61 protein-coding genes and 1 pseudogene (1 of these 62 only partly in view) are annotated in these 55,722 nt (G+C 68.8%); 46 read left to right on the plus strand and 16 right to left on the minus strand.

Annotation, left to right across the window (positions count from 1 at the left end):
- The first annotated feature begins 54 nt into the window (after positions 1-54).
- The 5 genes from LFM09_RS15965 to LFM09_RS15985 all read left to right on the plus strand — a co-directional run bounded on the left by LFM09_RS15965 (position 55) and on the right by LFM09_RS15985 (position 4,084).
- Positions 55-1,404, plus strand: a complete 1,350-nt coding sequence (locus LFM09_RS15965) for a replication-associated recombination protein A (protein WP_414097229.1) — start codon at positions 55-57, stop codon at positions 1,402-1,404.
- 30 nt (positions 1,405-1,434) lie between these two features.
- A complete protein-coding gene (locus LFM09_RS15970; RefSeq protein ID WP_414097230.1) occupies positions 1,435-1,821 on the plus strand; it encodes a RidA family protein in 387 nt (128 codons plus the stop codon).
- Positions 1,822-1,892: 71 nt separating this feature from the next.
- The gene (locus LFM09_RS15975) at positions 1,893-2,393 is read left to right on the plus strand and encodes a DUF6346 domain-containing protein (RefSeq protein ID WP_414097231.1); all 501 of its coding nucleotides are present in this window, start codon (positions 1,893-1,895) and stop codon (positions 2,391-2,393) included.
- Between the two features lie 60 nt (positions 2,394-2,453).
- Entirely contained in the window at positions 2,454-3,239 is a 786-nt protein-coding gene (locus LFM09_RS15980; protein WP_414097232.1) for a DUF6346 domain-containing protein, read from the plus strand.
- 209 nt (positions 3,240-3,448) lie between these two features.
- Positions 3,449-4,084 (plus strand): maleylpyruvate isomerase N-terminal domain-containing protein, encoded by a 636-nt coding sequence (locus LFM09_RS15985; protein ID WP_414097233.1) that lies wholly within the window; start codon positions 3,449-3,451, stop codon positions 4,082-4,084.
- Here the strand turns inward: LFM09_RS15985 and LFM09_RS15990 are convergent.
- Positions 4,081-4,659, minus strand: a complete 579-nt coding sequence (locus LFM09_RS15990) for a GNAT family N-acetyltransferase (protein WP_414097234.1) — start codon at positions 4,657-4,659, stop codon at positions 4,081-4,083. The genes LFM09_RS15985 and LFM09_RS15990 overlap by 4 nt on opposite strands.
- 160 nt (positions 4,660-4,819) lie before the next feature.
- Here LFM09_RS15990 and LFM09_RS15995 point away from each other — a divergent pair, with 160 nt between their 5' ends.
- The 8 genes from LFM09_RS15995 (at position 4,820) to LFM09_RS16030 (ending at position 12,421) form a co-directional block, all read left to right on the plus strand.
- Complete coding sequence (locus LFM09_RS15995; protein WP_414097235.1) at positions 4,820-5,314, plus strand: DinB family protein; 495 nt, start codon at positions 4,820-4,822, stop codon at positions 5,312-5,314.
- Between the two features lie 91 nt (positions 5,315-5,405).
- Positions 5,406-5,810 carry a DUF948 domain-containing protein gene (locus LFM09_RS16000; RefSeq protein ID WP_414097236.1) on the plus strand — a complete coding sequence of 135 codons (405 nt, stop codon included), beginning with the start codon at positions 5,406-5,408 and terminating at the stop codon, positions 5,808-5,810.
- A complete protein-coding gene (locus LFM09_RS16005) occupies positions 5,807-6,076 on the plus strand; it encodes a hypothetical protein (protein ID WP_170155329.1) in 270 nt (89 codons plus the stop codon). Before LFM09_RS16000 ends, LFM09_RS16005 begins: the two co-directional genes overlap by 4 nt.
- A gap of 69 nt (positions 6,077-6,145) precedes the next feature.
- Positions 6,146-8,815 carry an alanine--tRNA ligase gene (gene alaS / locus LFM09_RS16010; RefSeq protein ID WP_414097237.1) on the plus strand — a complete coding sequence of 890 codons (2,670 nt, stop codon included), beginning with the start codon at positions 6,146-6,148 and terminating at the stop codon, positions 8,813-8,815.
- A complete protein-coding gene (gene ruvX, locus LFM09_RS16015; RefSeq protein ID WP_414097238.1) occupies positions 8,784-9,290 on the plus strand; it encodes a Holliday junction resolvase RuvX in 507 nt (168 codons plus the stop codon). Before alaS ends, ruvX begins: the two co-directional genes overlap by 32 nt.
- Positions 9,287-10,507, plus strand: coding sequence for an endolytic transglycosylase MltG (gene mltG / locus LFM09_RS16020; protein WP_414097239.1), 1,221 nt, complete (start codon positions 9,287-9,289; stop codon positions 10,505-10,507). Before ruvX ends, mltG begins: the two co-directional genes overlap by 4 nt.
- Positions 10,507-11,325 (plus strand): shikimate dehydrogenase, encoded by an 819-nt coding sequence (locus tag LFM09_RS16025; RefSeq protein ID WP_414097240.1) that lies wholly within the window; start codon positions 10,507-10,509, stop codon positions 11,323-11,325. Before mltG ends, LFM09_RS16025 begins: the two co-directional genes overlap by 1 nt.
- 577 nt (positions 11,326-11,902) lie before the next feature.
- Positions 11,903-12,421 carry a DUF6985 domain-containing protein gene (locus LFM09_RS16030; protein ID WP_414097241.1) on the plus strand — a complete coding sequence of 173 codons (519 nt, stop codon included), beginning with the start codon at positions 11,903-11,905 and terminating at the stop codon, positions 12,419-12,421.
- Here LFM09_RS16030 and LFM09_RS16035 read toward each other — a convergent pair.
- From LFM09_RS16035 to LFM09_RS16045, 3 genes are read right to left on the minus strand one after another with little or no spacing between them, the layout of a single operon-like run.
- A complete protein-coding gene (locus LFM09_RS16035) occupies positions 12,418-12,744 on the minus strand; it encodes a hypothetical protein (RefSeq protein ID WP_414097242.1) in 327 nt (108 codons plus the stop codon). The two genes, LFM09_RS16030 and LFM09_RS16035, sit on opposite strands and share 4 nt — an antisense overlap.
- 59 nt (positions 12,745-12,803) lie before the next feature.
- Complete coding sequence (locus LFM09_RS16040) at positions 12,804-14,147, minus strand: sensor histidine kinase (RefSeq protein WP_414097243.1); 1,344 nt, start codon at positions 14,145-14,147, stop codon at positions 12,804-12,806.
- Positions 14,144-14,818, minus strand: a complete 675-nt coding sequence (locus LFM09_RS16045) for a response regulator (RefSeq protein ID WP_414097244.1) — start codon at positions 14,816-14,818, stop codon at positions 14,144-14,146. Before LFM09_RS16045 ends, LFM09_RS16040 begins: the two co-directional genes overlap by 4 nt.
- A 231-nt stretch (positions 14,819-15,049) precedes the next feature.
- Here LFM09_RS16045 and LFM09_RS16050 point away from each other — a divergent pair.
- Positions 15,050-15,412: pseudogene (locus LFM09_RS16050) on the plus strand (phosphatase PAP2 family protein); the annotation flags it as partial.
- A 201-nt stretch (positions 15,413-15,613) separates the two neighbouring features.
- On the opposite strand, the gene LFM09_RS16055 reads toward LFM09_RS16050, so the two are convergent.
- From LFM09_RS16055 to LFM09_RS16065, 3 genes are read right to left on the minus strand one after another with little or no spacing between them, the layout of a single operon-like run.
- Positions 15,614-15,880: an HPr family phosphocarrier protein gene (locus tag LFM09_RS16055; protein WP_414097528.1), complete on the minus strand. Its 267-nt coding sequence runs from the start codon at positions 15,878-15,880 to the stop codon at positions 15,614-15,616.
- Positions 15,881-15,913: 33 nt separating this feature from the next.
- A complete protein-coding gene (locus tag LFM09_RS16060; protein ID WP_414097245.1) occupies positions 15,914-17,194 on the minus strand; it encodes a PTS transporter subunit EIIC in 1,281 nt (426 codons plus the stop codon).
- Positions 17,191-17,946, minus strand: a complete 756-nt coding sequence (locus tag LFM09_RS16065) for a GntR family transcriptional regulator (protein WP_414097246.1) — start codon at positions 17,944-17,946, stop codon at positions 17,191-17,193. The genes LFM09_RS16060 and LFM09_RS16065 overlap by 4 nt, the downstream gene beginning before the upstream one ends.
- A 110-nt stretch (positions 17,947-18,056) precedes the next feature.
- Between LFM09_RS16065 and LFM09_RS16070 the strand changes: the two genes are divergently transcribed.
- The 7 genes from LFM09_RS16070 to aroQ all read left to right on the plus strand — a co-directional run bounded on the left by LFM09_RS16070 (position 18,057) and on the right by aroQ (position 22,567).
- On the plus strand, positions 18,057-18,293 hold the full coding sequence (locus tag LFM09_RS16070) for a glucose PTS transporter subunit EIIB (protein WP_414097247.1): 237 nt from the start codon (positions 18,057-18,059) through the stop codon (positions 18,291-18,293).
- Positions 18,290-18,745 (plus strand): PTS glucose transporter subunit IIA, encoded by a 456-nt coding sequence (locus LFM09_RS16075; RefSeq protein WP_414097248.1) that lies wholly within the window; start codon positions 18,290-18,292, stop codon positions 18,743-18,745. The genes LFM09_RS16070 and LFM09_RS16075 overlap by 4 nt, the downstream gene beginning before the upstream one ends.
- A gap of 116 nt (positions 18,746-18,861) precedes the next feature.
- Entirely contained in the window at positions 18,862-19,314 is a 453-nt protein-coding gene (locus LFM09_RS16080) for a prepilin peptidase (protein ID WP_414097249.1), read from the plus strand.
- 13 nt (positions 19,315-19,327) lie between these two features.
- The gene (gene aroC, locus LFM09_RS16085) at positions 19,328-20,527 is read left to right on the plus strand and encodes a chorismate synthase (protein ID WP_414097250.1); all 1,200 of its coding nucleotides are present in this window, start codon (positions 19,328-19,330) and stop codon (positions 20,525-20,527) included.
- Positions 20,524-21,030: a shikimate kinase gene (locus tag LFM09_RS16090; protein ID WP_414097251.1), complete on the plus strand. Its 507-nt coding sequence runs from the start codon at positions 20,524-20,526 to the stop codon at positions 21,028-21,030. The genes aroC and LFM09_RS16090 overlap by 4 nt, the downstream gene beginning before the upstream one ends.
- Positions 21,027-22,136, plus strand: a complete 1,110-nt coding sequence (gene aroB, locus LFM09_RS16095; protein WP_414097252.1) for a 3-dehydroquinate synthase — start codon at positions 21,027-21,029, stop codon at positions 22,134-22,136. The genes LFM09_RS16090 and aroB overlap by 4 nt, the downstream gene beginning before the upstream one ends.
- Positions 22,133-22,567, plus strand: coding sequence for a type II 3-dehydroquinate dehydratase (gene aroQ, locus LFM09_RS16100; RefSeq protein ID WP_414097253.1), 435 nt, complete (start codon positions 22,133-22,135; stop codon positions 22,565-22,567). The genes aroB and aroQ overlap by 4 nt, the downstream gene beginning before the upstream one ends.
- On the opposite strand, the gene LFM09_RS16105 is transcribed toward aroQ, so the two are convergent.
- A complete protein-coding gene (locus LFM09_RS16105; protein WP_414097254.1) occupies positions 22,551-23,534 on the minus strand; it encodes a hypothetical protein in 984 nt (327 codons plus the stop codon). The genes aroQ and LFM09_RS16105 overlap by 17 nt on opposite strands.
- 77 nt (positions 23,535-23,611) lie before the next feature.
- Between LFM09_RS16105 and LFM09_RS16110 the strand changes: the two genes are divergently transcribed.
- From LFM09_RS16110 to LFM09_RS16125, 4 genes are all read left to right on the plus strand, one after another.
- Positions 23,612-24,001, plus strand: coding sequence for a VOC family protein (locus LFM09_RS16110; RefSeq protein ID WP_414097255.1), 390 nt, complete (start codon positions 23,612-23,614; stop codon positions 23,999-24,001).
- A gap of 25 nt (positions 24,002-24,026) precedes the next feature.
- Entirely contained in the window at positions 24,027-24,620 is a 594-nt protein-coding gene (locus LFM09_RS16115) for a hypothetical protein (protein ID WP_414097256.1), read from the plus strand.
- Between the two features lie 33 nt (positions 24,621-24,653).
- On the plus strand, positions 24,654-25,088 hold the full coding sequence (locus tag LFM09_RS16120; protein ID WP_414097257.1) for a MarR family winged helix-turn-helix transcriptional regulator: 435 nt from the start codon (positions 24,654-24,656) through the stop codon (positions 25,086-25,088).
- 67 nt (positions 25,089-25,155) lie between these two features.
- On the plus strand, positions 25,156-25,989 hold the full coding sequence (locus tag LFM09_RS16125) for an SDR family NAD(P)-dependent oxidoreductase (protein WP_414097258.1): 834 nt from the start codon (positions 25,156-25,158) through the stop codon (positions 25,987-25,989).
- Here LFM09_RS16125 and LFM09_RS16130 read toward each other — a convergent pair.
- Complete coding sequence (locus LFM09_RS16130; RefSeq protein ID WP_414097259.1) at positions 25,975-26,379, minus strand: B-4DMT family transporter; 405 nt, start codon at positions 26,377-26,379, stop codon at positions 25,975-25,977. The genes LFM09_RS16125 and LFM09_RS16130 overlap by 15 nt on opposite strands.
- Before the next feature lie 35 nt (positions 26,380-26,414).
- On the opposite strand from LFM09_RS16130, the gene LFM09_RS16135 reads away from it, so the two are divergent.
- The 4 genes from LFM09_RS16135 to LFM09_RS16150 all read left to right on the plus strand — a co-directional run bounded on the left by LFM09_RS16135 (position 26,415) and on the right by LFM09_RS16150 (position 28,987).
- Positions 26,415-27,491 carry a M24 family metallopeptidase gene (locus LFM09_RS16135; RefSeq protein ID WP_414097260.1) on the plus strand — a complete coding sequence of 359 codons (1,077 nt, stop codon included), beginning with the start codon at positions 26,415-26,417 and terminating at the stop codon, positions 27,489-27,491.
- Positions 27,492-27,522: 31 nt separating this feature from the next.
- Positions 27,523-28,089, plus strand: a complete 567-nt coding sequence (gene efp / locus LFM09_RS16140; protein WP_414097261.1) for an elongation factor P — start codon at positions 27,523-27,525, stop codon at positions 28,087-28,089.
- Positions 28,089-28,508, plus strand: coding sequence for a transcription antitermination factor NusB (nusB, locus tag LFM09_RS16145; RefSeq protein ID WP_086661789.1), 420 nt, complete (start codon positions 28,089-28,091; stop codon positions 28,506-28,508). Before efp ends, nusB begins: the two co-directional genes overlap by 1 nt.
- A 92-nt stretch (positions 28,509-28,600) precedes the next feature.
- A complete protein-coding gene (locus tag LFM09_RS16150; RefSeq protein ID WP_414097262.1) occupies positions 28,601-28,987 on the plus strand; it encodes a hypothetical protein in 387 nt (128 codons plus the stop codon).
- Here the strand turns inward: LFM09_RS16150 and LFM09_RS16155 are convergent.
- The 3 genes from LFM09_RS16155 to LFM09_RS16165 all read right to left on the minus strand — a co-directional run bounded on the left by LFM09_RS16155 (position 28,976) and on the right by LFM09_RS16165 (position 30,976).
- Positions 28,976-29,473, minus strand: coding sequence for an AAA family ATPase (locus LFM09_RS16155; protein ID WP_414097263.1), 498 nt, complete (start codon positions 29,471-29,473; stop codon positions 28,976-28,978). The genes LFM09_RS16150 and LFM09_RS16155 overlap by 12 nt on opposite strands.
- Positions 29,474-29,496: 23 nt before the next feature.
- Positions 29,497-30,138: an HD domain-containing protein gene (locus LFM09_RS16160; RefSeq protein ID WP_414097264.1), complete on the minus strand. Its 642-nt coding sequence runs from the start codon at positions 30,136-30,138 to the stop codon at positions 29,497-29,499.
- A gap of 136 nt (positions 30,139-30,274) precedes the next feature.
- Positions 30,275-30,976 carry an SDR family oxidoreductase gene (locus LFM09_RS16165; RefSeq protein ID WP_414097265.1) on the minus strand — a complete coding sequence of 234 codons (702 nt, stop codon included), beginning with the start codon at positions 30,974-30,976 and terminating at the stop codon, positions 30,275-30,277.
- Between the two features lie 73 nt (positions 30,977-31,049).
- Between LFM09_RS16165 and LFM09_RS16170 the strand changes: the two genes are divergently transcribed.
- A complete protein-coding gene (locus LFM09_RS16170; protein WP_414097266.1) occupies positions 31,050-31,859 on the plus strand; it encodes a sigma-70 family RNA polymerase sigma factor in 810 nt (269 codons plus the stop codon).
- A gap of 82 nt (positions 31,860-31,941) precedes the next feature.
- The gene (locus LFM09_RS16175) at positions 31,942-32,673 is read left to right on the plus strand and encodes an RNA polymerase subunit sigma-70 (protein ID WP_414097267.1); all 732 of its coding nucleotides are present in this window, start codon (positions 31,942-31,944) and stop codon (positions 32,671-32,673) included.
- Between the two features lie 150 nt (positions 32,674-32,823).
- Here the strand turns inward: LFM09_RS16175 and LFM09_RS16180 are convergent, their stop codons facing one another.
- Positions 32,824-33,312 (minus strand): transcriptional regulator, encoded by a 489-nt coding sequence (locus tag LFM09_RS16180; RefSeq protein ID WP_030471611.1) that lies wholly within the window; start codon positions 33,310-33,312, stop codon positions 32,824-32,826.
- A 258-nt stretch (positions 33,313-33,570) separates the two neighbouring features.
- Here LFM09_RS16180 and pyrR point away from each other — a divergent pair, with 258 nt between their 5' ends.
- The 13 genes from pyrR to LFM09_RS16245 all read left to right on the plus strand — a co-directional run bounded on the left by pyrR (position 33,571) and on the right by LFM09_RS16245 (position 49,319).
- Complete coding sequence (pyrR, locus tag LFM09_RS16185; protein ID WP_414097268.1) at positions 33,571-34,143, plus strand: bifunctional pyr operon transcriptional regulator/uracil phosphoribosyltransferase PyrR; 573 nt, start codon at positions 33,571-33,573, stop codon at positions 34,141-34,143.
- Positions 34,140-35,072: an aspartate carbamoyltransferase catalytic subunit gene (locus LFM09_RS16190; RefSeq protein ID WP_414097269.1), complete on the plus strand. Its 933-nt coding sequence runs from the start codon at positions 34,140-34,142 to the stop codon at positions 35,070-35,072. The genes pyrR and LFM09_RS16190 overlap by 4 nt, the downstream gene beginning before the upstream one ends.
- Entirely contained in the window at positions 35,069-36,349 is a 1,281-nt protein-coding gene (locus LFM09_RS16195; RefSeq protein ID WP_414097270.1) for a dihydroorotase, read from the plus strand. Before LFM09_RS16190 ends, LFM09_RS16195 begins: the two co-directional genes overlap by 4 nt.
- Complete coding sequence (locus LFM09_RS16200; RefSeq protein WP_414097271.1) at positions 36,346-36,852, plus strand: transporter; 507 nt, start codon at positions 36,346-36,348, stop codon at positions 36,850-36,852. The genes LFM09_RS16195 and LFM09_RS16200 overlap by 4 nt, the downstream gene beginning before the upstream one ends.
- Positions 36,849-37,961, plus strand: coding sequence for a glutamine-hydrolyzing carbamoyl-phosphate synthase small subunit (gene carA / locus LFM09_RS16205; protein WP_414097272.1), 1,113 nt, complete (start codon positions 36,849-36,851; stop codon positions 37,959-37,961). The genes LFM09_RS16200 and carA overlap by 4 nt, the downstream gene beginning before the upstream one ends.
- Positions 37,961-41,263, plus strand: coding sequence for a carbamoyl-phosphate synthase large subunit (gene carB / locus LFM09_RS16210; protein WP_414097273.1), 3,303 nt, complete (start codon positions 37,961-37,963; stop codon positions 41,261-41,263). Before carA ends, carB begins: the two co-directional genes overlap by 1 nt.
- Positions 41,263-42,087 carry an orotidine-5'-phosphate decarboxylase gene (gene pyrF / locus LFM09_RS16215; protein WP_414097529.1) on the plus strand — a complete coding sequence of 275 codons (825 nt, stop codon included), beginning with the start codon at positions 41,263-41,265 and terminating at the stop codon, positions 42,085-42,087. Before carB ends, pyrF begins: the two co-directional genes overlap by 1 nt.
- Positions 42,088-42,383: 296 nt before the next feature.
- Positions 42,384-42,701, plus strand: a complete 318-nt coding sequence (gene mihF, locus LFM09_RS16220) for an integration host factor, actinobacterial type (RefSeq protein ID WP_030471603.1) — start codon at positions 42,384-42,386, stop codon at positions 42,699-42,701.
- The gene (gene gmk, locus LFM09_RS16225; RefSeq protein ID WP_414097274.1) at positions 42,698-43,294 is read left to right on the plus strand and encodes a guanylate kinase; all 597 of its coding nucleotides are present in this window, start codon (positions 42,698-42,700) and stop codon (positions 43,292-43,294) included. The genes mihF and gmk overlap by 4 nt, the downstream gene beginning before the upstream one ends.
- A gap of 3 nt (positions 43,295-43,297) precedes the next feature.
- Positions 43,298-43,576, plus strand: a complete 279-nt coding sequence (gene rpoZ, locus LFM09_RS16230; RefSeq protein ID WP_045313812.1) for a DNA-directed RNA polymerase subunit omega — start codon at positions 43,298-43,300, stop codon at positions 43,574-43,576.
- Positions 43,577-43,748: 172 nt separating this feature from the next.
- The gene (gene coaBC, locus LFM09_RS16235) at positions 43,749-45,002 is read left to right on the plus strand and encodes a bifunctional phosphopantothenoylcysteine decarboxylase/phosphopantothenate--cysteine ligase CoaBC (protein WP_414097275.1); all 1,254 of its coding nucleotides are present in this window, start codon (positions 43,749-43,751) and stop codon (positions 45,000-45,002) included.
- Between the two features lie 36 nt (positions 45,003-45,038).
- Positions 45,039-46,241, plus strand: coding sequence for a methionine adenosyltransferase (gene metK / locus LFM09_RS16240; RefSeq protein WP_414097276.1), 1,203 nt, complete (start codon positions 45,039-45,041; stop codon positions 46,239-46,241).
- Between the two features lie 195 nt (positions 46,242-46,436).
- The gene (locus LFM09_RS16245; protein WP_414097277.1) at positions 46,437-49,319 is read left to right on the plus strand and encodes a hypothetical protein; all 2,883 of its coding nucleotides are present in this window, start codon (positions 46,437-46,439) and stop codon (positions 49,317-49,319) included.
- Here the strand turns inward: LFM09_RS16245 and LFM09_RS16250 are convergent.
- The 3 genes from LFM09_RS16250 to LFM09_RS16260 all read right to left on the minus strand — a co-directional run bounded on the left by LFM09_RS16250 (position 49,309) and on the right by LFM09_RS16260 (position 53,178).
- A complete protein-coding gene (locus tag LFM09_RS16250; protein WP_414097278.1) occupies positions 49,309-49,791 on the minus strand; it encodes a calcium-binding protein in 483 nt (160 codons plus the stop codon). The two genes, LFM09_RS16245 and LFM09_RS16250, sit on opposite strands and share 11 nt — an antisense overlap.
- A gap of 68 nt (positions 49,792-49,859) precedes the next feature.
- Positions 49,860-52,385, minus strand: coding sequence for a BTAD domain-containing putative transcriptional regulator (locus tag LFM09_RS16255; RefSeq protein ID WP_414097279.1), 2,526 nt, complete (start codon positions 52,383-52,385; stop codon positions 49,860-49,862).
- Between the two features lie 49 nt (positions 52,386-52,434).
- The gene (locus LFM09_RS16260) at positions 52,435-53,178 is read right to left on the minus strand and encodes a calcium-binding protein (protein WP_414097280.1); all 744 of its coding nucleotides are present in this window, start codon (positions 53,176-53,178) and stop codon (positions 52,435-52,437) included.
- 134 nt (positions 53,179-53,312) lie between these two features.
- Between LFM09_RS16260 and LFM09_RS16265 the strand changes: the two genes are divergently transcribed.
- Both LFM09_RS16265 and LFM09_RS16270 read left to right on the plus strand, forming a co-directional pair.
- Positions 53,313-54,638, plus strand: a complete 1,326-nt coding sequence (locus tag LFM09_RS16265; protein WP_414097281.1) for a S8 family peptidase — start codon at positions 53,313-53,315, stop codon at positions 54,636-54,638.
- 91 nt (positions 54,639-54,729) lie between these two features.
- On the plus strand, positions 54,730-55,722 hold the 5' portion of the coding sequence (locus LFM09_RS16270) for a phosphocholine-specific phospholipase C (protein WP_414097282.1). Its footprint extends 954 nt past the window's final position; 993 of the gene's 1,947 nt are visible here — the first part of the coding sequence; the start codon lies at positions 54,730-54,732; the stop codon falls past the right edge of the window.

The raw sequence follows: 55,722 nt of genomic DNA on the forward strand, positions 1-55,722 counted from the left end.
TTCAGGGGCGTGTCACCTCAGATCACACGAAATCCCGAGGCTAGGCTCGAACGCATGAGCGAAGGTCTGTTCGACGAGGGCCTCTTCGGCGCAACCGACGAGGAGAAGGCCGAGCGCATCGCGGCCAACGCCCCGCTGGCCGTGCGGATGCGCCCGGCCTCGCTGGACGAGGTCGTCGGCCAGGACCACCTGCTGGGCCCCGGCGCCCCGCTGCGCCGCCTGGTGGAGGGCGCCACGCCGGCGTCCGTGATGCTCTACGGCCCTCCCGGCACCGGCAAGACCACCCTCGCCACCCTGGTCTCCAAGGCCACCGGCCGCCGCTTTGTGGCTTTGTCGGCGCTGTCCGCGGGCGTCAAGGAGGTCCGTTCGGTCATCGACGAGGCACGCCGGCGGCTGGTGCGCTCCGGTGAGTCGACCGTGCTGTTCATCGACGAGGTGCACCGGTTCTCCAAGACCCAGCAGGACGCTCTGCTGGGCGCTGTCGAGGACCGGATCGTGCTGCTGGTCGCGGCCACCACGGAGAACCCGTTCTTCTCGGTCGTGTCGCCTCTGCTGTCGCGCTCTCTCGTGCTGCAGCTCAAGTCTCTGACCGACGACGGCGTCCGCGCGGTCATCCGCCGCGCGGTGTCCGACTCCCGCGGTCTCGGCGGTTCCGTCGTCGTGGAGCGGGACGCCGAGGACCACCTCGTGCGCCTGGCGGGCGGCGACGCACGCCGTTCGCTGACCGCCCTCGAAGCGGCCGCGGACTCGGCGGTGGCCTCGAACAACGGCGTGATCACCCTTTCGCTGCTCGAGTCCACTGTGGACAAGGCGGCCGTGCGCTACGACCGCGACGGCGACCAGCACTACGACGTGACGTCGGCGTTCATCAAGTCGATCCGCGGCTCGGACGTCGACGCCGCCCTGCACTACCTGGCCCGCATGATCGAGGCGGGCGAGGACCCGCGCTTCATCGCGCGCCGCCTGGTGATCCACGCCAGCGAGGACGTGGGCATGGCCGACCCGACCGCGCTGCCGACCTGCGTCGCCGCCGCTCAGGCCGTGCAGCTGATCGGCCTGCCGGAGTGCACCTTGAACCTGGCGCAGGCGACGATTCATTTGGCGACCGCGCCGAAGTCGAACGCGGTGACCACCGCCATCGGTGCGGCCATCGCGGACGTCCGGAAGGGCGCTATCGGTGCTGTGCCGGCGCATCTGCGCGACGGGCACTACGCGGGTGCCGCGAAGTTGGGCAACGCGCAGGGATATCGGTACCCGCACGACGTGCCCGAGGGTGTGCTGACGCAGCAGTACGCACCCGACGACCTGGTGGGCCGTGACTACTACGAGCCGACCGGTCGCGGCGGCGAGCGGGCGTTGGCCGACCGGGTGCCGAAGCTGCGCCGGGTGATCCGGGGCGAGTAATTCGCTGGTGGTCCTGCGGATGATCGGCGCATGGAACTCGTGCCGCACAACCCCGCTCACGGCGTCTACCCGGCCACCGACGACTACGTGCACGCCATGGAAGTCCGCGGTGCCGAACGCATGCTGTTCGTCGCCGGCACCATGGGCCTCGACGCCTCCGGCAAGCCCGGCGCCGACCTCGCCGAGCAGCTCGACCTGATCTGGAACAACATCCGCACGATCCTGGCGTCGGCGGGCATGACCGTGGCCAACATCGTGCGCCTCACCAGTTATCTGCGGGACGCGTCTTACGCCGAGGCCAACGCCGCCGCACGCGTGCGCGCACTCGAAGGCCGTGCGGTGCCGACGACCGCGATCGTCGCGACCACGCTCGTCAGCGACTGGCTGGTGGAGATCGAGGTAGTCGCCGCCGGGTGAGCCGCACGGCGTACGGTTGCGTTGAGTGAGCACTCGCGTACCGAGGGCTACCGTCGTCAGAGGCAGGGCGGATGAAGTTCCTCGGATTCCTGTTCGTCTTCTTCGTCATGCCGCCACTCGGCTATCTGGTGTCGGCGACCGTCTACACGCACCTCGGCGATCAGGTCGAGGGGCGTGACACGCGCACCGCGCCACTTGTCGCCGTCGCCACGTCCTGCACCGCGCAGGAGCCGATCACGCTGACCGGTGGGTTCAAGACCTGGTACGTCTGCCAGGCCGAGGTGTCGGCGAACTCGGGCCCGCCGCGCACGATGGAGGCGCGCGGGTTCCTGAACCCGTCTCTCATCGGTGTGCCGGTCGAGGTCGGCACCACGCACAAGGGGACCCGGCTGGTCGCCGAGCATCCGCGGCGTCCCAACCTCGCCGGCCTCGCCCTCGCCGGGACCGTCATCGGCTGGGTGCTGCTGATTGCGACGATGCTGTGGGCGTTGAGCCGCAAGCGCATGCCGAAGCTTTCCTCGTCGCCGCAGGACATCGCGGAGCACGCCGGGAAGCAGTTCCCGGACCCGTGATGTGGAACGGTTGACCGGGAAATCCGCCGGAAAGATCACCGGGCTGCTTCAGTAGCGCGCATGCTTCAGAACGCTCGCGTGTTGTTCACCGCGATCGGCCTCCCGGTGCTCGGCTGGCTGCTCCTCGCCACGATCTGGAACCACTTCGGCGACCAGTACGGGCCCGACAAACCCGTCCGTGACAGGTACTACGTCGCCGAAAGCTGTGAGGAGCGCGGACCGATGACCGTGCGGGGGTTCGGGTACTGGTGGGAGTGCACGGGACGTGACGAGCGCGGCCGGGAGTTCGAGGACAGCTTCCTGACGCCCGCGGACATCGGCAGGAAGGTGCCGGTCTACACGTCGAAGTCCACGAAGTCGAGCAGCGTCTACCGGTCCGCCGAGCAGCCGCTCGAGGGCTGGTCCTTCCTGGCGCTTCCGTTCGCCGCCGCGTGGATCTGGTTGATCGGGCGCGCGATGAAGTGGACCGACCGGCACGAGCCCGACTCGCCGGAGAAGGCCGGCCGCCGCAGGCAGGTCCGGCTCGGCAGGCCGCTGGGGTTCGACTGGTGGCGCCCGGTGACGCTGTCCCGCGAAGGCATCACTTGGATCGGCCACTTCCTGCGGTGGCGGGAGATCCGCGAGGTGCGACTGGTCGGCGGCACCCTGCACGTGCGGCCGCTCGTCGGTGACTGGGTGACGATCGGGCCGTTCACCGGGGAACGGGTCGAGGTCGTGCATCAGGCGCTGGAGCTGTTCGCGCGCAACCGTTATCGCGACAAGCGAGATGGCGACGATCAGGCGCCGCAATCGACGAGCGGCGCACCCCGTCGGCGACCACCAGCTGGAACGCCTGCCCGGTGCTGACCGTCGGCGAAGGTGGCGTGCGGTGGTAGGGCAACGAGTTCGACTGGCACGACATCGCCGACGTCCGGCTCGTCCGCAACACCCCTGCACGTCCAGCCGCGCACCGGCGAAGGAGTGCGGCTCGGCCGTTTCGCATCCTCGCAGGCGGCGCGCATCGAAGCGGTATTGATCGCGTTCGGCGGCGACCGCCATCAAGTAACTTCGGTGAAGTGACGATCAGGGACGACTTTCTGACCACCGCCCGCATCGCGCTCGAACTCATGCGCCACCCAGGGGTCGCGCAGAACTGGGACGAGCCGAGCGCGCTCAAGGAGTTCGGCGTCAGCGGGCTCGTCGGCCACATCGGCTACCAGGCCCTGCCGCTGCCCGCGATGATCGAGGCACCCGTGGGTGACGAGCCGGTCGTCTCGCTGATGGAGCACTACGACCGCGCGAAGTGGACGGACCTCGACGTCGACTCGGAGTTCCACACCCGCATCCGCGCGGGCGGTGAGAAGCTCGCGGCAGAAGGCCAGGACGTGCTCTGCGACCGGTTCGAGCAGACCATCGCCGAACTGGAGAAGTTGCTGCCGGGCCAGGAGAACAGGGGCGTCCGGATGCCGCACTGGGGCCCGTGGGCGGTGCCGCTGGACGAGTACCTGGTCAGCCGGCTGATGGAGTTCGTCGTGCACTCCGACGACCTCGCGGTGAGCGTGGGCGTCGACACCCCGGAGTTCCCGCGGCACGTCAACGAGACCGTGATCGACCTGCTGACCCGCATGGCGCTCAACAAGCACAGCGCCATCGACGTGGTGCGCGCGCTCAGCCGCAAGGAACGCGCACCGCGAGACATCACGGCGTTCTAGCGCTTGCAGACCATCAGCAGTGCGACCTTGTTCGGCAGCATGATCTCGTCTGTGATGACGAACCCGCCGGCCTCGAACGACCTGATGGCGCGCGTGTTGCGCACGTCCGGCTCCAGCACGATCCGGGTGCAGTGCGGGTCGGCCTCGAACAACGCGTCGGTGAGCCGGGGCAGCAGCGACCGCACCAGCCCGCGGTCGGTCATCGCGAGCTCGCCGACCGCCACGTGCAGCCCGAGGTCGTGCGGGCGCGCCGGGTAGCAGCGGGCGATGGCGCTGCGGGCCGCGCGGTAGACCTCGGTGTAGATCACCGGCCGGCCGTGCCAGCTGATCAGCAACGGTCGCACGTCGTCGCCGGAGAGCTGCTCCTGCAGCCGTGACTCCCAGCGCGGCAGCGTCCACGCCTGCTGCCGGAACGCCGCCACGTGCGGGGCCTGGTTCCAGCGGTGGACGAGGTGCAGGTCGTAGCCGTCTGAGCGGGCGACGCGGGCCTGCCACGGGTGACCCATCTCCGGGATCGGCGGGGCACCTGCCGTGACCTGCTTCCGGTAGGAGTCCAGGTGCGACACCGGCTTCACAGGACCTCCAACTCAGGGTGACCTAACCTCAACTGCGGGGCTGCCGGTGTCAAGCCCTCTGTGACGGGTATTTCACAGGCGGTGACCGCGCGGAGTCAATGAGTGGTCCGTTTCATTTGCGTTGCCGGAACTCGCTGGAGTTCGTCGGTACGGTCGGATCATGTTGCAGACCCAGCGCGAGCCGGTGCCCCGCGTCGACACGGGTGAGCTGGACGTCGCGCACGCGTTCCTCAAGTTCCAGCGCCACTGCGTGCTCAAGAAAGCCGAGGGGCTGACCGAGGAGCAGCTCCGCAAGCCGATGGTCGTGAGCGGCACGTCGTTGCTGGGGCTGATCCAGCACCTCACCGAGGCCGAGCGCCTCTGGTTCGACCACCACCTCGGCGGCAACGACTGGTCCGAAGAGGACGAACTCGACATGGCGGTGCCCGAGGAGCTGAGCGCGGACCAGGTCGTCGAGGCCTACCGCGCGGCGATCGCGGACAGCGACCGGGCCATCGAGACCGCCGGTGATCCCGAGGCGCTCATGACGATCCCGATCGACGGCCACACGATGTCGTTGCGCTGGATCCTCGCCCACATGACCACCGAGACCGCCCGGCACGCGGGCCACGCGGACATCCTCCGGGAGCAGATCGACGGCATCACCGGGCGTTGAAGATCAACTGAAGGTGCCGCTCATTTGAGTGTCGGACCCACCCGGTAATCTCACCGGCAACCAAGCCACATGCCGGTCACCAGGAGGATCCGTGTCGCCAGGGCAGATCGCAGCGCTGGTCGCCGCCGGTGCGTTCGTGCTGCTCGTCATCGTGCTGGCGATCGTGGCGGTCAAGGCAGCGCGGTTCTTCGACGAGGCCACGATCGCGATGCGCAAGGCGCACGAGAACACCGACCCGTTGTTCTCCGAGGCCAACACGACGCTGACGCACGTGAACACCCAGCTCGAACGAGTCGACGGGATCACGGCCAACGCGCGCGCCGTCACCGGCAACGTCTCGGCGCTCACCAGCCTGTTCACCGCCACGCTGGGCGGGCCGCTGGTCAAGGCCGCGGCGCTCTCCTACGGCGTGAGCAAGGCCGTGAAGGCCCGCCGCAAGGCCGCGGAGCAGCCGAACAAGCACGCCAAGCGCCGCCCGAGGCGAGGTGCGAAATGAGCCGCCTCTTCTGGTTCGGACTGGGTGCCGCCGCAGGCCTCTTCGTCGCGAAGAAGGCCTCCGAGGTCACCAAGCAGGCGACTCCCGCAGGTATCGGCGCTAACGTGGGTGAAGGCCTGCGTGAGCTCGCCGGCGCCATCGGTTCCTTCGGGGCCGAGGTGCGGGCGGGAATGGCCGAACGGGAACAGGAGTTGCAGGAGACCGTGGAACGTCAGACGGGATTCACGCCGGGGCGTCGAGCGCCCAGGGCGAACGGCAAGCACTAGTCGTTCGCCGCTGCGACATGCCCTTTTGGGCGGGCCCTGACAACTTCCTGAAATAGCAAGGACATTCCCGTGCAGACCCACGAGATCATCAAGCGTTTCCGCGAGCACTTCGAGAACGCCGGGCACAAGTACATCCCCAGCGCCTCGCTGCTGCTCGACGACCCCAACCTGCTGTTCGTCAACGCCGGCATGGTGCCGTTCAAGCCGTACTTCCTCGGCGAGGCCCCGCCGCCCGCCCCGCGGATGACGAGCATCCAGAAGTGCGTGCGCACCCCGGACATCGACGAGGTCGGCAAGACGACGCGCCACCTCACGTTCTTCCAGATGGCCGGCAACTTCTCGCTCGGCGACTACTTCAAGGAAGACGCCATCCGTCTGGCCTGGGAGCTCGTCACCAAGTCCCAGGACGAGGGCGGCTACGGCTTCGACCCCGAGCGCATCTGGGTGACGGTCTACCTGGACGACGACGAGGCCATCGAGATCTGGCAGAAGGTCGCCGGTCTGCCGCTGGAGCGCATCCAGCGCCGCGACATGGAGGACAACTTCTGGTCGATGGGCGTGCCCGGCCCGTGCGGCCCGTGCTCGGAGATCTACTACGACCGCGGCCCCGAGTACGGCAAGGAGGGCGGCCCGGTCGTCGATGAGGACAGGTACCTGGAGATCTGGAACCTCGTCTTCATGCAGAACATCCGCGGTGAGGGTGGCGCCAAGAAGGGCTACCCGATCCTCGGCGAGCTGCCGGCCAAGAACATCGACACCGGCATGGGCGTCGAGCGCGTCGCCTACCTGCTGCAGGGCGTCGACAACGTCTACGAGACAGACCTGGTCCGCGCCGTCATCAACAAGGCCGAGGAGCTGTCCGGCCGCAAGTACGGCGCCAGCGAGGTGGACGACGTCCGGTTCCGAGTCATCGCCGACCACGCCCGGAGCGGTGTGCTGCTGGTCGGCGATGGTGTCACTCCGGGCAACGAGGCTCGTGGTTACGTGCTGCGCCGCCTGCTGCGCCGCATCATCCGCTCGTCGCGCCTGCTGGGCGTGACCGAGCCGGTGCTGCAGCAGTACGCCGAGGTCGTGCGCGACTCGATGGGCCCGGCCTATCCCGAGCTGGTCAGCGGTTTCGCCCGCATCCAGCAGGTGCTCAAGGCCGAGGAGGACACGTTCCTCCGCACGCTCGACGCCGGTTCGCGGATCTTCGAGAACGCCGCCGCCGACGTGAAGGCCGACGGCCGCGCCACGCTGCCCGGCGACAAGGCCTTCCAGCTGCACGACACGTACGGCTTCCCGATCGACCTCACGTTGGAGATGGCCTCCGAGGCCGGCCTGACGGTCGACGAGGACGGCTTCCGCAAGCTGATGGCCGAGCAGCGCGCCCGAGCCAAGGCCGACGCCGCCGGCAAGAAGACCGGCCACGGCGACCAGACGGTGTACCGCGAGCTGCTGGAGCAGGGTCCGACCGAGTTCACGGGCTACTCCGAGCTGGCCTCCGAGGCCACGTTGCGCGGCATCGTGTTGAACGGTCAGCGGATCAAGTCGGCCAAGGAAGGCGACATCGTCGAGGTCGTCCTCGACCGCACGCCGCTCTACGCCGAGTCCGGTGGCCAGGAGTCCGACGCCGGCTCGATCGTCACCGGCAACGCCGAGCTGGAAGTGCTCGACGTGCAGAAGGTCGCCCGCAAGCTGTGGGTGCACCAGGTGCGCGTGAAGTCCGGTGAGATCAGCGAAGGCGAGCACGTCGAGGCCCGCGTCGACCCGGAGTGGCGCGTCGGCGCCCGCCAGGGCCACTCGGGCACGCACGTCGTGCACGCCGCCCTGCGCCAGGTGCTCGGCCCGTCGGCCCTGCAGAGCGGTTCGTACAACAAGCCCGGCTACCTGCGGCTCGACTTCGCCTGGACCGGTGGTCTGTCGGACGAGGCCAAGAGCGAGATCGAAGAGGTCTCGAACCTCGCCGTGCGCAAGGACCTGCCGGTCAGCATCGTCTACACGGACATGCAGGGTGCTCAGGACATGGGCGCCGTCGCCCTGTTCGGCGAGACCTACGACGAGACCGTGCGCGTCATCGAGATCGGTGGCCCGTGGTCGCGTGAGCTCTGCGGTGGCACGCACGTCGAGCACTCGTCCCAGATCGGCCCGATCACCCTGCTGGGTGAATCTTCGGTCGGTTCGGGTGTGCGTCGCCTGGAGGCCTACGTCGGCATCGAGGCCATGCGGTTCCTGGCCAAGGAACGCGCCATCGTGCAGAACCTCTCGGACATGCTGAAGGTCGGTTCCGATGGCCTGCCCGAGCGGATCGAGTCGCTGGTCGAGCGCCTGAAGACCGCCGAGAAGGAGCTGGAGAAGGTCCGCGCCGCCCAGCTGCTGGGCAACGCCGGATCGCTCGCCGAGAAGGCCCTGGACATCCGCGGCCTGTCGCTGGTGGCCCTCGGTCTGGAGGGCGTGTCGGGCAACGACCTGCGCACGCTGGGTGGCGAGGTCCGCAACCGCCTGGGCAACAAGCCCGGTGTGGTGGCCCTGTTCTCGGTCGACGGCGACAAGGTCAGCTTCGTGGTCGCCACCACGGCTGCCGCCCGTGACCTGGGCCTGGCCGCCGGCAAGCTGGTCCCGGTGTTCGGCCCGGCCATCGCCGCCCGCGGTGGCGGCAAGCCGGACCTGGCCCAGGGCGGCGGCACGAACCCGGCCGGCGTTCCCGAGGCCATCACGGCCCTCACCAATGAACTGGACAAGGTGCTTGAGCAGCGCTGATGTTGCTGGTGTCGACGATCCGGGCCTCGGACGGAGGCTCGGCGTCGACGTCGGATCGGTTCGAGTGGGAATTTCTCTCAGCGATCCAGGGGCGTTTTTGGCAACTCCGCTGGTTACCCTCCAGCGAGACGAGAAGCGCGGCTCGGACCTCACCGAGCTCGTACGTCTCGTGGCCGAGCATGACGTCGTCGAGGTCGTGGTCGGTCTGCCCAAGACACTGGCGGGTCGGCACGGCCCGGCAGCGGAATCGGCCACCGCGTACGCTGCGGCCTTGGCCGACCGCGTCGCCCCGGTGCCGGTGCGGCTCAGCGACGAACGACTGACGACGGTCGTGGTGAGCCGGGTGCTGGCACAGCGCGGTGTGAAGGGCAAGAAGCAGCGTGCCGTGGTCGACCAGGCTGCCGCTGTCGAGATCCTGCAGTCTTGGCTGGACGCACGGGCACGCTTTGTGGCCGCCCGAAAGGACGAGGTGTGAGCGACGACATCGGGTTGTTCACCGACCCCGACGTGGAAGAACGGCGTCGCCCGGTCAAGCGTGACCGCGAACGCGACACCGCCCGCGCCAAGGCGAAGAAGCGCAAGAAGACGATCCTCTGGCTCGTCGTCGCGCTGGTGCTCTCCGCCGGCATGGGCGGCGCCTACTGGGGCTACCTCGAGCTGCGCGGCATCGGTTCGTACGACGACTACGCCGGCAGCGGCGAGGCCGACGCCATCGTCGAGGTCCAGGACGGCGACGTGGTCAGCAAGATCGCGTCGACCCTCTACGACAACGGCGTCATCGCCTCCGCCCGCGCCTTCACCGAGGCCAGCAAGACCGACGGGCGCGTGACGTCGATCCAGCCCGGCTTCTACCTGATGAAGACGAAGATGTCCGGCCAGCAGGCCGTGGCCCGCATGGTCGACCCGAAGACCCGCGTGCCGGCCGTGCAGATCGTCGGCGGCCTCAAGCTCACCGACATCAAGGTCGGCGACAAGACCGTCAAGGGCATCTACTCCCTGCTCTCCGACGCGAGTTGCACGGAGAAGGACGGCGCCAAGAAGTGCCTGACCCCCGACGAGATCAAGGCCGCCGCTGAGCAGACCGACCCGGTAGCCCTCGGCGTCCCGGAGTGGGCGCTCGCGGACGTGAAGCGCGCAGAACCCCAGTACCGCCTCGAAGGCCTGATCATGCGAGGCGTCTACCAGGTCAAGCCGGGCGTCTCGGCGGTGGAGCTGATCCGCAGCGTCATCGTCTCGTCGGCGACCAAGCTCCAGGGCTTCGGCATCCCGAACGGCACCATGAACACCGGCTTCCGCCCGTACGAGGTGCTCGTGATGGCCTCGCTCGTCGAGAAGGAAGCCATCGAGAAGGACTTCTCCAAGGTCTCCCAGGTGATCTACAACCGCCTGAAGGAGCCCATGCAGCTCCAGTTCGACTCGACGGTGAACTACCTGCTCGGCCAGCCGCACATCCGCACCTCGGACGCGGACCGTGCCCGCCAGAGCCCGTACAACACCTACCGCAGCTTCGGCCTCCCGCCGACCCCGATCGGCTCGCCCTCCCAGCAGGCGATCGCGGCCGCGATCAAGCCCGAGGGCGGCGACATCATGTACTTCGTGAAGTGCCAGGCCGACGGCACCTCGTGCTTCGCCAAGACCTTCGACGAGCACAACGCGAACGACCAGAAGGCCCAACGAGAGGGCATCTACTAGTGCGCAAGGCGGCGGTGATCGGTTCGCCGATCACCCACTCGCTGTCCCCGGTCCTGCACAACGCCGCTTATGGTGCGCTCGGGCTGGACTGGGAGTACACCCGGCTGAAGTGCGTGGAGTCGCAGGTCCCCGCCTTGGTTTCGGGGTTGGGGCCTGAGTGGGTTGGGCTGTCTTGCACGATGCCCACGAAGCGTGCCGCGCTGGCCTTCGCTTCCTCGGTGACTTCACGGGCTGCGGCTGTTGGTGCGGCGAACACGTTGGTGCGCACCGATTCCGGATGGCACGCGGACTGCACCGATGTGGACGGTGTCGTGGGGGCGTTGCGGGAGAAGGGTTTCTCGTCCGGGTCCCGCGGGGTTGTGATCGGTGCTGGTGGGACGGCCACGGCTGTGCTGGCCGGGTTCGCCGCGCTTGGTGTGTCGTCGGTTTCCCTTGTGGTGCGGGATACTTCTCGTGCTGCCGAGGCTGTTGCCACTGCTGCTCGGGTCGGGGTTGCGGTCGAGGTGCTGTCCTTGTCCTCTGTGGACCTTGGTGCTTTGGCTGCCGCTTCGGATGTTCTGGTCTCTACGGTGCCGGCTGAGGCCACGGAGTCGTTGGCTTCTGACTTGGCTTTGGCGCCTTATGTGCTCGACGTGATCTACCACCCGTGGCCCACGCCGGTCGCTCTGGCGGTGGAGAAGGCCGGGACGCGGCTGGCCACCGGGCTGGACATGTTGTTGCACCAGGCTTTTGGGCAGGTGGAGCAGTTCGCCGGGCTGCCTGCTCCGCAGGAGGTCATGCGGTCGGCCCTGGCTGCTGAACTTGCCGCTCGTGCCTAGGTTTCTGGGCTTCCTGTAACTTTCGGCCACATCTGCGGTCTTGGAATACCGGCGTGTTCGGGTTGTGTGGTTGCCTTCGCATGACTCGTTTGGCTCCGGACGACTGCCGATCGCTCGGAGTCATCGCATGCCGGTGCCCTTGCCTCGAGGGGTGCCGGTGGGCGGGACGCACGGGTGCCCGCCGGGGGCTCCGCACGGGCGCGTGGGTTGCTCCGGCTCGCACCGCCGCCGCTGGTGCGTCCCGCCTTTCAAAGTTTGGGGTGGTCCCGTTGCGGGCGGGCCGTCGCGTTCCAGCGGAGGGGTCGCTTGCGTGCGGGCGGTCGCCTTGCGACTTCGGGGCCCTTACGAGGCGCTGGTCGGCTTTATTAGGCCGGACTGATAAAGCGTCCGGCCGATCCGACACGGTAGCGCCTCGAACCCAAAGACAAGCCGCAATCGCCAGCGTGCATGGGCGCGTTGACACGACACGTCACCATCACCGCTACCCATGCAGGCAGCAGGCCTTTTACGGGCTCGCCTCGCAACGCCCGTTGCGGAAGGGTGGCCCGGCTTCGCCATTGCCCTGCAGGATGGTCGGGTGGAGATTCCGTTGCTTGGGGCCGTGGTCGAAGACGAGTACGACGGCTTGGTCAGCGCGCCGGTTCCAGTGCCGTTGTTCGGCAACGTGGCCATGCCGTTCCGTGTGGACGAGTACGAAAGCGATCCGGCGCCGGAGGACTTCCACGCGGCGATCCGGACCTTCCTCTCGCTCGACCGGGCCGTGCTGGAGGAAGCGGGACCGGCGGTCTTCGCCTACTACCGGGACGTTGCGGACGAGGTCGGGGACGAGGACGGATTCCCTCTTATCGCAGACCCGGACGAGGTCTGGGATCACGTGAAGTTCGACCGGGAAGAGGCCAGTGTCCAACGCGACGGCGAAGGTGGACCTGTCTACGTGTCCGTGGCGTGTGATTGCGCGTGGGAACCGGAGCACGGTTTGCAGCTCGTGTTCCGTGACGGCGCGCGCGTTACCAAGGTCGGCCCGTTCGACGGTCATCTGACCAATGCGTCGGCGTACGCGCGGGATGACCTCAACGACACCATCTACGTCCGCTAAGGGCACTTGATGCCCGTCTCCGGCACCCCCTCCACCTGCGTCCGACTGGCGATCGCCGTGCAGTACAGCTGGAACTGGGCGAGCTTCGAAAGCGGAAGCATGTCCTCGGGTAGCAGGATCCCGTTGGAAACGGCGTAGATCGGCGAGGTGGAGTGCGGAACCTCGGTCACCAGGCCGAGCTTCTTCTCCTCCTCGGTCAGCCCCGCGACCAGCAGGTTGATTGCGGTCGTGGAGTCGACGTTGCCGGTGTGGGAGCGGGTTCGGCGCACCAACTCGTTGCCCTTGGGGCTGATCATGTAGACGGTCAGGTCCTGCACGGACACGGTCGGGGCGCCGCCGCCGGTCAGGACCGGGGTGGGGCGGATTCCGCACGCGGTGAGGGTTACCAGGGCAAGCGCAAGGTGAAGACCGCTCCGCCTGAGGGCGCGTTGGCCGCTGCGATGGTGCCGCCGTGCAGGCGTGCGTTCTCCCATGCGATCGCCAATCCCAGCCCGCTGCCCTCGGAACGGGAGCGGGCCGTGTCTGCCTTGTAGAAACGGTCGAAGATGTGGGGGAGGGCATCGGGTGGGATGCCGGGGCCGTTGTCGGACACCTCGATCACGCCGGGCCGGACAGCCACGCGAACGGGTGCGCCGCCGTGTTTCAGGGCGTTGCCGACGAGGTTGGCGACGATCACGTCCAGGCGGCGGCGGTCGACTCTGCCCGTCACGCCCTCCGGCAGGTCTGCGGAGACCGAAGAGGACCAGCCGCGGGAGGCCAGGGAGTCGCGGACCGCGGTGCCGATGTCCCACTCGTCGAGCTCCAGGACGTTGCCGCCCTCGTCGAAGCGGGAGATCTCCATCAGGTCGTTGACCAGGCGGGTCAGTTTGCGGGTCTCGCTGGACACCAGACGGGCGGCGAGAGCGGTGTCCGGCGGGAGCGTGGCGGCGTCCTCGTCCAGCACCGCGGTGACGGCGTTCATCGCGGTCAGCGGGGTGCGGAGTTCGTGGGACACGTCGGCCACGAAGCGGCGGGACGCGGCCTGGGTGGCTTCCAGTTGTGAGGCGGCCTGGTTGAACGTGCGGGCCAGCTCGGAGAGTTCGTCGGCGCCTCGTTCGTCGACGCGGGTGTCCAGGCGGCCGGAGCCCAGGGCGCGGGCTGCGGCGCCCAGGCGGCGGACCGGGCGCAGGACGCCTCGGGCGGTGAAGAGCGCGAGGCCGAGGGCCAGCGGCAACACCAGGCTCACGCCGACCCAGGCGGCCACGGCGAAGCTGTCGATGGCGCGTTGCGGGCCGGACAGGGAGGTCCACGCCCACACCTCCACGCCGGTGGCACTTCCGTCCGGGCGCAGCAGCGGGATGCCGATGACCACGTACGGGTCGGTGCGGTCGGTGCGGCGTTGCCAGATCACGGTCTTGCTGGTCTTCAACGCCTCCCGCATCTCCGCGGGCACGATCGACATGTCCGGGCCGCGCGAACGGAGGTTCTCGAACGCCACGACCGCGGTGCCGCGCAGGAACGAAGCGAACTCGTCGAGGTCCTGTTGGGTGGGTGGCACGGTCAGGCGGGATGCGTAGTTGCGGACGTCCTCGACCAGCGGGTTCATGAAGCCGTTCTGGGCGTCCTCCAGCAGCAGGTTGCGGGCGGTCGCGTAGGAGGCCCCTGCCGCCGCTACCGCGCCCAGCAGTGTCAGCAGGGTGAACGCGGCCATCAGGCGGGGCCGGAGGCCCAGGAACAGCGACCTCATCGTGGGCCGAAGCGGTAGCCGAAGCCGCGCACGGTGTGGATGTAGCCGGGGTCGGAGGGCACGTCCTCGATCTTCGCGCGCAGGCGTTGGACGCACGCGTCGACCAGGCGCGAGTCGCCAAGGTAGTCGTGTTCCCAGACGGCTTCGAGGATCTGCTGGCGGGTCAGCACCCGGCCGGGCGTGCGGGACAGTTCCAGCAGCAGCTTCAGCTCGGTCGGGGTGAGTGCGACCTTCTCGTCGTTCTTCAGCACCTGCAGGCCGGCGCGGTCGATCACCAGCGAGCCGTGGCGCTCCACGTTGGACGGTTCGGAGACGGTCCGGCGCAGCACCGCGCGGATCCTGGCCTCCAGCACCCGTGGTTCGACGGGCTTCACCACGTAGTCGTCGGCGCCCGCCTCCAGGCCTGCGACGACGTCGAAGTCGTCACCGCGCGCGGTCAGCATGATGATCGGGACCTCGGCGTGCGTGCGCATGCGGCGGCACGTCTCGAAGCCGTCGATGCCGGGCAGCATGATGTCGAGAACGACGATGTCGGGCCGGGTCTCGCGCAGTCTTTCGACGCCTTCCTCACCGGTTCCCGCAGCTCGGACGTCATGTCCCTGGCGGCGCAGCGCCAATCCGAGTCCTTCACGCACCGCGGGGTCGTCCTCGACCAGCAAGACCATCGCCACGAGATCCATTATCTGCGGGTGACGGCCGCTGTGCTGGTTCTGTAGCGGAACCATGACATGGCGTGGACGTTCTCATAGAGCGGCGCGCGGAGTCTCGAACGCATGGCCGGAAGCTTGCTGGGATTTCTCTTCACGTACTTCGCGCTGGTGTGGACGTCGTTCGGGCAGAAGGCGGAGAACGCCGCGTTGCCTGAGCTGTCACTTCAACGGTCGTGGGCGTCCAACGTGGACATGGTGATCATCATCGCCGCGATCCTGGTCGTCCTCTTCGCGCGCAAGAAGTCGTTCCCGCCGCTGCTCGTGCTCGGCGGTTCCGTGCTGCTGGCACAGGTGCTGAAGCTCTACGTGCTGGTGCGGCCCGAGTTGGACGAAGACGCCGTGCTGGTGCACAACAGCTTCCCGAGTGGACACACGACGGCCGCCGTGGCGTCGGTGATCGCGGTGACCATGGCGGTGCCGAAGCGGTTTGCCCTGTTGGTCGCGGTTCCCGGTGCGCTCGGGGCCGGTGCGGTCGCGGCGGAGACGGTGTCGCTGGGCTGGCACCGGTTCAGCGACACGCTCGGCGCGGCGCTGCTGGTCTCGACGCTCGCGTTCCTGGTGCTGCGGAAGTGGACCGCGGGGCTGGTCGTGCCGCCCGCTCTCGCGGCCGGCGGGGTGTGGCTGATGGTGAGCTACCCGCAGGCCACGCCGTCGACCTTGGCCGGCGTCGTGACCGCGGGTGTGGTGCTGCACTTCGGGTGGGCCGTGAGTGGTTCTCGTCAGCCCGGGAGCGACGAGAACCACTCACGACCTGGATCACTCGTCGTGGTCGGTGGCGATCAGTTCGGCGATGGCGGCCAGAGCGTCGTCCGCTCCGTCCCCGTCGGCGCTGAGCACCACCTCGTCACCGTGCATGGCGCCCAGGGTCATCAGACCCAGAACACTCGCCGCGTCAACGGCTTCGCCGCCGTCCTTGCGGATGGTGACCGTCACCGGCTGGTCGGCGGCGGCCTTCGCCAGCAGTGCGGCAGGTCGGGCGTGCAGTCCGACCTTGCTGGCCACGGTGACCCGTCGCTCGGCCATGATGGTTCCTCCCGGTAGAGCTGGTTGTGCTTACTACTGTTCGTTCTTCGAGGGCTTCTCGCGAGGAGCAGTGTCGCCGCTGCTGCCCACGACGCTCTCGTCGGCCTCTGGCGACTCGTCGTCGTCGCGGCCCGGCGTCCTCAGGTTCCACCTGGTGATGACCCAGCGGAACAGGAAGTAGTAGATCACCGCGAAGACCAGGCCGATCGGGATGATCAGCCACGGGTTGGTCGAGATGCCCCAGTTCAGCACGTAGTCGATGAAACCGGCGCTGAACGAGAAGCCGTGGTGCACGTCGAGCGCGTTGGTGACCGCCATCGAGATACCGGTCAGGGCGGCGTGCACGACGTACAGCGGCCAGGCGACGAACATGAACGCGAACTCGAGCGGCTCGGTGACACCGGTGAGGAACGAGGTCAGCGCGGCCGACGCCATCAGACCGCCGACGATCTTCTTCTGGTTCGGGCGGGCCGTGTGCCAGATCGCCAGCGCCGCCGCGGGCAGCGCGAACATGAAGATCGGGTAGTAGCCGGCCATGAAGGTACCGGCGGACGGGTCCTTGTTCAGGAACCGGTTGTAGTCGCCGTGGAAGCCGTTGAACTCGCCGAAGACCTGCCACACGAACGTGTTGACGATGTGGTGCAGACCGAGCGGGATCAGCAGGCGGTTGACGAAACCGTAGATGCCGGCACCGAGGATCGTGCTGCCGGTGACCCACTCACCGACGGCGGTCAGGCCCTGGTCGAACCACGGGTAGATCAGGCCCAGGAGCACACCGATGATCAGCATCGCGCCGGCGGTGATGATCGGCACGAACCGGCGGCCGCCGAAGAAGGCGAGGTACGGGGGAAGCTTGATGCGGTGGTACTTCTGCCACAGCACCGCTGCGACCAGACCGACGACGATACCGGTGAGGACCTTGTAGTCGATCAGTTTCTGCGTGGCCGGGGCTGCGCCCTCCGCCAGCGGGAACATGATCGGCGACATCGCCTTGAAAACGCCCTGGATGACGACGTAGCCGACGACCGCGGCCATCGCCGTCGAGCCGTCGCCCTTGCGTGCGAAACCGATCGCGACACCGACCGCGAAGAGCAGCGGCAGGTTCGCCAGGATCGCGCCGCCACCCTCGCCGACGACGGCGGCGACCTTGTTCCAGCCCAGTCCGTCCTTGCCGAGAAGATCGGCTTGGCCGAGACGGAGCAGCAGACCGGCCACCGGCAGCGCAGCGATCGGCAGCATGAGGCTGCGACCGAAGCGCTGAAGGGTGGCGAGGCCCATGATCTGTCGACCGCCCACATCTGCGTTGGCGCTCATCGGGTACCTCCCTTGGCGGAGTTCGGTCCGGATCCCGGGACGGTCCGGTCCAGTTGCATGGTCACCTGGTAGAGATCGCCCCGGTACCAGGAAATGACGTCTTCACAGGGCCGCCCCTGCGCGCTGGCGACCCTTCGGAACACCAGCAGCGGGCTGCCCTTGCGGACCTCGAGCGCCTTGGCCGTCTCGGCGTCGGCGGTCTCGGCCCACACGGTCTGCCGTGCGTGGTCCAGCTGAACCCCGTACCTCGTGGCGATGAGCTCGTAGAGCGACCCGGTCAGGTCGCACCGGTCGAGCTCGGGCAGGAGGTGCGGGCTGTACCAGCCGCGTTCGAGCGCCAACGGTGCCCCGTCGGCTTTACGCAGCCGCACGATCCGATAGGCGTACTCGTCGCTGTCGAGGTCCAGTGAGGCCTTCGATCCGGGAGCCTGCCGCTCACAGCTGACCACCTCGGTGCTGGGCTCGAGCCCGCGCGCCCGCATCTCCGAGGTGAACGACGCCAGGTAGAGCTGCAGCTCGTAGCGGCGCCGCGCGGTGAACGTGCCACGCCCCTTGGCCCGCGTGAGCAGGCCTTCAGCGACCAGTTGGCCTACTGCCGCCCGCACGGTGATGCGGGAGACTCCGTACCGCTCGGCGAGGTCGCGTTCGGACGGGATGGGCGAGCCCGGCGCGAGGTCCTGTTCGGCGAGCCGGCGCAGGATCTCGCGCAGCTGCGCGTGCTTGGGCTTGGGTCCGTCCACGATCTCGTGCATTCGCTCACCTCCTCGCAGTGGTACTTTCCGGTCTAGACCAGTTGGTGCGGGAGAATGCTCCGCGCACTGAGCGGGTGTCAACCGCTGTTACGGGAACGAGAGGTACGAACGTGGCTGACGACAAGGCGCAGAAGATCATCGACGCGCTGGGCGGCGCGTCCAACATCGTCGAGATCGAACCGTGCATCACGCGCCTGCGCTGTGAGCTCGAAGACGGCTCCGTGGTCGACGAGAAGGCCCTGAAGGCGTTGGGAGCACACGGAGTCATGCGCGCGGGCAACATCGTTCAGGTCGTCGTCGGCCCCGAGGCGGACACGATCGCGTCGGACATCGAGGACATCCTGTGAGCCTCCGCGTCGGCAGCCCCGTCACCGGTCGTGTGGTCGCGCTCTCAGCTGTCCCGGACCCGGTCTTCTCCCAGGCGATGGTCGGCCCCGGGGTCGCCGTCGAGCCCTCGCGGGCGAAGGCCGACGTCGTCTCGCCCGTCGACGGCACCGTCGTGACGCTGCACCCGCACGCGTTCGTGGTGGCCACTTCCGACGGCGCCGCGGTGCTGGTCCACCTGGGCATCGACACCGTGAAGCGCAAGGGCGAGGGCTTCGAGCTGCACGTGGTCAAGGGCGAGGAGGTCAGGGCCGGTCAGCGGATCGTGACCTGGGATCCGGCGGAGGTCGAGGCGGCCGGGTACGCGCCGATCTGCCCGGTCATCGCGCTGGACGCCTCCGCCGAGGTGCTCGGCGACCTCGCGCTGGACGTGGACGTGGCGGCGAACGACGCCCTGTTCGACTGGTCTCGCTGAGAGCTTTCGGGCGTTTTCCCAGCCCGGATTGAGGCACGGTTGGGCCGTGCGTGAACGGACCGTTCACGACCGGTCGCGATTTGTGCCCGAGTCGTACCGAGCAGGACCGTGGTGCCATGACCACGGTCCTGCTCGCGTTCGCGCTGGGTTCGTTGTGGACGGTCGCCGCCGTCCTCGACGCACCACCCTCGTCGTACCTGCTGGCCTGGTTCGGCATCGTGCTCGTGTCGATCGACCTGCGGCACCACCGGTTGCCGGACGTCCTGACCCTCCCGCTGGCCGCCGGTCTGCTGCTCCTGGAGTTCCAGAGACTGGGAGAAGCGGCCCTCTCCGCGCTCCTTTTCGGTGGCGCTCATCTCGCTGTGCGCAGGTGGCGGCCCGCGGTGATGGGCGGCGGGGACGTGAAGCTCGCCGCGGGCCTCGGCGCGCCTCTCCCGCTGCCGCTGCTCTTACCTGCGGCGATCCTGTCCAGCGCGGTCACGCTCGTCCTGGCGCTCGCGAAACGCACGCGCCGGGTGCCGCACGGGCCGGGCCTGCTGGCCGCCACCTGGGCGTTGACGACGCTGTGAAAGGATTGTGAACGTGCTGCGCTGGATCACCGCTGGAGAATCACACGGCCCCGCCCTCGTCGCCGTGCTGGAGGGCATGCCCGCCGGTGTCGAGGTGACCACCGAGGACCTCGTCGTCCAACTGGGGCGTCGCAGGCTCGGGTTCGGCCGAAGCCCGCGCATGGGCTTCGAGCAGGACGAGGTCGAGATCCTCGGCGGCGTGCGCCACGGCAAGACCCAGGGCGGTCCCGTCGCGGTCACCATCGGCAACTCCGAGTGGCCGAAGTGGCAGACCGTCATGTCACCGGACCCCGTGGACCCGAGCCTGCTCAAGCCGACCGGTCGCAACGAGGCCCTCACGCGTCCGCGCCCCGGTCACGCCGACCTGCCGGGCATGCAGAAGTTCGGCTTCGACGAGGCCCGGCCCGTGCTCGAACGCGCGTCCGCCCGTGAGACGGCCGCCAGGACCGCTCTGGGCACGGTGGCGCGGCAGTTCCTGCAGCAGCTGCTGGGCGTGCAGATCGTGAGCCACGTCGTGTCGATCGGCAAGGCCGTGACGCCCGAGGACGCCGCGCTGCCCACTCCGGACGACCTGCCCGCGATCGACGAGTCGCCGGTGCGCTGCTTCGACGCGCGCGGCACCGAGGCCATGGTCGCCGAGGTCGAGGCCGTGAAGGAGGCCGGCGACACCGTCGGCGGCGTCATCGAGGTGCTCGCGTACGGCCTGCCGCCGGGCCTCGGCTCGCACGTGCACTGGGACCGCCGCCTCGACGCCCGCCTGGCCGCTGCGCTGATGGGCGTGCAGGCGATGAAGGGCGTGGAGATCGGCGACGGCTTCACCTCCGCGCAGCGCTGGGGTTCGCAGGCCCACGACGAGATCGACCGCGGCAGCGGCCCGGTCGGCGTCACGCGCCGCTCGAACCGCGCCGGCGGCCTCGAAGGTGGCATCACCAACGGCGAGATCCTCCGTGCGCGCGTGGCGATGAAGCCCATCTCGACCGTCCCACGTGCACTGTCCACTGTGGATGTCCGCACCGGCGAGCCGGCCGTCGCGATCCACCAGCGTTCGGACGTGTGCGCCGTGCCGCGCGCCGGCGTCGTGCTGGAGTCCGTCGTCGCGCTGGTGCTCGCCGAGGCCGCGCTGGAGAAGTTCGGCGGCGACTCGCTCGACGAGACGCGCCGCAACGCCCACGCGTACCTGAAGGCCCTGGAAGCCCGCTGGGAGGGCATGTGAGCCCCAGGTTCGTCGTGGTCGGCCCTCCGGGTGCCGGCAAGACCACGATCAGCGAGCTGCTCGCGGCGCGGCTGGACCTGCCGTTCCGCGACGTCGACACGGACATCGTCGAGCTGGCCGGTAAGCCGATCTCGGACATCTTCACCGACGACGGCGAGCCCGTTTTCCGTGCCATGGAAGAGGAAGCCGTCGCCAAGGCGTTGGTGGAACACGAGGGCGTGCTGGCGCTGGGCGGGGGAGCGGTGCTGTCCGCCGCCACGCGGGACCGTCTGCGTGAGCACACCGTTGTCTTTTTGAACGTCGGCATGGCCGAGGGCGTGCGCCGGACCGGGCTGTCGTCCGCACGCCCGTTGCTGTCCGGCGTGAACCCGCGCGCGACGTTCAAGGCGCTGCTGGACGCGCGGTTGCCGCTGTACCGGGAGGTCGCGACGGTCGAGGTGCTGACCGACTCGCTGACCCCGGACGAGGTGACCGACGCGGTGATCAAGGGAGTTGGGGAATGACCGAGCCCGTGCGCATCCGGGTCGCCGCCGAGAAGCCCTACGACGTGGTGATCGGCCGCGGTCTCCTCGGCGACATCGTGGACTTCCTGAAGCCCATCGCCAAGATCGCGATCATCCACCAGCCGACCCTGGCCGCCACGGCCGAGGTCCTGGTCGACGAGCTGAAGGCCGCCGGCGCCGACGCCCACCGCGTCGAGGTCCCCGACGCCGAGGACGGCAAGGACCTCAAGGTCGCCGGCTTCTGCTGGGACGTGCTGGGCAAGATCGGCCTGTCCCGCTCCGACGCCGTCGTCGGCCTCGGTGGCGGCGCGGTGACGGACCTGGCGGGCTTCGTGGCCTCCACCTGGATGCGCGGCGTGCGCCTGGTGAACATCCCGACCACCCTGCTGGGCATGGTCGACGCGGCCGTCGGCGGCAAGACCGGCATCAACACCGACGCGGGCAAGAACCTCGTCGGCACGTTCTACGAGCCGGACGCCATCTTCGTCGACCTCGCGACCCTGGAAACCCTGCCCCGCAACGAACTCGTCGCCGGCATGGCCGAGATCGTGAAGGGCGGCTTCATCTCCGACCCGGTCATCCTCGACCTGATCGAGGCCGATCCTGCCGCCGCTCTGGACCCGACCGGCGACGTGCTCGCCGACCTGGTCCGCCGCAAGATCCAGATCAAGGCCGACGTCGTCACGAACGACCTGCGCGAGTCGTCGTTGCGCGAAATCCTGAACTACGGCCACACCCTGGGCCACGCCATCGAACGCCGCGAGCGCTACCGCTGGCGTCACGGCGCGGCCATCAGCGTCGGCCTGGTCTTCGCCGCCGAACTGGCCCGCCTGGCCGGCCGCCTGGACGACGAGACCGCCGACCGCCACAGGTCGGTCCTGCGGCTGCTGGGCCTGCCGACGTCCTACGACCCGGACGCCCTCCCGCAGCTGTTGGAGGGCATGAAGGTCGACAAGAAGAACAAGGCGGGCGTCCTCCGCTTCGTGGTCCTGGACGGCCTGGCCAAGCCCGGCCGCCTCGAAGGCCCCGACCCCGCCCTGATCGCCGCCGCGTACTCGGCCGTGGCCGCCGAGCCTTCGACCGGTTCCGGAAAGGTGCTGCTGTGAGGGTTCTCGTCCTGAACGGCCCGAACCTGGACCGCCTGGGCACCCGCGAGCCGGACGTCTACGGCCGCACGACCTACGCCGACCTGGTGCAGATGTGCGTGGCCGAGGGCAAGGAACTCAACTTCGAGGTCGAGGTCCGCCAGACCGCCCACGAGGGCGAGATGGTCGCGTGGCTGCACGAGGCCGCCGACCACTCGATCCCCGTCGTGCTGAACGGCGCCGCCTGGACGCACTACTCGATCGCCATCCGCGACGCGTGCTCCCAGCTGACCGCGCCGCTGGTCGAGGTGCACATCTCGAACATCCACCAGCGCGAGGAGTTCCGGCACCACAGCGTCATCTCGGCGATCGCGAACGGCGTGATCGTCGGGCTGGGCGTGGAGGGCTACCTGCTCGCACTGCGCTGGCTGGCGCTCAAGGGACGTGCTTGATCTGCAGCAACCGCGCGGTCTTGTTCGGGGTCCGCACGATCGTGGCCTCGTAGGTCCCGGCTTGGGTGTGTGAGTGGTTCGCGGCCAGGAAGAGCACGGTGCTGTTCCACCTGACGACGAGCGAGTAGCTGGCGGTCAGGCGGAGCAGGCCGAACTCCGCGTCTCTGGCGCTCGTCCAGTTGCCGACCGGCTCACCTTCGAGTGACCAGGACGCCTGTTGCGCCGCCGGTGTACCGGTAGCGCGCGGGCACATCCGCGGCATTGGCGCGGCGGTCGCGGACGCACAGGTCACGAAGCCTTCCCGGACAACTCTGACGAGGTCGCCGTCAGGCAGGGTGAAGCGGTCCTTGGTGATGGTGCCAGGTGGGGGCGCGGTCGTCGGCTGTCTGATGCTTTCAATGCGGGACTCGGCGCCGCGCCACTGCACCTCGGTCTCGAAGTGGAACCTCTTGATCTCCAAGGACTGCCTGGTGCCCGCGTCGTAACTGATGGTCATCACCGCGGTGCCACGGGCCAGAAACTTGTCGTTGTGCCACCTGACCTGCATTCCGTCGCGAGGATCGCCGACGAGTTCCCAGCGAACGTTTCGTGCGGAGGACGCGGTATGGGTCTGCGGGCAGTTCACTGGGGTGAGGACGACCTCGGTGGCGCACTGTCGAAGCTTGTCCGCGACCAGCTGGGCGATCATGTCATCGCTGATCCCGGCGGGGCGGGAGCCCTGGTCCGTGGAGGGAAAGCCGGCGTCCGCGGAGTTGGTGTCGCCGTTGCAAGCGTTGATGATGCCGCCGATGAAGAGGATGAGGACGCCCACGATGAAATGGCCCGCGGTGAGCTTCGGCTTTTCGGACGGCCTCGGCTCGGTGGGCTTGCGGCCGGCAGGGCCGCCTTGTCGCAGGACGAAGTCGCCCTTTACATCCCCGATCTGCACGCTGGTGCCTGTCACCCAGCCGGAGAGAGCGTTGCGCATGGCGGGATGCTAGGGAAGAAACCACCCGTTTGGCGGCATAGATTTCTGGCCAATTCGTTGACATGGAAGGTGAATCGGTGCTTCACCACGTGGAATTGTGGGTGCCGGACCTGGCCCGCGCAGAGGCCACCTTCGGCTGGCTCTTCCCGGCCCTCGGCTGGACCGAGCACCAACGCTGGAACGCCGGCGTGAGCTGGAAGCTCGGCGAGACCTACGTCGTGGTCGAGCAGTCCCCGGCCTGCACCGGTCCACACGATCGGATGAAAGCCGGCCTCAACCACCTGGCCCTGCACGCCGGCACCCGCGAGAACGTCGACCAGCTCACCGTCGATGCCCACCAGCACGGCTGGCGGCTGATGTTCGCCGACAAACACCCCCACGCGGGCGGCCCCGACCACTACGCCGCGTTCCTGGAGAACGAGGACGGTTTCGAGATCGAACTGGTGGCAAATCCCGCGACCGGCTGACCGCTGTTCTGCGACGATCTCGCACGTGTCACGACTGATCATCGCCGCGTTCGCCCTGCTCCTTGCCGGGTGTACGGCCGTCGCACCGGAACGACCCCGCATCACCGAGAGCAGCACCGAGGCGGAGCCGGATGACCGGGAGCTGCAGGAGAAGTGGTGGACGTGGGCGGTGTCGAGCCCGCGGGACCGCAACCCCGTGGTCGACGAGACCGGCGAGTTCTGCGGCGAGGACCAGCCCTCTGACGTGTGGTTCTTCGCGGGGACGTTCGGCGGCCACGCGGAGAGGACGTGCCAGGTGCCCGCGGGCAGGCCGCTCGCCGGCCCCGCGGTCAACTCCATGTCGAACTGCGGTTCGCTCATGCGGTCGGCGAAGGGCTCGGTGACGCTCGACGGGCAGCAGGTGGCGCTGCGCCGGATGGAACCCGCCCCGATCACGGTCAAGGCCGTGAAGGACAACCCGATGGGGTTGCGCGAGGGCCGCCGGGAGGGGCAGGCGTGCGGGCTGTGGGCGTGGATCGAGCCGCTGAGCCCCGGCGAGCACGAGCTGCGGATCGAAGGCGAGTTCGGCGACTTCAAGACGTCCGCGCGCTACCGGCTCACCGTGGCGGCCGGGGATTGACAGCAGCTTGATGTATATACAACACTCAATCACGTGAACCCCGTCGACGAGATCGTGAACGACTGCCTGGCGGTGCGCGTCAGGCTGATCGGTCGTGCGGTCACGGGCATCTACGACGGTGCTCTCAGTGGTCACGGCCTGACGATCGCGCAGGTCAACCTGCTGGCCGCGCTGGGCAAGGTGGGTCCGTGCCCACCGTCGAGGCTCGGTGAGGTGCTGCAGCTGGAGCGGTCGACGGTCAGCCGGAACCTGGCCCTGCTGACCAAACACGGCTGGATCGAGGCCCCGTCCGCCGATGCGAAGGGCATCCGGACGGTCGCGCTCACCAACGAAGGCCGGACCAAGATCGAGTCCGTGATGCCGGTGTGGCGCCAGGCCCAGCGCGAGGCAAAAGAGCTGGTGGGAGCTGTGGGCACGACGGCGCTCCGGGACATCGCGCGAGACCTGGGATATCCACCGGGCGAGTGAACGAGCCGAGGGTGAAACCTCGGGCAAGCAGGCCTAAATGTTGTATATACATCAAAGGAGAAGGATCATGAACGAGGTTGTGCTGGTCACGGGTGCGTCCAAGGGAATCGGCAGGGCGGTGGCACTGGCCTTCGCCCAACGAGGAGCCCGCCTGGTGCTGGCAGCCCGCTCACAGGACCGGCTCGCACAGGTGGCGGACGAGGTCGAAGCGCTGGGCGCGGAGGTGCTCCAGGTGCCGGCGGACGTGACCGATCCGGAAGCCGTCGCGGCACTGGTGGACGCCGCCGCGAGCCGGTTCGGCCGGATCGACGTGCTCGTGAACAACGCCGGCATCGGCAAGGTCGGCGCGGTCGCCGAGGAGACGTTCGCGGACAACGTCCGGCAGACCACCGAAGCGAGCCTGTTCGGCATGATCGACGTGACCCGGCGCGTGCTGCCGATGCTCCAGAAACAGGGGAGCGGCACCATCGTGAACATGTCGTCCGTGATGGGACGCAAGGCGTTCGCGCGGTTCGGCTCCTACACGATCGTGATGCACGCGGTCTCGGCGTTCTCCGACAGCCTGCGTCAGGAGGTGGCGGGCAGTGGCGTCAAAGTGACGGTGATCCACCCGGCGCTCACCGCCACCGACCTGCTGAAAGAGGCGGACGAGGCCGAGATGCCGCCGCCGTTCCGGTACATGAGGCCGCTGTCCGCGGACGAGGTCGGGCAGGCGGTGGTCAAGGCGGTCAGCAGCGGCAGGCAGCGGGTCGTGCTGCCGCGCAGGGCGAACCTGTTGTTGCTGGGCGAGGCCCTGTCACCCCGGATCGGCGACGCGATCGCCACGGCCCTGTCAACGCGGCGCATCGCCCGGCTGATGGGGATGACCGGCAAGACCTACCACGAGCTACTGGCGCGCTGAGTCCTTCTGCGCCAGGAACCCGCCGAGCACCAGCCCGAGCCCGGCCGGCGCCAGGATCAGCAACGCCGTGAAAGCGGCGCCACCCGTCAACGCCACCCACAGGGCCTCCTGGCCGGTCTGGTCGACGAGCAACGCCGACCCGATCACACCCAGCGCCCCGGCGAACGGCCCGGCGATCAACGAGGCGATGAACCACTGCATGCCCGGCGACGGCAGCTCGCGCAGACGGTCGACCGCGCCCCAGATCACGGCGGCGGCCACGAGCAGGCCGATGGCGATGGGACGGACCGAGGTGGCCTCGGGGCTGCGCACGCCCACGGCCGCCACGCCGGTCTGCACGGCCCCGTGCAGGAGCCCCATCCACAACGCACGGACGAACCAAGGACGCATGCGGACAGCTTAGGACTGGCCGTACGCTGCGAGGCATGTCGTCGTACGCCGCACGCCGCACCGCACTGCGCCAGGAGCTCCAGGCCAAGAGCCTGGACGCGCTGCTCGTCACGAACCTGTTGAACGTCCGCTACCTCACGGGGTTCACCGGATCGAACGCAGCCGTGCTCATCGATGCGGTGAGTGACGACAAGACGGTGTTCTGCACCGACGGCAGGTACCTCACGCAGTCGGCGAAGCAGGTGCCGGACCTGGAGCGCGTCATCGACCGGCCGTGCGACCTCGCGCTGGCCAAGAAGGCGAAGGGCAGGCTCGGGTTCGAGAGCCACCACGTCACGGTCGACGGTCTGGAGTCGCTGACCGAAGCCGCCGAGAAGGCCGAACTGAGCAAAGCCGCCGGCATCGTGGAGAAGCTGCGGCTGGTCAAGGACGAGGTCGAGATCGAGGCGCTGCGCATGGCGTGCGCGGCGGCGGACCGGGCGCTGGCGGCGTTGATCGGGCACGGCGGACTGAGGCCCGGACGGACCGAACGCGAGGTCGCGCGCGAGCTGGAGAGCCGCATGCTCGACCACGGCGCGGAGGGGCCCTCGTTCTCCTCGATCGTGGCGTTCGGCGCGAACTCGGCGGTGCCGCACCACCAGCCGACGGAGGCCACGCTGCACGCGGGCGACTTCATCAAGCTCGACTTCGGCGCACTCGTCGACGGCTACCACTCCGACATGACCCGCACGCTGGTGCTCGGCAAGCCCGCGGACTGGCAGGTCGAGCTGTACGACCTGGTCGCACGGTCACAGGCGGCCGGCCGCAACGCCCTGAAGCCGGGCGTGAAGGTGAGCGACGTCGACCACGCGGCGCGCGAGGTGATCGAGAAGGCCGGGCACGGTGAGGAGTTCCTGCACGGCCTCGGGCACGGGGTCGGGCTGGAGATCCACGAGGCACCGGCGTTGTCGAAGGTGGGTGCCGGTACACTTTCGGCCGGTATGGCGGTCACCGTCGAGCCCGGCGTGTACTTGTCGGGGCGGGGCGGAGTCCGCATCGAGGACACCCTCGTGGTGCGCGAAAGCGGGCCGGAGCTCCTCACCCTGACCACGAAGGAACTCGTGGTCGTCTGACACCCCCGTCCAACACAGGAGAAATCCCACCGTGGCCACCACGAACGACCTGAAGAACGGCCTGGTGCTGAACCTCGACGGCCAGCTCTGGACCGTCACCGCGTTCCAGCACGTCAAGCCCGGCAAGGGTGGCGCCTTCGTGCGCACGACCCTCAAGCACGTGCTGACCGGGAAGGTCGTCGACAAGACCTTCAACGCGGGCACGAAGGTCGACACCGCCACCGTGGACAAGCGCGGCATGACGTTCCTGTACAAGGACGGCTCCGACTTCATCTTCATGGACGGCGACACCTACGACCAGATCCCGGTCCCCGGCGAGACCGTTGGCGACGCCGCCAACTACATGCTGGAGAACCAGGAGGCCGTCGTGGCCGTCCACGAGGGCGTGCCGCTGTTCATCGAGCTCCCGACCTCGGTCGAGCTCGTGATCGAGCACACCGACCCGGGCCTGCAGGGCGACCGCTCCACCGGCGGCACCAAGCCCGCCCGTCTCGAGACCGGCGCCGAGATCCAGGTCCCGCTGTTCGTCACGACCGGCGAGAAGATCAAGGTCGACACCCGCGACGGCCGGTACCTCGGCCGCATCAGCGACAAGTAATGGGCGCTCGGAGCAAGGCCCGCAAACGCGCGGTCGACTTCCTCTACGAAGCCGACCTGCTGGGCAGCGACGCAGTGACGCTGCTGGCTTCGCGCGTCGGGTCGCCTGACGTACCGCCCGTGAACGACTACACCGTCACGCTCGTCGAGGGCGTCACCGCTCATCGCGCGCGGATCGACGACCTCATCTCGGAGCACGCCGAGGGCTGGACCCTGCAGCGCATGCCGGCGGTCGACCGCGCGGTCCTGCGCATCGGCCTGTACGAGCTGCTGTGGGCGGCGGACGTGCCGGACGCGGTGGCCATCGACGAGGCCGTGGAGCTCGCCAAGGGCCTGTCCACGGACGACTCGCCGCGCTTCGTGAACGGCGTGCTCGGCCGGATCGCGGTCATCGCGGACCAGCTGCGCGCTGTTCTGTAGCTCTGAATCGCCGAACGGCCGCTCGCTCCCGACCGGGGCGGGCGGCCGTTTCTGCTTTGGCGCGCTGACGCCAGACCGGTGATGCTGATGCCATGACGGTTCCGCACAAAGTGGCAGCGGGCCTCGCGTTGCTGTCGGGGCTCGGCTTCGGACTGCCCGCGGTCTACGGCGCCGTGCACTTCGCACGGAACGGTGAGGTCTGGCAGTTCATGGGCTTCCCCACCTACGGCAACGGACCGTTCGAGAAGATCGGCATTCCGACCAGCGTCCCCCTGCTCGCCGGTTTCGCCGCGGTGTGCGGCGCGGAGGTGATCGCCGGCAGCCTGCTGTGGCGCGGACGCCGCTCGGGCAGCAAGCTGGCGCTCGCCCTGCTCCCGGTCGAGGCCGCGTACTGGATCGGCTTCGCGCTGCCCCTCGGACCGGTGCTCGGCGCCGGACGCACCGTCGCCGTCCTGGTGGCCCTGAGGTCACGCCGCTAGCGCACGGCGGACATCGGCGGCGATCCCCGGGATGTCCAGCGGCCCGGTGGTGTCGACCTCCACCAGCGGCCCGACGCCCAGCGGGCGAACCGGTTCTCCCCACAGTTCGGCCTCGTCGCGCGCCAGATCCAGATGGCCCGCGTGACGGCCGGTGGCCCTGGCGTAGTAGCGCGACCTGGCCACCTCCACCGGCACGACGCAGCGCAGCTCCACCACAGGGCCCGGCAATGCCGTCACCAGGGGCCGGGTGTGGTCGAACCAGGTGCTGTCCACCACCGCGCCCGGACAACGACACGCGATCCGGAGCACCGCGATCACAGCCGCCCGCCCCAGCCGCCGCGACTCGCTCACCGTGCCAGGCCGGCCGAGCCCGTCGGCGAGGGCTTCCTTGACGTCGTCCTTGGCCAGCACCGGCAACCCGAGCCACGGACCGAGCGCCGTCGCCAACGTGGTCTTGCCCGACCCCGGCCACCCTCCCACCAACACGAACACACCGCGGGGTTACCCCGCTAGCTGCGTGCCCAGCCCCGGCGCTCGCCCTCGTCGATCAGGTGCATGGCCGCTTCGAACAACGCCGTCGAGCCGTCACCGATGACCGCCTTGCGGGCCCGCACGTCGTTCGCGGTGACGCCGGGCGTGCGCCAGGTCCCACCCTCGGCCATCCAGTTGAGCAACAGCGGCTGGAGCCGGTCCATGGCCTTCGCGAAGCGCGCTTCAGCTGTCTCGCGCGCCTCGAACTCGTCCCACAGCGCCCGCATTTTCATTGCTGTGTCCTCCGGCAGGATGCCGAACAACTGGTCCGCGGCGGCTTCTTCACGTTCCTGCTGGCTCTCGCCCAGCTCGGTGTCGTAGATCGGGGTGTCGCCCGCGTAGATCTCGACCAGGTCGTGCACCACCACGAGCTTGATGGTGTGGCCGACGTCGATCGGTTCGTCCGCGTACTCCGCGAGAGTCATGACCATCAGCGCGAGGTGCCACGAGTGCTCCGCGTCGTTCTCACGCCTGTTCGCTGCCGCGAGAGGAGACGCGCGCAGGATCGTCTTCAGCTGGTCGACCTCGATCAGGAACGTCAGATGGTCGCGCAGCCGTGAGTCCAGTCCGGACGGCAGCGGGTTGCGATCGGCGAGAAACTCTGCGTCGGAGAAGGCCACGTTGCCGGGATCCTACCGAGACATGTCACAGGCGGCGCGGCCGCGGCGTCTCGTGCGCATGACACACCACAAGATCGCCGTGGTCACCGGAGCGAACAGGGAATTCAACAACCACACCGGATTCTGGTAACTGTTCTCACCCGGCAAGGAACTCCTCCCACGTGTGGGTGCCGTGGTCGCCGTCCAAGCTCAGGTTCTGCCCACCTCGGTAAGCCTTCCCGGCCTTGCCCGGCAACCGCACCGGCACGGTGAGCCGCCGCTTGCCCGCGGTCGTCAGGTAGTCCTGCACGAGCTGCTTCATCTCGTACACAGCAGGCCCGGCCAGGTCCGCGACCCGTCCCGCAGGCGAACCCACCGCCAGCTCCACGATCCGCGCGGCGACATCCCGTGCGTCGACGGGCTGCAAGCGCATGCCCGGCACCGGCACGATCGGCAGCTTCGCCACGGCCCGCACCATGGTCAGTGTCAGGTCGTGAAACTGGGCCGCACGCAACACACTGAACGGGATGCCCGACTCGGCAATCGCTTGCTCGCAGGCGAGTTTGGTACGCAACCACGCCAGTGGCACGGTGTCCGCGCCGATCACCGAGATGTAGACGACGTGGCGGACACCCGTGCAGCCAGCGAGCAGGTTGCGCGTCGCGATGTCGTCGCCCTTCTGACCGCCGGCCAGGTGCACCACGACGTCGGCCTCGAACGAAGGGGCCGACGTCAGCAGGTCGCAGACGATGTCGCCGTTGCTGCGGCTCAGAACCAAAACCTCGGCGCCGGTCGCCCGCAACAACGGGACCACGTGCTTGCCGAGGGTGCCGGTGCCGCCGGTGACGAGGATCTTCATGGTTACCCTCCAAAGGGACGCTGTTGCCCGGTCGACCCGGCGGCGCCGAGGAATGTGACAGCAGGGGGAAGAGTTGATCGCGCAGTTCGAGCAGGAACGTCCGCGGCTCAGGGCGATCGCGCACCGGATGCTGGGCTCGTTCGCCGAGGCGGACGACGCGCTGCAGGACGCGTGGCTGCGAGTCGAGAAGGCCGACACCGCAGAGGTCGAGAACCCGGCGGCGTGGCTCACGACCGTCGTCGGACGGGTCTGCCTCAACATGCTCAGGGATCGGCGCGAGCACGCGTTCGAGATGCCGGACCCGGTGATCGACACGAAGGAAGAGCCCGAGCACCAGGCCGTCGCCAAGGACGAGGTCGGGCTGGCGATGCTGGTCGTGCTCGACACCCTCAAGCCTGACGAGCGGCTGGCGTTCGTGCTGCACGACATGTTCGCGGTGCCGTTCGACGACATCGCGCCGTTGATCGACAAGACGACCGCGACCACCCGACAGCTCGCAAGCAGGGCGCGCAAACGCGTGCAGGACCGGCCACAGCCGAACGTCGACCTGCCGAAGCAGCGGGAAGTGGTGAACGCGTTCCTCAAGGCGTCCAGGGAAGGCGACCTGGAGGGCCTGGTGTCGGTGCTGCACCCGGACGTCACGCTCAAGGCGGGTGCGCTGGAGGTCATCGGCGGTCGCACGGTGGCCGGGCGGGCCAGCCTGTTCCGCAAGTACGCGACGTCGGCGCAGGTCCAGCACGTGCTCATCGGCGGCGAGGCCGGGTTCGTCACCTGGGTCGACGGGGTGCTGTTCTCCGCCATGGCCTTCACGGTCCGCGACGACAAGATCCTCGCGATCCACGTCATTCAGGACAAAGCGCAGCTCGCCGCGCTTGTTCCGTGAGCAATACCACTGTCGTCGCTGGTCACGTCGAGCGCCCGCAGGTTGTCCAGTGGAGTGGGCGCTCGATTGAAGGGACCAGCGGATGACCGGGGAGTTGGACCAGCAGAACCGACTTGCCTACCGGCTGCTCGGCCGGTTCGCGGAGGCGGCCGACGCGGTGCGGGAGGCGCGTCGCAAGACCGAGGGTGAGCCGGGCTGGCTGGACACCGTGATCGCACGGGTCAGCCTCACGATGCTGCGCGCACGCCACAAGGGCTTCCAGATGCCGGACCCGGTGGTCAGCAGGGAGCCGAACGACGAGGTGGGCCTCGGGGTCCTCACGGCACTCGACGCGCTGACGCCGGACGAACGCGTCGCGTACGTCCTGCACGACATATACCAGGAGCCGTTCGAGCAGGTCGCGCCACTGATCGGCCGCACGCCGATCGGGGCGGTGCAGGTCGAGGCACGGGCACGTCAACGCGTGTCGAACCGGCCGGTGTCCGATGTGGACCTGGCCGGCCAGCGCGAGGTCGTCGACGCGTTCGTGGCGGGGGAGAACGTGCTCGACGCCGACGTCACGCTGCGGTCCGAGGACATCTGGCTGCGCGGGCAGGGCATGGTCGCGTCCAAGGCGGCGGTGCTGCAGGCCGCGCCGTGCATGGAGCCCGCGGTCGTCGGCGGCGAGGCGGGGCTGGTCTCGATCACGGACGGCAAACCCGTCGCGCTGGTGGCGTTCACGGTGCGCGAGCGCAAGATCGTCGCAATCCACGCGATCACGGATCGGGAGCACGTGGCGCGGCTCACGCACCACCGCGGCGGTCACCCCGTGTGAGCTGGCACAGAGTCACGATCGGAGCCAGCAGCCCCTGCTGCCAAGACCACCCGGCTGGTGACGCTGAACCCCCTGAATGCAGCAGTGGCCCCCTCACGTCCTCAGGGCGACTAACAGGACGTAAGGGAGCCACTACTCCGAAAGGGAAGCTCAGTCTTCCTTCGCGGGACGGGCTTCAGGAGGAAGCACGCCCCAGTCGATGAGCTGCTCGGTGAGCTCGCCCGGCGTCATGTCGTAGATGATCGCGAGCGAGCGCAGGTCCTCGGTGCGAATGGAGAGGACCTTGCCGTTGTAGTCACCGCGCTGCGACTGGATCGTCGCGGCGTAGCGGGCCAGGGGGCCCACCTTCTCGACCGGTAGCTGCTGGAGCCGTTCCAGGTTGATCACGATCTTGGTGGCCGGCTCGGCACCCGACGGCACGCGGCCCTCGGGCAGGAGCTCGGCGACGGGAACCCCGTAGAAGTCGGCCAGCTCGGCCAGCTTCTGCACGGTCACCGCGCGGTCACCGCGCTCGTAGGAGCCGACGACCACGGCCTTCCAGCGACCGCCGGACTTCTGCTCGACGCCGTGCAGGGACAGTCCCTGCTGCTGGCGGATAGCGCGGAGCTTGGCCCCCAGCGCCTTGGCGTAGTCGCCCATGTGGCGGTTCTCCGTTCATTCGCCCCGTCAGCAGTACGACAGTGCTGCGGGGGAGGCTTCGATCGATACGCAGAGTAATGATTACTCGCCGTGGTCGACAGGTCAAGCTGATCTCAGGGAGAGACGCGCGCCACGCCTGGCACACCACTCGGATGGTTGACCGTCCGTAGGTGATACGGTGCAGGTCAGCCTAGTTATCACCAGGTGTCCGACGTCCTTTAAGGACCCGTCCAGTGAGGCGGGGAAGGAGGTCCAGCCGTGGCGTCACGTCAACGTGGCGCGACGGATCCGGCCGGGGATCGCGAGATTCTCTCGGCCGGTGATGTCGCGCGCACTGTCGCCCGAATGGCCCATCAGATCATCGAGAAGACCGCTCTCGATGCACCGAGCGCACCCGACGTCGTCTTGATGGGTATTCCCAGCCGGGGAGCCCCCCTCGCACGTCGTCTGGCCGCTAAGATCGCCGAATTTTCCGGCCGCCAGGTGCACGAAGGCACTCTGGACATCACGCTCTACCGCGACGACCTCCGCAGAGGCCCCACCAGGCCGTTGGAGGCGACGAAGCTGCCCGAGGGCGGCATCGACGACAAGCTGGTCGTGCTCGTGGACGACGTGCTGTTCTCCGGCCGCACCATCCGCGCCGCGCTCGACGCGCTGCGGGACCACGGCCGCCCCCGCGCCGTGCAGCTCGCCGTCCTGGTCGACCGCGGCCACCGCGAACTGCCGATCCGCGCGGACTACGTGGGCAAGAACCTCCCGACGTCCAAGACCGAGGACGTCGTCGTGATGCTCGACGAGTTCGACGGCCGCGACGGAGTGGTGCTGAAGTGAAGCACCTGCTCTCCACCGACGGTCTCGACCGCGACCAGGCCACCGCGATCCTCGACACCGCGGACCGGTTGAAGCAGGCGCTGCTCGGCCGCGAGGTCCGCAAGCTGCCGACGTTGCGCGGCCGCACGGTGATCACGATGTTCTACGAGAACAGCACCCGCACCCGCGTCTCGTTCGAGATCGCGGGCAAGTGGATGTCCGCGGACGTGATCAACGTCAGCAGCTCCGGTTCCAGCGTCAGCAAGGGCGAGAGCCTGCGCGACACCGCGCTCACCCTGCAGGCCGCCGGCGCGGACTGCGTGATCGTGCGGCACCCGGCATCCGGTGCGGCACACCGGCTCGCGGGCTGGCTCAAGCACACCAACACGTCCGTGGTGAACGCGGGCGACGGCATGCACGAGCACCCGACCCAGGCACTGCTCGACGCCGCCACCCTGCGCGACCGCCTGGGCAGCCTGGACGGCCGCCGCGTGGCGATCGTGGGAGACGTGCTGCACAGCCGCGTGGCGAGGTCGAACGTGCACCTGCTGACGGCACTCGGTGCCGAGGTCACGTTGGTCGCGCCGCCCACGCTCCTGCCGACGGGCGTGGAGAAGTGGCCGGTCACGGTGTCGCACGAGATCGACTCCGAGCTGGCGTCGCAGGACGCCGTGATGTTGCTGCGCGTGCAGGCCGAACGGATGCACGGCGGGTTCTTCCCGAGCGCCCGCGAGTACTCGATCGCGTACGGCCTCAACGAACGCCGCCTGAAGCTGCTGCCAGAGCACGCCGTCGTGCTGCACCCCGGCCCGATGCTGCGCGGCATGGAGATCGCCTCCGTCGTCGCCGACAGCCCGCAGGCCGCCATCACCGAGCAGGTCCGCAACGGTGTCCACGTGCGCATGGCCGTGCTGTACCACTTGCTCGCCCACGAGGAGGAGAACGCGTGAAACCCTTGCTGCTCAAGGGAGTTAGGCCCTACGGCGAGGGGGAACCGATCGATCTGCTGATCCGCGACGGCGTGATCGCAGAGGGCACGGATCCAGAAGCCGAAGTCGTTGAAGGCAACGGGGCGGTGCTGCTGCCCGGTTTCGTCGACCTGCACACCCACCTGCGTGAGCCGGGCCGCGAGGACACCGAGACCATCGAGACGGGGTCGCGTGCGGCCGCTCTTGGTGGCTACACGGCCGTTTTCGCCATGGCCAACACCGACCCGGTCGCCGACAACGCCGTGATCGTCGAGCACGTCGCCCGCCGCGGCAAGGAGGTCGGCCTGGTCGACGTCCACCCGGTCGGCGCGGTCACCGTCGGGCTCAAGGGCGAGAAGCTCGCCGAGCTCGGCACGATGGCCAACTCCAAGGCCAACGTCCGGGTGTTCTCCGACGACGGCCACTGCGTGCACGACCCGTTGATCATGCGCCGCGCCCTCGAGTACTCGAAGGCCCTCAACGCGGTCATCGCCCAGCACGCCGAAGAGCCCCGGCTCACGATCGGCGCGCAGGCTCACGAGGGCGAGAACGCGTCACGGCTGGGCCTGCAGGGCTGGCCGGCCGCCGCCGAGGAGTCGATCGTCGCCCGTGACTGCCTGCTGGCGAAGCAGGTCGACGCGAAGCTGCACGTCTGCCACGTCAGCACCACCGGCACGGCGGACGTCCTGAAGTGGGCCAAGGCGCGCGGCACCAAGGTGTCCGCCGAGGTCACCCCGCACCACCTGATCCTGACCGACGACCGGCTGAGCACGTACGACCCGGTCAACAAGGTCAACCCGCCGCTGCGCACGCAGTCCGACGTCGACGCGCTGCGCCAGGCGCTGGCGGACGGCACCATCGACTGCGTCGCCACGGACCACGCCCCGCACGCGATCCAGGACAAGGACTGCGAGTGGTCGGCCGCGCGGCCGGGCATGCTGGGACTGCAGACCGCGCTGAGCATCGTCGTCGAGACGATGGTGAAGACCGGCCTGCTGGACTGGCGCGGCGTCGCGCGGGTGATGAGCGAGAAGCCCGCCGAGATCGCCGGCCTGACCGACCAGGGCCGCCCGATCGAGGTCGGCGAGCCCGCGAACCTCGTGCTGGTCGACCCGGACGCGACGTGGACGGTGAACGGCGCGGAGCTCGCGAGCATCGCGGGCAACACCCCGTTCGAGGGCATGGAACTGCCCGGCGCGGTGACGGCGACCATCTTGCGTGGCCGGGTCACGGCACAGGCGGGAAGGATTGCGGAATGACCCGCGTGCTGCTCGTTTTGCTGGTGTTCCTGTTCTTCGCGCTGTGTGTGTACGGCATGTGGCACGGCTGGAAGCGACGCCAGGCGAAGCAGGCCGACCTGCCGGCGTTCCCGGCACGACCGCAGACCCTGGGCGCACCGAAGCTCGCGACCACGGGCGTCTACATCGGAACGACGAACGCGGGCAACTGGCAGGACCGCGTCCAGGTCGGCGACATCGGCCACCGCGCTGAGGCCACGCTGAGCCTGGTGCCGGAAGGCATCGCGATCGACCGGACCGGCGCGACGCCGATCTTCATCCCCGCCGAGTCCATCCGGGACGCCCGCACCGACCGCGGGCTGGCCGGGAAGGTCATGTTCAGCGAAGAGGGATTGCTGGTGGTCCAGTGGGAGAACCAGGGCCACCTGTTCGACACCGGTTTCCGCGGTGACGACAAAGAGGTTTACGAGGAATTGGTTGCGGCTCTCAGCCGGAAGGCCATTGAACACGGAGGCAAGGCGTGACGAACGCGGCATTGGTGCTGGAAGACGGTCGCGTCTTCCGCGGTGAGGCGTACGGAGCGACCGGCGTCTCGCTCGGCGAGGTCGTGTTCTCCACGGCCATGACGGGCTACCAGGAGACCCTGACCGACCCGTCCTACCACCGCCAGATCGTGGTGCAGACCGCGCCGCAGATCGGCAACACCGGCTGGAACGACGAGGACGACGAGTCGCGCAAGATCTGGGTCGCCGGCTACGTGGTCCGCGACCCCGCGCGCACGCCGTCGAACTGGCGGTCCAAGCGCGGCCTGGACGAGGAGCTGGCGAACCAGGGCGTCGTCGGCATCGCGGGCCTCGACACCCGCACGCTGACCCGCCACATCCGGGAGCAGGGCGCGATGCGGGCCGGGGTCTTCTCCGGCTCCGAGCTGACCGACGACGCCTCGATGGTGGAGCAGGTCAAGTCCAGTGCGCAGATGCTCGGCGCGAACCTCGCGGTCGACGTGACCACTGAGAAGCCTTATGTGGTCGAGGCGATCGGCGAGAAGAAGTTCACGGTCGCGGCGCTGGACCTGGGCATCAAGTCGAACACGCCGCGGATGATGGCGGCGCGTGGCATCGAGGTGCACGTCCTGCCGTTGACCAGCACGTTCGAGGACATCCTGAAGGTCAGCCCGGACGGTCTCTTCCTGAGCAACGGCCCTGGTGACCCGGCGACGCAGGACCACGCGATCGCGTTGACCAAGGAGGCGCTGGGCCGCAAGCTGCCGCTGTTCGGCATCTGCTTCGGCAACCAGATCCTGGGCCGTGCGCTGGGCCGCGGGACGTACAAGATGCGCTACGGCCACCGCGGCATCAACATCCCGGTGATCGACGTCGCCACCGGCAAGGTCGCGATCACCTCGCAGAACCACGGGTTCGCGCTGGAAGGCACGCCGGGGGAGGAGTTCTCCTCCGAGTTCGGCCGCGCCGTGCTGTCGCACTACTGCCCCAACGACGGCACCGTCGAGGGCGTCCGGTTGCTCGACGCGCCGGCGTTCTCCGTGCAGTACCACCCCGAGGCCGCGGCGGGTCCGCACGACGCCGCGCCCCTGTTCGACGAGTTCGTGACGCTGATGAATGAGGCCCGCTGATGCCCAAGAGGACTGATCTCAAGCACATTCTGGTCATCGGCTCGGGCCCGATCGTCATCGGTCAGGCGTGCGAGTTCGACTACTCCGGCACGCAGGCGTGCCGGGTGCTGCGGGAGGAGGGCATCAGGGTCAGCCTGGTGAACTCCAACCCGGCGACGATCATGACCGACCCCGAGTTCGCCGACGCCACCTACATCGAGCCGATCACGGCCGAGTTCGTGGAGAAGGTCATCGCGCAGGAGCGCCCGGACGCGATCCTGGCGACGCTGGGCGGGCAGACGGCGTTGAACACGGCCATCGCGCTGCACGAGCGCGGCGTGCTGGAGAAGTACAACGTCGAGCTGATCGGCGCGGACATCGACGCCATCCAGCGCGGTGAGGACCGGCAGATCTTCAAGGACCTGGTCCGCAAGATCGGCTCCGAGGTCCCGCGTTCGGCCGTCTGCAAGACGATGGACGAGGTGCGCAAGACCGTCGCCGAGCTGGGTCTGCCGGTGGTCATCCGGCCGTCGTTCACCATGGGCGGCCTGGGTTCGGGCATGGCGCACACGGAGGAGGAGCTGGAGCGCCTCGCCGCGATCGGTCTTGAGGAGTCTCCGGTCACCGAGGTGCTCATCGAGGAGAGCGTGCTCGGGTGGAAGGAGTACGAGCTCGAGCTGATGCGCGACCGCAACGACAACGTGGTCGTCATCTGCTCGATCGAGAACATCGACCCGATGGGCGTGCACACCGGCGACTCGGTGACGGTCGCGCCCGCGATGACGCTGACCGACCGCGAGTACCAGCACATGCGCGACGTCGGCATCCAGGTCATCCGCGAGGTCGGCGTCGACACCGGTGGCTGCAACATCCAGTTCGCGATCCACCCGGACAACGGCCGCATGGTCGTCATCGAGATGAACCCGCGGGTGTCGCGGTCGTCCGCGCTGGCGTCGAAGGCGACCGGTTTCCCGATCGCCAAGATCGCCGCGAAGCTCGCCATCGGCTACACGCTGGACGAGATCACGAACGACATCACGGGGGAGACGCCGGCGTCGTTCGAGCCGACGCTCGACTACGTGGTCGTGAAGGCGCCGCGGTTCGCCTTCGAGAAGTTCCCCGGTGCGGACCCGACCCTGACGACCACGATGAAGTCGGTCGGCGAGGCCATGTCGATCGGCCGCAACTTCGTCGAGGCGCTGGGCAAGGCACTGCGTTCGCTGGAAACGAAATCGGTCGGTTTCTGGACTCAGCCCGACCCCGAGGGCACTACGCTCGAAGGCGTCCTGGCACAACTGAATCGCGGCCATGACGGCCGCCTCTACACGGTCGAGCGTGCACTCCGGCTTGGTGCGTCCATTGAGGACGTCTACAACGCGTCGGGGATCGACCCGTGGTTCATCGAGCAGATCGCCTGGCTCGGCACCCTGCGCACCGAGCTGCTCGACGCGCCTGTGCTCGACGAGCCGTTGCTGCGCAAGGCGAAGCGGGCGGGTCTGTCCGACCGCCAGATCGCCGTGCTGCGGCCGGAGCTGGCCGGTGAGGACGGCGTGCGCGCGCTGCGGCACCGTCTGGGTGTGCGGCCGGTCTACAAGACGGTCGACACGTGCGCGGCGGAGTTCAAGTCCGAGACGCCGTACCACTACTCGGCGTACGAGCTCGACCCGCAGGCCGAGTCGGAGGTGGCCGAGCAGCGGGAGAAGCCGAAGGTGCTGATCCTGGGCTCCGGTCCGAACCGCATCGGGCAGGGCATCGAGTTCGACTACTCGTGCGTGCACGCGGCGATGGCGCTGCGCGAGGCCGGCTACGAGACCGTCATGGTCAACTGCAACCCGGAGACCGTGTCGACGGACTACGACACCTCGGACCGTCTGTACTTCGAGCCGCTGACGTTCGAGGACGTGCTGGAGGTCGTGCACTCCGAGCAGCGTTCGGGCACCGTCGCGGGCGTGATCGTCCAGCTCGGCGGCCAGACGCCGCTGGGCCTGGCGCAGCGCCTCGCGGACGCCGGCGTGCCGGTCGTGGGCACCACGCCCGAGGCGATCCACCTCGCCGAGGACCGCGGCCAGTTCGGCAAGGTGCTGACCGACGCCGGTCTGCCCGCGCCGAAGTTCGGCACGGCCACCTCGTTCGACGAGGCGAAGGAGATCGCGGACGAGATCGGCTACCCGGTCCTCGTGCGCCCCTCCTACGTGCTCGGCGGGCGCGGCATGGAGATCGTGTACGACGAGGAGTCGCTGTCGGGCTACATCGCCCGCGCGACCGAGGTGACGCCCGAGCACCCGGTGCTGGTCGACCGGTTCCTCGACGACGCCATCGAGATCGACGTCGACGCGCTGTGCGACGGCGACGAGGTGTTCATCGGCGGCGTGATGGAGCACATCGAGGAAGCCGGTGTGCACTCCGGCGACTCGTCGTGCGCGCTGCCGCCGATCACGCTCGGCGCCTCCGACATCGAGAACGTCCGCCGCTCCACCGAGGCCATCGCCAAGGGCATCGGCGTGAAGGGGCTCCTGAACGTCCAGTACGCCCTCAAGGACGACGTGCTGTACGTCCTGGAGGCGAACCCGCGTGCGTCGCGCACCGTGCCGTTCGTGTCCAAGGCGACCGCGGTCTCGATGGCCAAGGCCGCCTCACGGGTCATGCTCGGCGCCACGATCGCGGAGCTGCGTGCTGAGGGCATGCTGCCGGCGACCGGTGACGGCGCCCGGCTGCCCGAGCACGCGCCCGTCGCGGTCAAGGAGGCGGTCATGCAGTTCCACCGCTTCCGCACGCCCGAAGGCCACGGCGTGGACTCGTTGCTGGGCCCGGAGATGAAGTCGACCGGCGAGGTCATGGGCATCGACTCGTCGTTCGGCAAGGCGTTCGCGAAGTCGCAGACGGCTTCCTACGGCTCGCTGCCGACGTCCGGCAAGGTGTTCGTGTCGTTCGCGAACCGCGACAAGCGCGCGATGATCTTCCCGGTCAAGCGCCTCGCGGACCTCGGGTTCCAGATCCTGGCGACCTCGGGCACCGCGGAGGTGTTGAAGCGCAACGGGATCACGTGCACCGAGGTGCGCAAGCACTTCGAGGGCGAGGGCAACGTCGTCGACATGATCCTGGCCGGCGAGATCGACATGATCTTCAACACGCCGTACGGCAACAGCGGCCCGCGCATCGACGGCTACGAGATCCGCACCGCCGCTGTGGCGAAGGACATCCCTTGTGTCACCACGATCCAGGGCGCTGCCGCGGCCGTGCACGGCATCGAGGCGCTCATCCGGGGTGACATCGGGGTGCAGCCGCTGCAGGCGCTGCAGGCCGCTCTGCGGGGTGACGCGTGATCTCCGCGCCTGATCATTTTGGGAAGAAGCTGGCGAAAGCCGTTGAGGCGCATGGACCTCTTTGCGTCGGGATCGACCCGCATCCGGCATTGCTGGACTCGTGGGGTCTGTCCAGGTCCGTGGAGGGCCTCGAACGGTTCGCTCTGACGGCCGTGGAGGCGTTCGGCGGCAAGGTGTCGGTGGTGAAGCCGCAGGCGGCGTTCTTCGAGGCCTACGGGTCGCGTGGCGTCGCAGTGCTGGAGCGGGTCATCGCGGAGCTGAAGGACTCGGGCACGCTGGTGCTCGTGGACGCCAAGCGCGGCGATATCGGCTCGACCATGGCCGCCTACGCCGAGGCGTACCTCGGGGAGGGCTCGCCGCTGGCCGGTGACGCGGTGACGCTGTCGCCGTTCCTCGGCTTCGGGTCGCTGCAGCCCGCGCTGGACATGGCACGGGCGAACGGCCGCGGCGTGATCGTGCTGGCCCTCACGTCCAATCCGGAGGGCGCCGAGGTCCAGCGCGCCGTTGCTCCGGACGGGCGAACCGTGGCGCAGACGATCATCGATTTCGCCGCCGCTCGGAATTCCGGCATTTCTCCGTGCGGCGATGTTGGGCTCGTCGTGGGTGCCACGATCGGGGAAACGGATGTGGACCTCATGGGGTTCAACGGACCGATCCTCGCGCCCGGTTTCGGCGCTCAGGGCGGCTCGGTGGCGGATCTAAAACGGCTCTTCGGGTCCGACATGCGCAACGTTCTGCCGACTTCTTCACGAGATGTTCTCAGGCATGGGCCGGACGTATCGTCGCTGGTCAGCGCCGTGCGAACGGTTCAGGAGAGCCTCTGAGGAGGGGCGCGCCACAACTTTTGGGGTGTGGCGCGCTCACCTGGGGAAACATGTGTTGGTAGGGTCCACGCCACCGGCTGCCCCGCTGGTCACCGGCCTCATAGCACACGTAACGTGGGCGACGAGTTGCCGGAGGGCAGTGATCAGGCCGCCGGAGGGTGTTGGTACTACTACCACCCGCCGCATCACTCATGGCCGCTGAAGATTTACCTGACTGGGTCACGTTGTCCCCAGGCAATTGCGGTCGGTACGGTCGCGGCACCGATCCGAAAAGAATCCACACCACGGAGGAAATCGTGGCTCTTCCCCAGCTTACCGAGGAGCAGCGAGCCGCAGCGCTGGAGAAGGCTGCTGCCGCTCGTCGCGCTCGGGCTGAGCTCAAGGAGCGCCTCAAGCGCGGCGGCACGACCCTGACGGACGTGCTCAAGGCCGCCGAGAGCGACGAGGTCCTGGGCAAGATGAAGGTGTCCGCGCTGCTCGAGGCCCTGCCGGGCGTCGGCAAGGTGCGCGCGCAGCAGATCATGGAGCGCCTCGAGATCGCTCCCAGCCGTCGCCTGCGCGGTCTCGGTGACCGTCAGCGCAAGGCCCTGCTCTCCGAGTTCAGCGGAGAGTGATTGGCACCGAGGCGGGAACGGGTTCTGCCCGTTCCCGCCTCACCGTCTTGTCCGGGCCGTCAGGGGTTGGCAAGTCCAGCGTTCTGGCGGAGCTGCGCAGGCAGCAACCCGATATCTACTTCTCCGTCTCGGCGACCACGAGGAAGCCGAGGCCGGGCGAGGTCGACGGAGTGCACTACCACTTCGTCGACCACGAGAAGTTCCAGCAGATGGCCGAGGCGGGCGAGTTCCTCGAACACGCCGAGTTCGCCGGAAACCACTACGGAACGCCTCGCAGGCCCGTCGAAGAGGCTTTGGCCGCGGGCCGTCCCGCGCTCCTGGAGATCGAACTGCAGGGCGCACGGCAGGTCCGCGTGGCCATGCCCGAAGCCCAGCTGGTCATGCTGATGCCCCCGTCCTGGGAGCATCTGGTCGACCGGTTGACCGGCAGGGGCACCGAACATCCGGACGTCGTCGAACGCCGGCTCGCCATCGCCCGCGAGGAGTTGGCGGCCGAAAAGGAGTTCGACGAGGTCGTCGTGAACGCCGACGTGAAGTCGGCCGCGGCCGACTTGCTATCCTTGATGGTCGGACCACGAATTTCAGGAGATTGACGAGTGATCACCCACACCGAGCTCGGTCACCTGACCGGTTCCCCGGAGGGCATCACCAACCCGCCGATCGACGACCTGCTGGAGCAGGTGAGCTCGAAGTACGCGTTGGTGATCTACGCAGCGAAGCGTGCCCGCCAGATCAACGACTACTACGCGCAGCTCGGCGAGGGCCTGCTCGAGTACGTCGGCCCGCTCGTCGAGCCGGGCCCGCGTGAGAAGCCGCTGTCGATCGCGCTCCGCGAGATCCACGCCGGTCTTCTCGAGCACACCGAGGGCGAGTGAAGCTCCGCCCGCTGGGGTGAGATGTGGTGCTGACTCTGGCCGAGGTCTTTCCTCGGCCGGTATCCATCACGTCGTCGCGCCATAAGTTGTGGGGGCCAGGTCCTCACAGCCCCCAGCGGGGGTTCTCCTCGTGGAGACGTGGCCCTCGTAGGTCGTACGCACAGGAGAACCGTTGACTTCCGCTCAGTCTGCTGACGATGCCCCCACGAAGCCCAGGATCATCCTGGGCGTCGGCGGGGGCATCGCCGCGTACAAGGCCTGTGAGGTCCTGCGGCGGCTGACCGAGTCGGGTCACTCCGTGCGGGTCATCCCCACCGAGGGCGCGCTCAAGTTCGTGGGCGCCGCGACGTTCGAGGCGCTGTCGGGCCAGGTCGTGTCCGCGGACCCGTTCGACGACGTGCACGAGGTCCCGCACGTCAAGCTCGGGCAGAACGCCGACCTGGTGGTCGTCGCGCCCGCCACGGCGAACCTCATCGCGAAGGCCGCGCACGGCCTCGCGGACGACCTGCTGACGAACACCTTGCTGACCGCGCGTTGCCCGGTCCTGCTGGTGCCGGCGATGCACACCGAGATGTGGGAGCACCCGGCCACCCAGCACAACGTGCAACTGCTGCGCAGCCGCGGTGTCATCGTCGCCGAACCGGCGAGTGGCCGGCTGACCGGCAAGGACACCGGCAAGGGCCGCCTGTCAGAGCCGTCCGAGATCGTCGAGCTCGCCCGGCTGCTGCTGGTGCGCGGCGACGCTCTGCAGCGGACACTGGAAGGCGTGCACGTCGCGATTTCCGCCGGTGGCACGCGTGAACCCCTCGACCCGGTGCGGTTCATCGGGAACCGCTCGTCGGGCAAGCAGGGCTATGCGCTCGCACGGGTGGCGGCCCAGCGCGGCGCGCGAGTGACGTTGGTCGCGGGCAACACCGCCGACCTCACCACGCCGGCCGGGGTCGACCTGGTCCGGGTGGGCTCCGCGGTCGAGCTGCGCGACGCCATGCACAAGGTCGCCGCGGACGCCGACGTCGTGGTCATGGCCGCGGCCGTGGCCGACTTCCGGCCTGTTAGTCTCGCCGGGCACAAGATCAAGAAGACTTCGAACGACCCGGACCCGATCTCGCTGACCAAGAACCCCGACATCCTCGTGGAGCTCGTTTCCGCACGTCGGGAGGGGCAGGTCATCGTCGGGTTCGCCGCGGAGACCGGTGACGAGTCGACCTCGGTGCTCGACTACGGCCGGGCGAAGCTGCAGCGCAAGGGCTGCGACCTCCTGGTGGTGAACGCGGTCGGCGACGGCAAGGCGTTCGAGCAGGAGGACAACGCCGGGTGGCTGCTCTCCGCCGAAGGTTCCGAGACCCCTATACCGCACGGACCGAAGACGCAAGTGGCGTCCGTGGTGTGGGACGCAGTTACCGCTCGCTTGACCGAGTCTCAGTAGACTTCCGCCAGTCCAACCCGCGAAGAAGGAGTGTCCGTGAGCCAGCACAGCAGCAGGCTGTTCACCAGTGAGTCGGTGACTGAGGGACACCCGGACAAGATCTGTGACGCGATCAGCGACTCGATCCTGGACGCGTTGCTGGCCAAGGACCCGCGTTCGCGCGTCGCGGTGGAGACGCTCGTCACCACCGGCCAGGTCCACGTCGCGGGTGAGGTGACGACCGAGGCCTACGCGGACATCCCCACGATCGTCCGCGAGAAGATCCTCGAGATCGGCTACGACTCGTCGCAGAAGGGCTTCGACGGCAACTCGTGCGGCGTGAACGTCGCCATCGGCGCGCAGTCCCCGGACATCGCGCAGGGCGTCGACACCGCGTTCGAGAACCGCGTCGAGGGCGCCGCCGACGAGATCGACAAGCAGGGCGCCGGCGACCAGGGCCTGATGTTCGGCTACGCGTGCACCGACACGCCCGAGCTCATGCCGCTGCCGATCGCTCTCGCGCACCGGCTTTCTCGCCGCCTGACCGCGGTCCGCAAGGACGGCACCGTCCCGTACCTGCGCCCGGACGGCAAGACCCAGGTCACCATCGAGTACGCGGGCGACCAGCCGGTGCGCCTCGACACGGTGGTCATCTCCACCCAGCACGCCGACGGCATCGACCTCGAGAAGCTCCTCGGCGTCGACCTCCGCCAGCACGTCGTGGAGCCCGAGCTCGCCGAGCTGTCGCTGGACACCTCGGGCGTCCGCCTGCTGACGAACCCCACCGGCCGCTTCGTCATCGGTGGCCCCATGGGCGACGCGGGCCTGACCGGCCGCAAGATCATCGTCGACACCTACGGCGGCATGGCCCGCCACGGCGGCGGCGCGTTCTCCGGCAAGGACCCGTCGAAGGTCGACCGTTCCGCCGCGTACGCGATGCGCTGGGTCGCCAAGAACACCGTCGCGGCAGGCCTCGCCACCCGCGTCGAGGTCCAGGTCGCCTACGCGATCGGCAAGGCCGCGCCGGTGGGCCTGTTCGTCGAGACCTTCGGCACCGAGACGGTCGACCCGCAGAAGATCCAGCAGGCCATCAACGAGGTGTTCGACCTCCGCCCGGCCGCGATCATCCGCGACCTCGACCTGCTGCGCCCGATCTACGCCCCGACCGCCGCGTACGGCCACTTCGGCCGCACCGACGTCGACCTGCCGTGGGAGTCGACGGACCGCGCGGAGGCCCTCCGCAAGGCCGCCGGCGCCTGATCTGTTCGTAGGAACGGCCCGCTTCCCGCACGGGGGGCGGGCCGTCCGCGTTTTCGGCTCTGCGTGGTGGGGTGCAGGCGGTACTGCGCCCCACCTGCTGCGGGAGTCGACGGATCGCGCGCAGGCACTCCGCAAGGCCGCCGGCGCCTGGGCTGTTCGCGCGTATTTCGGCTCCCGCGCCCGTCTCCGCACTGCGTGGGGGACGACACGAGAGGCCTGCGGGCGGTACCGCGCCCGCTCGACGTCGAGCTGCCCCGCCTGCGCCTGGTCGACCGCCTGCGCCAACGTTGGTCTCGCCCGGTCACGCTGGTCGTCGCGGGTGCGGGCTTCGGCAAGACCACCGCGCTGGCTCAGGCGGTCCGCGCGAACCTCCTCGAACCACGCGGCGTCGACGCCTGGGTGACCTGCGGCCCCGAGCACGAGGACGCGACCCGGCTGGCGGCGGCGATCCTGAAAGCCCTCGGCACCCACAGCCCCGAACCTGGTGCGCGCGAGGTCCTGGCGGCGTTGCGCCACCGTGCCCCGCTCGACGTGTGCCTCCTGCTCGACGACGTGCACGAGGTCCCGGACACCTCACCGGGCGCGCAGCTGCTTGCGGCCGTCACCCGTGCGCTGCCGGACACCGCGCATCTGGTGTTGTCCGGCCGGTGCGCGTCGGGCCTTCCGTTGGCCAAAAGGGAAGCGGCCGGTGAGGTCGCCGCGATCGGGACCGAAGAGCTGGCTTTCACCGACGCCGAGACGGCAGCGCTGGCCCGGCGGTTCGGCCGTGAGCTGACCGAGGACCTCCACGGCTGGCCCGCGCTCATCAGGCTGTCGCTCAGCGCGGGGCCTGCCGCGTCGTGGCGTTATGCCGCCGAGGAGGTGCTGACCGGACTCACCGAGCCGGGGCGGCACGCGTTGGCCGCGCTGGTGGCGCTTCGGTGCGCGACGGAGGACGAGGTCGGCGCGGTCGCCGGGGTGCCCGTGCGGCTGGAGCGCCTCGCCCGGGCTGTTCCGCTGGTCGACCGGCTCGACGACGGGCGGTATCGGGCGCACGACCTGTGGGCGGACCTCGTGCCGACTGGCCACCTCCGGGCCGGGGCCGTCGAGGTGCTGTTGAAGCGAGGCGACCTCGCCGGCGCCGGGCGGGTGGCGTGCGGAGCGGGTGACTGGGCCCTGCTGGCGCGGATCGCGGTCGAGCTCGTGCGGACCACGTTGTCGGTGCTGCCCGTGGCGACGGCCGAGCGTTGGCTGAAAGCGGTGCCACAAGAGCACGTGGACGAGCCGGCGTTCCTGTTGCTCAAAGCCGCGGTGGCGCACGCGCGGGACTTCACCGACCCGACCATCGACTGCCTGGTCGACCGCTCCTGCGCGAAGATGCAGGACGACCACGACGGGGCCGCGGTGGCGCTGGGCCAGGCGGTCATCACCGCCCATTCGCGCGGTGATCTGGCCCGGCTGGTCGAGGTAGCCCAACGGGCCCAACGACTTGACGCTTCCACGCCCGTGCTGCGGCTGCTCCGGCACAGCGTCGCCGCGGTCGTCGCCGAAATGGCGGGAGATCCCGAGGAAGCACTCGTCCACCTCGCCCAGGCACCCACCGGCGAAGTGCCCAAGGCGCTGTCGGTGTCCACGACGAGGTTCCACGTCCACTGCCTGGCGATGTGCGGGCGCGGGCACGACGCGGCCGAACTCGCCGAACGCATGCTGAACGACGACCTGGCGCTCCGGCACGCCGCCGTGGCGCGTTGGTTCGACGGCGAACCCGTTGAGTTCCAAGGAGGAGAGGCGGACAGCACGGCACGAGGTGAGTTCGTAGCGCGCGCTCTGCACACCGTCATCGCCGCGTCGTTCGGCGAGGCCACGACCGAACTGCCCGCAGGACAGGACAACGCGCGCGACGCGGTGCTGGCATGCGCGTCGCAGGCGGCGGTCGCGGTCACGCGCGGGGAGGAGGATCTCGCCCGCGACATCTACAAACAGCACCTGGCCCGGTGGCCCGCGGACAACAAGGTCGCCGAACGGCACCTGCGCCGGTTCCTGACGCTGGGCTACGTGCTCAGCGACGAGCTCCGGGAGCGCTGGGACAGCACCGATCTGGGCCCGTCACACCGCAGGGCACGAGCCGCCGGACGGGCGTTCGTCCAAGCCAGGCAAGGAGATCTCAGCGAGGACGTGCCGGCGGAACACGCGTTGTGCTTCCTCCCGCTGCCGTGGTCCGTCGAACTCGCCGTGCGCCTGGCCGCGACGGGGAAGACGAAGCTGGGCGGCTGGCTGGCAGATCGCGTCGGTACCGCGGTGCATCGCCTGTTCCGCGACTTCACCCGCGACCCGGAACTCGCCGCCGGTGCCACCCGGCTGCTCGCCGCGGTGCCCACGCCACCGGATCACCCCATCGGCATCGAGGTCATCGGGCCGATGCGGGTGACCCGCAACGGTGTCGCTGTGGACGCGCCGGAACTGCGGCGCACGCGGGTCCGTCAGCTGCTGGGCCTGCTGGTGCTGCGACCGGTCGTCGTCCGCGAGCAGGCGATGGACCTGCTGTGGCCCGACCTCGACCCCGCGAGCGCCGCCAGGAACCTGCGGGTGACGATGACCCACCTGCGGCGGTTGCTCGAACCCGAGCGCGCGGGCGGCGAGGCGAGCTACTGCCTGCGCAGCGACGGCGACTCGATCCGGTTGGTGCGAGGCGGGTTGCTGTCCGTGGACCTGTGGTCGTTCCACGAGCTGAGCGACGCCGACTCGCTGGACCAGGCCGTCGCGCTGTGGCGTGGCGAGCCGCTCCCGGATCTGGTGGACCTGTGCGAGGCCGAGATCGCCCAGATCCGGGCGCGGCACGTGCACAACCTGCTGGCGCTGGGCGAACTCCGGCTCGTCACCGGGGATCCCGCCCAGGCCGGGCAGCTGGCTGATCGTGCGTTGACGCTGGAACCGTTCGAGCCGCGCGGTCACCGGCTGGCGCTCGCCGCGGCACTGCGCGCACGGGATCCACAAAGGACGGTGGCGGCCCGTGCGCGCGTGCTGGACTCGTTGCGGCAGATCGGAGTGAGACCCGATCCTGCCACGGAGATCCTGTTGCGGCAGTCGGTCAGCAGCTGACCTGGACCTCCGTGGACGCCGGGCAGAAGTCGAAGCCCGCCTCGCCGTCGCCCTCGTCGAAGTTCAGGTCACCGGAGAGCAGGTCCCTCCCATCACCGCCGCGCATCCTGTCGTTGCCGAGCTCGCCGTAGACGGTGTCGTGGCCGGGACCGCCCTGGACGCGGTCCTCGCCCCAACCGGCGCAGATCAGGTCGTTGCCGTCTCCGCCGAAGATGACGTCGTCGCGGCCGAGCCCCAGGATGATGTCGTCGCCGTCGCTCGCGTCGATGACGTCCGGGTACTCGCTGCCGCGGATCACGTCGTCCAGCATGGTGCCGGAGATGAAGCCGGAACCGACGATCGTGGGCACGGCGTTGTAGCAGTCCGCGATCGTGGGTCTGTTCTGGAACTCCGGCGGAACCTCATCGGCTGACGCGACACCGGCGGTGCACAGACCGATGGCGAGCGCTGCCGCTGCGATGCGGAGTTTCATGGTTGTCCTCCCCTTTTTCCGTGTGGTGCTTACGGATTGAAGAGTCGCAACCGAGCGTTGCCCGAACGCTAACCAGAGCGCGCCATGTCCCGTTCGATCGCCGGCACCGGTGCGCCGATCTCGGCACGGATGGCGGCGGCCTCGGCCAGCAGCTCCCGCTGACCGGTCGAGCGTGCCAACGCCTCCAGCACGCTCGCCTGCCGCCAGCGGTCGCCGAGCTCGCGGTGCAGTTCGAGGCTGCGTTCGAGGAGCCCGCGGGCCGCCTTGGGGTTGCCGGTGCCGTGCTCGACGAGGCCGAGCAGGTTGAGCGCCCAGGCGATGCCTTCCTTGAAGTCCAGCTCTCCGAACGTGTCCAGTGCTTCGTCCAGCAGTTCGCGCGCCTCCGCGGCGTCGCCCCGATACCACGCGACAGCACCGAGATAGGCGAGCGAGGACGTCGCGCCGCGCCGGTCGTTCAGCTCACGTAATGACTTCAGTGATTTTTGAAGATCAGCCTCCGCCACGGAGAGGTCACCGGCCAGCCAGGACGTGGCACCGGCCAGTTGTTGAGCGTAGGCCGCGTTCATCGGGTTCGAGGCACGGGCGGCCTCCTGGTAGTGGTGCAGCGCGGCTTCGTAGTAGCCGCGTTCCCGTGCAACCGAACCCAGCAGGCGGTGCAGGCGTCCGGCGAGCGACGGATCGGCTTCCAGCCCGTCGCGGGCGTGGCGGACGGCCTCGGCGTAGTCGCATTCGAGCAACGCCAGCGCGGCCGCTGAGGCCAATGCCTTGCCGCGCAACGGCCCCGAGCCGCGCAGGGCGATGTGCAGCCACTGGCGGCCCTCGCTGTAGTTGCCGGTGCGGTGCCAGTAGCGGTTCAGGGCGACCACGAGGCGCAGCACCTTGTCGGTGTCGCCGGTGGAGGTGAACCAGTCCATGGTGCGCTTGAGGTTCGCGTGCTCGACGCGGAGCTCGTTCAGCAACGTGCCGGTCGAGTCGGCTTCGGCACGTTCGGCCAGGCGCAGGAAGAAGTCGGCGGCGTCGGCGTGTGCGGAGGAGTGTTGTTCGAGGGCGAAGGCGTGGACGGTTTCCAGCATGGAGAAACGGGTTTCGCCGGCGACTCTCGACACCCGCACGAGTGATTTCGCGACCAGTCCGGTCAGGGCGTCCAACGTGCCGGCGAGGGCTTCGACCAGGTCGGCGGGGAAGCCTCCCGCGCACACCGCGAGGTCGGCGAACAGCGAGCGTTCCGCGTTCGTCAGCAGGTCGTGGCTCCAGGCGATGGCGGCTCTGAGCGGCCCCAGCAGGCCGAACCGGTCGCGGAGTCGTCGCACGATCTGGGCCGGTGTGAGGACGGAGGTGCGCGCTGCGGCCAGTTCGAGTGCGAGCGGCAGGCCGTCGAGCGCGGCGCAGAGCTGGGCGATCGCCGGGGCGTCGGCGTCGGTGTAGTTGTGGGCGGCACGGTCCAGGAACAGTCGCACCGCGTCGTAGGCGGCTAGCTCCGCCAACGAGCGCGGCACGTCCGGGTCGGGAACTGCGAGCGGTGGGATCGGGTAGACTGCCTCGCCTGGGACGTTGAAGGGCTCGCGACTGGTGGCGAGCACGCGGAGTCTGGGATTTGCCTCGACGAACCTCGCGCACTTCGCGCGCAGATGTTCGCAGTTGTCCAGCAGCACCAGGGTGTTTCCGAGGGTGCTGAGTTCTCGTGCGGTGAGGTCGAAGGCTGCGGCGACGGCGTCTTCGACGGAGGTCGCCGAGGTCAGATCGACCACTGTGGACGATGGCGTGACGTGACGCGCGAGTCTTGACTTGCCGCAGCCCGCAGGGCCGGTGAGGGTGACGAGCCGTGCCTTTTCCAGCAGCCGTACGACATCTTGGGTCTCGCGTTGGCGTCCGACGAGGCTCGAGCTCTCGTCCGGTGCGGGGCAGGCCAGCGCCTCGGTCTCGATCGCGCGCAGACCTGCGCCGGGATCGACACCGAGTTCTTCGACGAGCACGTTGCGGGCCCGTCGAACCGTGCTCAACGCGTCCGCGCGTCGGCCGTCACGTAGTTGTGCGTCGGCGAGCAGCTCCCAGAAGCGTTCGCGCAGCGGGTGGCTGACGACGAGCCGTTCGAGCTGGGCGGCGGCGGTTCCGCACGCGCCTCGGCTGATCTCCTGCTGTGCCAGGGCTTCCTCGGTCGAGAGCCGGGCCTCGTGCAGCCGGGTGATCTCGGCGGAGGCCCACTCGGAGACGTCGCAGTCCGCGAGCGGATCGCCACGCCACAACGCGAGCGCCGCACGTGGTGATGGAGCGCGTTCGAAGCGGGTCACGTCAACGTGGGACGGGTCGATCTTCAGCGCGTAGCCCGCGCTCGTGGTGACCAGCACGTCGGCGAGCCCGATCGCGGCCAGGGCTGAACGCACGCGCGCGATGTGGCTGTGCAGCGTGCGCAGCGCCGTAGGAGGGGGCTCGGTGCCCCACAACGCGTCGATCAAGTGCGTTGCGGGGAGCACCGAGGGTGCGCGCAGCGCCAGCAGCGCCAGGAGGGAGCGCTGGCGCGTACCGGCGAGGCGCACCATGCCGCCTGGCCCGGTGACTTCGAGGGGTCCGAGCAGGCGGACGTCGAGTGTGTCCACGCACCAGCGGAGTTCTCAGTTCCCGCCCTGATACATCACGCGGAATTTGTCACGGGTCGCACACGTCGTTGGGACCCGGCGTGCACGTGTCGTTGCCGCCGAGACCCTTCATGAGGTTGGGCCACGCGTTCCCGGACAGCGTGTCGTCGCCCGCGGTGCCGTGGACGTCCTGCACGTTCTTCAGCTGGTCCGTCTCGCCCGGCCTGGTCGCCGTCCCCGCGGCCAGGTCGATCGTCATGCCCTCGACGTGGTCGCTGAAGTCGGCGCGGTCGCGCATGTTCGCCTTCGCGCCGTCGATCTTGTCGTTGCCGTAGCCGCCCTGCAGGACGTTGCCGCCCGCGTCCGTCGACGGCTCGTCCAGCACGTCGTCGCCGTCGCCGCCGTAGAGCTTGTCCGGGCCGGTGCCGCCGGTCATCGTGTCGTTGCCGTCGCCGCCCTGCAGCGTGTCCGGGCCCGAACCGCCCTGCAACGAGTCGTTGCCGTCGCCACCGTGCTGTTCGGTGGGCACGGCGCTGTCGTAGAACACCGTGTCGTCGCGGTTGCCCAGGTAGATCACGACTTTCTGGACCTGGGCGCACTGGACCCGGGAGGCCGACAAGCGCGTGCAACCGGTGCCCGCCCGCATCGTGCCGGCATCGCTGATGGTGGTGCCGGAGACGTGGATCTGGCTGGCGCGCGCCGGCGCCCCGGTGACGACGAGCCTGCCGGCCTCGACCCGCGCGACGGTCGCGGGTTCTGGTGCGGCGGCGGTTCCTGATGCTGCGAGCGCTGCTGCGACGACGAGCTGAAGCATGAGTTCCCCCTCAAGTTCGTTGGGCACGTGAGTACGCGGCGCCTGTTGTGGATCGGTTGTGGCGATCGCATCCGGGTCACAACCGCGCCGGTTTCTCCTTCTCGCCGTCAGTCCGTCGTGAAGGGGAGAGACCAATGAGAACCGGCATGGCAGCACTGCTCGGCGCGGTGATGGCGCTGGCGGTCGTACCGCTGACCGCGAGTGCGCAGGAGGAGCCCGAGCAGGAGATCATCGTCAAGTTCCGGGAGGGTGCGTCGAGAGGTGACGCACTGGCCCAGTCGAGATCGCGGGCCGTCGCGGACGCCACGGACGGCGCCGAGGTGCTCGCGTCGCGCGACGCCGCGGAGTCGATCCGGGTGTTGATGGCGCGTGGTGACGTCGAGTACGCCGAGCCCAACATCGTGCTGGAGTCGATGGCCGTGCCGAACGACCCGCTGTGGCCGCAGCAGTGGCACTACTGGGAGAACCCCGGCGGCATCGGGTTGTCGCAGGCGTGGGACCTCGGAGTGTCCGGAGCGGGCCAGCGGGTCGCGGTGATCGACACCGGCCGCACCTGGCACCCGGACCTGACCGCCAACTACATCGGCGGCTACGACTTCATCAGCAACGCGGGCTTCGCGAAGGACGGGAACGGGCGCGACGCCAACCCGATGGACCAGGGCGACTGGCGGCTGGCCGGGCAGTGCGGTCCGGGTTCGGCGGCACGGCCGTCGAGCTGGCACGGCCTGCACGTCGCCGGCACCGTGGCGGCGTTGCGCAACAACGCGACCGGTGGCACGGGCGTCGCGCCGTCGGCCAAGGTCGTTCCGGTGCGCGTGCTCGGCACGTGTGGCGGCACTCTGGCAGACATCGCGGCGGGCATCGTGTGGGCGGCTGGTGGCGCTGTTCCCGGCGTTCCGGCGAACCCGCACCCGGCCAAGACCCTGAACCTGTCGTTGGGTGGCGCCTCGGCCTCGTGCCCGGCGACGTTGCAGAACGCGATCAACACGGCACGCAACGTGCACGGCGCCACTGTTGTCGTCTCAGCCGGCAACGACAACGTGAACGCTGCCGGGGCCACGCCGGCGAACTGCGGCGGTGTGATCACCACGGCCGCCACCGACCGGCAGGCCAACAAGGCGTCGTACTCGAACTTCGGCGCGACGGTCGAGATCTGCGCGCCGGGTGGCGAGACGTCGCCGGCGGTCGCGAACGGTGTGCTGTCGACGTTGAACAGCGGTGCGACCGTGCCGGCCGCGTCGATCTACAAGCACTACCAGGGCACGAGCATGGCTTCACCGCACGTTGCCGGGGTCGTGGCGTTGATGCAGCACGGTCGGGTTGCGAACTTCAAGCCGTTGCTGACGCCCGCGCAGGTGTGGGTGAACATCAAGACGAAGGTGCACCCCGTCGCCGGTCAGTGCGGCAAGGGCAGGCTGGACGCTCGGGCCAGCGTGGTTGCGGCGATCGCCGCAGCATGATGTGAGTGTGAACAAGGCCCCGGTGCATCCGGGGCCTTTGTTCATACTGGTGACGGTTCCGCGTCACGTATTGAGACTACAAACTCGTCCCATGTCGCTTTCTCGTCGTGGGTTCATGGCTGCTGCCGTTGCTGCTGCCTCCGGCACGTTGCTGCCGCCGTCGGTGTACGCGGCGTTGGCCCGTGAGCCCCGTGCGGGAGGGCTGCGCGCGATCAAGCACGTCGTGCTGTTGATGCAGGAGAACCGTTCGTTCGACCACTACTACGGGACTCTTCGCGGCGTGCGCGGGTTTTCCGACCGTAATGCTCTTCGTGGCGTGTTCAACCAGTCGGGCGTACTACCGTTTCCGGTGCGTGAGGCTGCTTCCGGGCGTGACATCCAGTACATCGGCGACCTGGACCACAGCTGGAACGGCGGGCACTCGGCGTTGCGCGGCGGGTGGAACGACAACTGGGTGCCGGCGAAGACCGCTGCGACGATGGCGTTCTACACGCGGCAGGACATCCCGTTCCACTACGAGCTGGCCGACACCTTCACGCTGTGCGACGCCTACCACTGCTCGGTGCCGTCCTCCACGTCGCCGAACCGCAACTACTGGGTGTCCGGGTACACCGGCTTTGAGCCTTCCGGTGCTCGTGCGACCGGGAACGCGGCTTACAACGAGGACAACCACGCCGGGTACTCGTGGAAGACCTATCCCGAACGCCTTGAGGCGGCCGGGAAGTCGTGGCGGGTGTACCAGGAGTGGGACAACTTCCAGGACAACAACCTGGAGTTCTTCGTGCGGTTCAAGGAGATCGCGCGCAAGGTGCTGCCGGCCGGGTTCAAGTCGCTGGACAAGCTGTACGGGACCGGGGACCCGGCACTGATCGGCGCCATCGACCTCTCCTCGCTTTCGCCCGCAGAGAAATCGCTGTACGACAGGGGATTGCAGCGCGTTCAGCCTGGTACGCTCGGCTCAACGTTCCGCGCTGACGTCGAGGCTGGTCGGCTTCCCGCGGTGTCGTACCTGGTTCCGTCCTCTGTGGACTCCGAGCACCCCGGCGCGTCCTCGCCCGCCGCGTCGGCGTCGATCACCTATCAG

It is taken from the genome of Lentzea alba, from assembly GCF_047445655.1.
Classification (GTDB): Bacteria; Actinomycetota; Actinomycetes; order Mycobacteriales; family Pseudonocardiaceae; genus Lentzea; species Lentzea alba_A.

What these genes read in the sequence shown, in the direction of transcription:
- LFM09_RS16060 (WP_414097245.1), bottom strand. Translation starts at nt 17,194, where the DNA reads ATGAGCGCCAACGCAGATGTGGGCGGTCGACAGATCATGGGCCTCGCC.
- nusB (WP_086661789.1), top strand. Translation starts at nt 28,089, where the DNA reads ATGGGCGCTCGGAGCAAGGCCCGCAAACGCGCGGTCGACTTCCTCTAC.
- LFM09_RS15975 (WP_414097231.1), top strand. Translation starts at nt 1,893, where the DNA reads ATGAAGTTCCTCGGATTCCTGTTCGTCTTCTTCGTCATGCCGCCACTC.
- LFM09_RS16165 (WP_414097265.1), bottom strand. Translation starts at nt 30,976, where the DNA reads ATGAAGATCCTCGTCACCGGCGGCACCGGCACCCTCGGCAAGCACGTG.
- LFM09_RS15995 (WP_414097235.1), top strand. Translation starts at nt 4,820, where the DNA reads ATGTTGCAGACCCAGCGCGAGCCGGTGCCCCGCGTCGACACGGGTGAG.
- LFM09_RS16055 (WP_414097528.1), bottom strand. Translation starts at nt 15,880, where the DNA reads ATGGCCGAGCGACGGGTCACCGTGGCCAGCAAGGTCGGACTGCACGCC.
- LFM09_RS16080 (WP_414097249.1), top strand. Translation starts at nt 18,862, where the DNA reads ATGACCACGGTCCTGCTCGCGTTCGCGCTGGGTTCGTTGTGGACGGTC.
- LFM09_RS16265 (WP_414097281.1), top strand. Translation starts at nt 53,313, where the DNA reads ATGAGAACCGGCATGGCAGCACTGCTCGGCGCGGTGATGGCGCTGGCG.
- LFM09_RS16040 (WP_414097243.1), bottom strand. Translation starts at nt 14,147, where the DNA reads ATGAGGTCGCTGTTCCTGGGCCTCCGGCCCCGCCTGATGGCCGCGTTC.
- LFM09_RS16200 (WP_414097271.1), top strand. Translation starts at nt 36,346, where the DNA reads ATGACCCGCGTGCTGCTCGTTTTGCTGGTGTTCCTGTTCTTCGCGCTG.
- LFM09_RS16065 (WP_414097246.1), bottom strand. Translation starts at nt 17,946, where the DNA reads ATGCACGAGATCGTGGACGGACCCAAGCCCAAGCACGCGCAGCTGCGC.
- LFM09_RS16135 (WP_414097260.1), top strand. Translation starts at nt 26,415, where the DNA reads ATGTCGTCGTACGCCGCACGCCGCACCGCACTGCGCCAGGAGCTCCAG.
- aroB (WP_414097252.1), top strand. Translation starts at nt 21,027, where the DNA reads ATGACCGAGCCCGTGCGCATCCGGGTCGCCGCCGAGAAGCCCTACGAC.
- LFM09_RS15970 (WP_414097230.1), top strand. Translation starts at nt 1,435, where the DNA reads ATGGAACTCGTGCCGCACAACCCCGCTCACGGCGTCTACCCGGCCACC.
- LFM09_RS16260 (WP_414097280.1), bottom strand. Translation starts at nt 53,178, where the DNA reads ATGCTTCAGCTCGTCGTCGCAGCAGCGCTCGCAGCATCAGGAACCGCC.
- LFM09_RS16130 (WP_414097259.1), bottom strand. Translation starts at nt 26,379, where the DNA reads ATGCGTCCTTGGTTCGTCCGTGCGTTGTGGATGGGGCTCCTGCACGGG.
- LFM09_RS16180 (WP_030471611.1), bottom strand. Translation starts at nt 33,312, where the DNA reads ATGGGCGACTACGCCAAGGCGCTGGGGGCCAAGCTCCGCGCTATCCGC.
- LFM09_RS16005 (WP_170155329.1), top strand. Translation starts at nt 5,807, where the DNA reads ATGAGCCGCCTCTTCTGGTTCGGACTGGGTGCCGCCGCAGGCCTCTTC.
- LFM09_RS15965 (WP_414097229.1), top strand. Translation starts at nt 55, where the DNA reads ATGAGCGAAGGTCTGTTCGACGAGGGCCTCTTCGGCGCAACCGACGAG.
- LFM09_RS16105 (WP_414097254.1), bottom strand. Translation starts at nt 23,534, where the DNA reads ATGCGCAACGCTCTCTCCGGCTGGGTGACAGGCACCAGCGTGCAGATC.
- LFM09_RS16175 (WP_414097267.1), top strand. Translation starts at nt 31,942, where the DNA reads ATGACCGGGGAGTTGGACCAGCAGAACCGACTTGCCTACCGGCTGCTC.
- carB (WP_414097273.1), top strand. Translation starts at nt 37,961, where the DNA reads ATGCCCAAGAGGACTGATCTCAAGCACATTCTGGTCATCGGCTCGGGC.
- LFM09_RS16250 (WP_414097278.1), bottom strand. Translation starts at nt 49,791, where the DNA reads ATGAAACTCCGCATCGCAGCGGCAGCGCTCGCCATCGGTCTGTGCACC.
- LFM09_RS15980 (WP_414097232.1), top strand. Translation starts at nt 2,454, where the DNA reads ATGCTTCAGAACGCTCGCGTGTTGTTCACCGCGATCGGCCTCCCGGTG.
- ruvX (WP_414097238.1), top strand. Translation starts at nt 8,784, where the DNA reads ATGAACTGGACAAGGTGCTTGAGCAGCGCTGATGTTGCTGGTGTCGAC.
- LFM09_RS16125 (WP_414097258.1), top strand. Translation starts at nt 25,156, where the DNA reads ATGAACGAGGTTGTGCTGGTCACGGGTGCGTCCAAGGGAATCGGCAGG.
- LFM09_RS16150 (WP_414097262.1), top strand. Translation starts at nt 28,601, where the DNA reads ATGACGGTTCCGCACAAAGTGGCAGCGGGCCTCGCGTTGCTGTCGGGG.